Raw genomic sequence first — 55683 nt, 5'->3', positions numbered from 1 at the left:
ACCCCCTGACGGACCTCGCCACCCGCCACGGCCTGGTGGTGGAGCCGGGGCGCATGGTCCTGGAACTCCGCCCCCCGGGCATGGACAAGGGCGTAGCACTCCGCGAGTACGTACGCGAGATCGACGCCGGTGCGGTGGCCTACGCCGGCGACGACTTGGGCGACCTCCCGGCGTTCGCGGCAGTAGAGGAACTCCGCGCGAACGGCGTCCCCGGCCTACTGATCTGCAGCGGCAGCAACGAGGTGACGGAGCTGGAGAAGCGCGCGGACCTGGTGGTGGAGGGCCCGGCAGGCGTCGTACGCCTACTGAGGGCGCTGACAACGAGGCTGAACTAAACCGCGCCCCTAAATGGGGGCCGGAGGCCCTTCATTTAGGGGCGCGGGGCTGTATCAATTTGCGGCTCCGCCGCGATGGGGGTCCCCCCGCTCGAGCGGAGTCGAGAGTGGGGGAGCGACCAGCCACAACGAACCGGCACCCGCCAACCGACATCAAGCCCCGAGCCATTAGGCACCCCGCAAACCAGCGGAGCTAACCCGCGGAGCGAAGCGCTTCAAGCTGGTCCAGAAACCACTGGGCCGGAGGAAGCGCAGTAGCCGAGGCGGCCAGCCGCTTGGTGCGCTCCGCCCGCTCATCACGCGGCATCGTCAGCGCCGAGTGAAGGGCGCGGGCGGTGCCCACAACGTCGTACGGGTTCACCACAATCGCATCCTCGCCCAACTCCTCGTACGCCCCCGCCTCCCGCGAAAGCACCAGCGCGCACCCCTCGTCGGAGACGACCGGCACCTCCTTGGCGACGAGGTTCATCCCGTCGCGGATGGGGTTGACGAGGGCCACGTCGGCCAGCCGGTACGCGGCGAGCGAGCGGGCGAAGTCGTCCTTCAGGTGCAGCACGACCGGGGTCCAACCAGGCGTCCCGTACTGGGAGTTGATCTCGTCCGCGAGCCGTCGCACCTCGGCCATGTAGTCGCGGTACACGGCCAGGTCCTGCCGCGAGGGATACGCGAGTGCCACGTGCACGACCCGCTCACGCCACGACGGCTGGTCCTCGAGGAGCTGCCGGTACGCCAGCAGCCCGCGCACGATGTTCTTGGACAGTTCCGTCCGGTCCACCCGCACGATCGCCTTACGACCCTCGCCGATCTGCTCCCGCAGCGCGACGATCCGCTCGTTCACGTCGGCCTCGTGCGACCGCTTCCGCAGAAAGTCCGCGTCCGCGCCGAGCCCGTGCACGCCGATGCGCGTACCCGACGGAATGGCGGGCCCCAGCACGGCATGGCAGCAGTCGGTGAACGCGTCCGCCCACCGCTGGGTCAGGAACGCCGCCCGGTCGGCGCCGAGGATTCCGTCGAGCAACTGCGCGGCGATGTCGTCGGGCAGCATCCGGAAGTACTCCGGCGGCGCCCACGGCGTATGCGAGAAGTGCCCGATCCGCAGGTCGGGGCGCAGCTCGCGCAGCATGCGGGGGGCCAGCGTCAGGTGGTAGTCCTGCACGAGTACGGCGGCGCCCGGGGCCGCCTCCTCGGCCAGGGCCTCGGCGAAGGCCCGGTTGTACGTCTCGAAGGACGCCCATTGCCTGCGGAATTCGGCGTCGAAGGCCGGCTCCAGTGGCGTCTGGTAGAGCATGTGGTTCACGAACCACAGCACGGAGTTGGCTACGCCGTTGTACGCGTCCTCGTGTACGTCCGCCGGGATGTCCAGCATCCGTACGCCCTCTTCGCCTACGCCGCGGCGTACGGCCTCGCGGTCGCCGTCGCCCAGGGCCGAGCAGACCCACAGCGCGCCGGCCTCCGGGCCGATCGCGGACAGGCCGGAGACCAGGCCGCCGCCGCCGCGCTTGGCTTTGAGCGTGCCGATCTCGTCCAGGGCGTACGAGATCGGGCCCCTGTTGGAGGCGACGAGAATCTGGGCTTGCGTTGATGCCATAGGGCTCAACTTAGCCCAGGGTGGCTTCGCTCAAACGTACGCTTCCGCGCCGCTGGGTTCCGCAGGGTGCCTATTAGCTCGAGGCGGGCTGTCGTGTGGCGGCTGCCGGTGCGTTGTGGCTGGTCGCGCAGTTCCCCGCGCCCCTGAACAGGGGCCTGTCGGCCCTCTGTTCAGGGGCGCGGTCGCTACCTACGCCGCCTTCCGCTCCGCGTACTCCTCGATCTCCGCCATAGGCGGCCGTTCCTCCGTGTCCACCGAATACGTACGCGGTGCGAATCCCGCATCCACCCGCTCGAACTGCGTGATCCGCGGCCGTACGAGATGGCCGCGGGCCAGTCGCAGCTGGGCCGTGCGGTAGATCGCGGCGGCCATGCGGCCGAGGGCCTGGCCGTCCTGGTGGCGGTGTTTGCGGACGCCCACGTCGACCTGGGCGAGGGCGTCGAGGCCCACCAAGTGCAGGGCGTCGATCAGCATGCCCAGCTCGACCCCGTACCCGACCGGGAACGGCAACTGCTCCAGCAGCGAGCGGCGGGCCGCGTACTCGCCGCCGAGCGGCTGTACGAAGCCGGCGAGCTGCGGCCAGTGCATGTTCAGCAGCGGGCGGGCCATGAGTTCCGTAACGCGGCCGCCCTGGCCTGCGGCGGTCCTGCCGGAGGTGGGGTCGCCCGGCAGGTTCAGCGGGCGGTCGTACATCGCCTTGACGAGGTCCACGCCCGGATCGGTGAGCAGCGGGCCGACGATTCCCGAGACGAAGTCCGCGGAGAACTCCTTCAGGTCCGCGTCGATGAAGGCGATGATGTCCCCGCTCGTGACCAGCAGCGAGCGCCACAGGACCTCGCCCTTGCCGGGGACGGCCGGCATCCGCGGGAGTATGTCGTCGCGGTGTACGACGCGGGCGCCCGCGTCGGCGGCGACCTCGGAGGTACGGTCCGTCGAGCCCGAGTCGATCACCACGATCTCGTCGACGAGGGGCACCTTCTTGGTCATCAGCTCGCGGCGGATCACGGCGACGATCTCGCCGACGGTCTCCTCCTCGTTGAGCGCGGGCAGTACGACGCTCACCGTGGAGTTGGCCGCGCGTTTCGCGGCGATGAGCTTCTTCAGCGGGCGGTCGCCAACGGACCAGGAGCGCGTGTTCAGCCAGCGCTCGACGTCTTCCAGCACGTGCGGCTCTCCCTTGCATTGGACCGGGTCGCGAGTGCCCACTGCGGCAGAAGGCTGATGTGACTGTCATCTCGCGGTTCGGACTGGTCTCTCCACGATCCAGGCCTTCGGTTACAGTCTTGAACAACGCTGATGACCATCGCATGTCGCGGGTCGTCCAGCCGACAACCACATACTCACAACCGAATAGCGCTCATCCAGAGGGGCAGAGGGATACGGCCCGTTGAAGCCCCGGCAACCCTCCAGCCGGTCTCGTACCGATCGAAGATGATCGATTCCGCGAGGCTCCCGGCTAGTGAAGGTGCCAAATCCGTCTCACGGCGAGATGCGTCGTGAGGAAGATGAGGAGAAAGGGCCTCGCCTCACATGGCTGCGCAGACAGTTGCAAGCACCACGAACGCTGACACCTCCGCCGACTCGGCGAACTCCACGGCCTCCACGGACTCTGTAGACCTCGGCCCCGCCGCCGCGCTCTCCTGCCGCGAATGCGGGCACCGCGTCCCGCTCGGCCCCGTCTTCGCCTGCGAGGAGTGTTTCGGCCCGCTGGAGATCGCGTACGACTTCTCGGCATACGACACCGAGGAACTCCGTAAGCGCATCGAAGCGGGCCCCGCGAACATCTGGCGGTACGCGCCTCTCCTGCCCGTCCCCGCGGACGTGGCCACGAAGCCGAACATCAACCCCGGCTGGACCAAGCTCGTCAAGGCCGACAACCTCGCGCGCGAACTGGGCGTCGACCCCGGCAAGCTCTTCGTGAAGGACGACTCCGGCAACCCGACGCACTCCTTCAAGGACCGCGTCGTCGCCCAGGCCATCGAGGCCGCCCGTGCCTTCAACTTCACGACCCTCTCCTGCTCCTCCACGGGCAACCTCGCCGGGGCCGTCGGCGCCGCCGCCGCCCGCGCCGGCTTCCGCTCCTGCGTGTTCATCCCGCACGACCTGGAGCAGGGCAAGGTCGTCATGGCCGCGGTCTACGGCGGCGAACTCGTCGGCATCGAGGGCAACTACGACGACGTGAACCGCTTCTGCTCCGAGCTGATCGGCGACCCGGCCGGCGAGGGCTGGGGCTTCGTCAACGTCAACCTGCGCCCGTACTACGCCGAGGGCTCCAAGACCCTCGCGTACGAGATCTGCGAGCAGCTCGGCTGGCAGCTCCCCGACCAGCTGGTGGTGCCCATCGCCTCCGGCTCGCAGCTCACGAAGATCGACAAGGGTCTGCAGGAGCTGATCAAGCTCGGGCTCGTCGAGGACAAGCCGTACAAGATCTTCGGCGCCCAGGCCGAAGGGTGCTCGCCGGTGTCCGTCGCCTACAAGGCGGGCCATGAGGTCGTACGGCCCCAGAAGCCGGACACGATCGCGAAGTCGCTCGCGATCGGTAACCCTGCCGATGGTCCGTACGTGCTGGACATCGCGCGTCGTACCGGGGGTGCCGTCGAGGACGTCAACGACGAGCAGATCGTGGACGCGATCAAGCTGCTGGCGCGGACCGAGGGGATCTTCGCGGAGACCGCCGGTGGTGTGACGGTGGGGGTTGCGCGCAAGCTGATCGAGAACGGTGTGCTGGATCCGGCGCTGACCACGGTCGTCCTGAACACGGGTGACGGTCTGAAGACCCTCGACGCCGTGGCCGGCACGGGTCTTACCGCGACGATCCGGCCCAGCCTCGACTCGTTCCGAGAGGCCGGCCTCGCGTAGCGCTTCGCGGGAAGGGCTGTATTCACGCTGCGGGCCGGTGGGGCTGGTCGCTCCCCCGCTCTCGGCTTCGCTCGAGCGGGGGGACCCCATGAGCGGGGGGACCCCCATCGCGGCGGAGCCGCAAATGTCACCGCCCCGCGCCCCTGAAGGGGCGCTCTACTCGACCGGAGGTCATAACCCCATGAGCGTCAACGTTCGCATCCCCACCATCCTTCGCACCTACACCGGCGGCAAGGCCGAGGTCGCCGCCGAAGGGTCGACCCTCGCCGAGGTCATCGCCGACCTGGAGAAGAACCACACCGGTATCGCGGCGCGCGTCCTGGACGACCAGGGCAAGCTGCGGCGGTTCGTCAACGTGTACGTGAACGATGACGATGTGCGGTTCGAGCAGGGGCTGGAGACGGCGACGCCCGACGGGGCCGGCGTCTCGATCATTCCGGCCGTTGCCGGAGGCTGATCGTTACCTTCGGTAATGCAGGTAACTCAGGGTTCATCGAATTGCCCCCTCCGTGAGTTAAACGGAGGGGGCAATTCTATATGGTTGAGCACGGTACAGTTGGGGAACGTGGTGCTCCTCGGGGCCGAATGCATGTGCATTCCTGATTGGCCCCCGATAAGAAGTAGCCAAAGTGTGCAGGTCTTTTGCGTCATTCGCTCCTTTTATGGAGCCCGACTTGCCCCCCTCTAGGGTGAATTCTCCGTACATTCCGGATCGGCGATGGCCAAGATTTCTCCTCCGACTGACCTGTTGCAGACGGCAGTTGGGCAGATACATTCAGCCGCGGTCGACGCGTTCCGGCGCACACCCCCAACCGTTGGGGGGTGAGGTCTGACCCGGATCCGCGAAGTGCGGATCTGTGCAAGGGCCAGTAATAGGGGAGTTAGGCATGGCTCAGGGCACCGTCAAGTGGTTCAACGCGGAGAAGGGGTACGGCTTCATCGCGGTCGACGGTGGTGCGGATGTATTCGTCCACTACAGCGCGATTCAGATGGACGGCTACCGCACCCTGGAGGAAGGTCAGCGAGTTGAGTTCGAAATCTCGCAGGGCCAGAAGGGGCCGCAGGCGGACATGGTCCGCGTGGCCGGCTGAAGCACGCGCCGACTGATCTGCAGCGACACGTTCTTCTTCCGAAGGGCTCGTACCTCAAGGGGTACGGGCCCTTCGGCATGCCTGCGGGCCCCTCCCGGACACCCCCGGGGCAGGCCTCTCACTCCCCGATAGCCGCTTGCTCCCACCCGCCACCCGACCACCGCCCCTCACGGAGCCCGCTCCGCGGGCGCTGCGTTGAACGGCCACCCGACCACCACCCCTCAACGAGCCCGCTCCGCGGGCGCGCCTTGCACTCGGGGGGGTCGAGTGCTAATCATTGGCGTTAGCACTCTGAAGGTGAGAGTGACAACGAGGACCGGGTCGGTGAGGCCCGCAGGCCAAGTGGGGCAAGGAACCACGGGGCAGGCAGGCCGTCCGTCGCGGGCGCCAGCGCGGTCCGGAGCAATCCACCCCAGTCCGGGAGGACCACTTCACATGGCCAAGATCATCGCGTTCGACGAGGAGGCGCGGCGAGGCCTCGAGCGCGGCATGAACCAGCTCGCGGACGCCGTAAAGGTGACACTCGGCCCCAAGGGCCGCAACGTCGTCCTCGAGAAGAAGTGGGGCGCCCCCACGATCACCAACGACGGTGTCTCCATCGCCAAGGAGATCGAGCTCGAGGACCCGTACGAGAAGATCGGCGCCGAGCTGGTCAAGGAGGTCGCGAAGAAGACGGACGACGTCGCCGGTGACGGCACGACGACCGCGACCGTCCTGGCCCAGGCGCTGGTCAAGGAAGGCCTCCGCAACGTCGCCGCCGGTGCCAACCCCATGGCTCTGAAGCGCGGTATCGAGAAGGCCGTCGAGGCGGTCTCCGGTGCCCTGCTCGACCAGGCCAAGGACGTGGAGACCAAGGAGCAGATCGCTTCGACCGCCTCCATCTCCGCCGCCGACACCCAGATCGGCGAGCTCATCGCCGAGGCCATGGACAAGGTCGGCAAGGAAGGCGTCATCACCGTCGAGGAGTCCCAGACCTTCGGTCTGGAGCTGGAGCTCACCGAGGGTATGCGCTTCGACAAGGGCTACATCTCGGCGTACTTCGCCACCGACATGGAGCGTATGGAGGCCGTCCTCGACGACCCGTACATCCTTATCGCCAACTCGAAGATTTCCGCGGTCAAGGACCTGCTGCCGCTCCTCGAGAAGGTCATGCAGTCCGGCAAGCCGCTGCTGATCATCGCCGAGGACGTCGAGGGCGAGGCCCTGTCGACCCTGGTCGTCAACAAGATCCGCGGCACCTTCAAGTCCGTCGCCGTCAAGGCTCCGGGCTTCGGTGACCGCCGTAAGGCCATGCTCGGCGACATCGCCATCCTCACGGGCGGCGAGGTCATCTCCGAGGAGGTCGGCCTCAAGCTGGAGAACGCGACCCTGGACCTCCTGGGCCGCGCCCGCAAGGTCGTCATCACCAAGGACGAGACCACGATCGTCGACGGTGCCGGCGACACCGAGCAGGTCGGCGGCCGGGTCAACCAGATCCGCGCCGAGATCGAGAACTCCGACTCGGACTACGACCGCGAGAAGCTCCAGGAGCGCCTGGCGAAGCTGGCCGGCGGCGTGGCCGTCATCAAGGCCGGTGCCGCCACCGAGGTCGAGCTCAAGGAGCGCAAGCACCGTATCGAGGACGCCGTTCGCAACGCGAAGGCCGCCGTCGAGGAGGGCATCGTCGCCGGTGGTGGCGTGGCCCTGCTCCAGGCCGCCACGGTCTTCGAGAAGCTGGAGCTCGAGGGTGACGAGGCGACCGGCGCCAACGCCGTGAAGCTCGCCCTGGAGGCCCCGCTCAAGCAGATCGCCGTCAACGGTGGTCTCGAGGGTGGCGTCGTCGTGGAGAAGGTCCGCAACCTTCAGGTCGGCCACGGTCTGAACGCCGCGACCGGCGAGTACGTCGACATGATCGCCGAGGGCATCATCGACCCGGCGAAGGTCACGCGTTCCGCCCTGCAGAACGCCGCGTCCATCGCCGCGCTGTTCCTCACCACCGAGGCCGTCATCGCCGACAAGCCGGAGAAGGCGGGCGCCGCCCCGGCCGGCGGCGGCATGCCAGGCGGTGACATGGACTTCTGATCCGGTTCTTCCACCGGGTCGGACCCTCCCCCAAGCTCTCGGCTTCGTTCGAGAAGGGGGGACCCCCAGTCCAGTACCGAGGGCGGCATCCCTGTTCGTGGGGGTGCCGCCCTCGGGCGTGCCTGGATCACAGTGGGCATTTGGTTGTGGAAATGGCCGACTTCAGACCATGGGCCCACTGTCGAGGACTCCGACGACGTGCACTTCCCTCCGATCCGGGTGCGGCAGGTAGGTGACAGTGAGGCCGATGTCCCGCCACATCGTGACGTACGCGCCTCTGGCGAGGCGTCCTGGCGGAGGCCACCCTGTGTCGATCGCCTGGCCGGCGTCGGTGGCGAGATCGAGGAACCGTTTGATGGCGACCGCGTGACGTTCGGGATCACGCCCCCGAAGCTGTTCGAGGCTTTCGTCCGCATGCTGCCCGAAGAACAAGATCTACTTCGGTGGGGTCACGGTGCTTCGGCCCTCTTCGCAATGTCGTCGAGCGAGACAAGGTTGCGCCCGGCTTCCGAGTCGGCGAGACGGTCATCCCAGTCCGGGGTCATGGCAACGGCCCACCACGCGTCGATGATGTCTTCCCGCTCCTGGCTTGTCGCGGCCTGCCCGAAAGCGGTTCGGAACTCCATGCGGGCTGAAGCCGAGGGCAGGGCAGCCATGATGCCGTCGACGGTACGTGGTACCTGGAGAGGCGCCGACGGTACCGGCTCTGCAGGCTGTGCGGTCATGCGGATCTCCTCGGATCGGTCTCCAGGTACGCCACGGTACCGGGCGGCAAGACGTGGAGAGGAGGGGTCGTATGCCCCTGCGGAGCAGACCGGGGCTCTCCGGTACGTGGCCGGATGCTCCCACGCAACGGCGTGGGTCATGACGCTGCCTCGCCGCGCTCCTCGGCCTCCAGCCGCGCCATGAAGGCGTCATGGGTGAGCGCCGGTCCTGTGGGGGAGGCCTCGCGCTCCCGAGCCTGCGCGATGTCCGCCTCGTCGTGCAGTCGCTGCAGTTCTTCGAGTTCGCCGGGAGAGCTATGCGCATCTGCGACTGCGTGCTTTGGGTTCATGTGGTGGTCCTTTCGCGGGAGCGGCACGCCGCGCGGAGTTCGGCGACGCGGGCGTGGACCGCTGAGGGTGACAAGGGCGTGGCGGGGCGGGTGGGCTCGGCCTCGCCCCGGCACGGGCCGCAAACGCCGCCCGGCAGGGCCTCCGGGCGGCCCGGGGCGCCGCACTTCGCGCACTCCAGTACGCGAAGGGGTGGGCGGGTGGCGGCCGGTGCGGGCTCGGGTGGGAGCTTGCTGGTCAGGCGGTTGCGGACGAGGGCGGCCGGGCTGTGGACCGGGGTCGGGAGGCCTGCGGTCAGGGCCTGGAGTACGTGCTCGTCGGTGGCGCCCCTCGCGAACCACTCCGTGAGCAGCGGGGCGAGGTCTGCGCAGGCCTTGGCCGACAGGGACAGGGCCGGGGTCGCACGGCCGAGGGCCGCGAGGAGGATGTACGCGCGAGAGCGGGTGGGGCCGCCCTGCCTGTCAGGGGGTTCCGGTGACTCCTTCGGTACGTCCCCCCGCGTGAACGCCGCCCACCAGTCGTCGTCCCGTGCCGTCCGTGAGAACCACGTTCGGGTGATCCAGCGTGGGCTTCCCGAGTCGGCCAGGTGTTCGCGGCCCCGGCGCAAGTGGCCTGTCCGCTGAAGGTTGTTGAGGGCCGTGCGGAGGGCGCACTGGCCGTACGGGAGCGTCTTGGCCAGCGTCTTTACGGAGATGTCGGCGCCGGTCGGGAGCCGGTCGATGTACGCGGCGACGGCTGCTTCGCGGGGCGGGAGGTGGGCGAAGTCGTGAGCCGTGCGGGGGAGTTGGTCCGGGGCGCTGCGTTTTCCGTAACCCGGGTTGGCCATCGGGTGCGGGGAGGCGTGCGCGGGCAGGAAGGTGCCACTAAGGTTGGCTTCAGCCATGGGATCGAGTCGCTTTCGATCTCGTAGGTCAGGCCCCCGCAGGTGTTTGCCGCACCTAGCGGGGGTTGTTCGTTATGCGGGCACGCTAAGCCCATGTGACTGTCCGTGGCAAGTCGGTCGCGTCAGGTCAACTCGCGGGGAGGGTGGGCGGGTTGAAGCCCGCCTCCCAATCCTCAGAAGCAGGGCTCGGAGCTCGACGCTTGAGCTTCGGGCAGGCTGCGGGCCGGTGGCTCGATGAACCGGTGGGTGGGCGTGCCTTGGGCCGGGCGGTCGCTGCGGACGGCCCCGGCTCAGCTCTCGCCAGCCCTCACTCGTCTTGATCGCTTCGGAGTTGCACCGGTGCGTCCAGTCGCCCCGCGCCTCAGTGCCGATCGCGGGAAAATGTGACACTCGACCCCGGAAGTGTCACATTTCTGCATCCCACCTACCCCGCCCACCGGCTGTCTGCCATTGAGCCGACCTGTCGTGCGGGCGAGGCGTGACGAGGAGGTTGAACATCAGCGTGTGGCGGGCGACCGTGGCGGGGTCGTCCAGCAGCTTGCCCATGTCCGGTGCTTCCACGAAGGAGAGCGGGGGCGCGTCGTCGAACTCCATGAGTTTCAGGGGGCCGTCCATGGAGTGGCTGCGGGAGGCCGAGGAGATCGTGGGCCGACTGCGGGACGAGCTGAGCGAGTTGGGCGTCGTGTTGCCGTCCCTCCGTGTGGACCCGGTGACGGCCGCGACCAGGGAGCCGTACCCGCTCGTCGAACTCGGCCGCTGCAACCTGAACACAGCGAAGCGACTGGCCGACGCGTTGCACGAGGCCCGCCAGTGAGCACGGAGAACGGGAAGTACGCCATCGACGTACGGGACGGGCGGCTCGGCCAGGTGATGGGGCGCGAGGGCGGCTACGTACAGCTGCGGCCGGTGAGTGGCGGGCGGGAGTGGGACTGCCCGCCGGAGGCCTTGGGGGAGGCGGATCCGGGGGAGGTGTTGCGGGCGCGGGTGCGGCGGATCAACTGGGAAGGGCGGTTGCCCTGAGTTGGTTTCCGTGCCCAAGTCGGGTAAGTCGGTGCAAACATGATCGGAGAGTCGCATGCCCGGAGGTGCCTGTTGCAGATCATGATCGACATCGATGACGTACTCGTCGCTGAAGCCGCCGAGATACTGGGCACGACGACCGAGCGGGCCACGGTCAACGCGGCGCCGGCCGAACTCGTGGCGGTGGCCAAGCGGCGGCGGTTCATGGAGATGCTGGACGAGGGGATCTTTGACGACCTCGCCGACCCGGAAGTGATGGCGGGCGCGTGGCGGTAGCGAAATACCTGGTCGACAAGAGCGTATGGGCCCGGGCCAAGCAACCCGCGGTCCGGGCTGTCCTCGGGCCCCTTGTCGACAGAGGGCTCGTCGCCACATGCGCTGTGGTCGACCTGGAGATTCTGTACAGCGCCCGAGATGCCGAGAGCCACGCCGAGGGGCGCTCGGTCCGTCAAGGGTTCGAGTTGCTGCCGCTGACCGATGACATCGGTCAGCGTGCCACTGAGGTCCAGGCACTGCTGGCAGAAAAGGGACACCATACGTGTGCCTCTGTTCAGGACTTACTGATCGCCGCTACGGCCGAGCGGCACGGCGTGACCGTGATGCACTACGACGCGGACTTCGACGCCATTGCCCAGATCACGGGGCAACCCACCGAGTGGGTCGTGGAGCGCGGCTCCGTGCCGTAAGCCGCGCGGCTACAGGTTGCCCATCGGTTCGATGTCGATCTTGCGGGGTTCGCCCCAGATGCGTAGGACCTCGTAGTCGGTGAACTCGTGGACCAGGCGGTAGGCCATGCCGGGGTGGGGGCTGCGTCGCTGGGCGGCGAGGAACAGCTCGGCTTCCTGTTTGTCGCGGCGGGGGGTGCCGCAGAGTTGCCAGACCTGGCCGGTCCACATCTCGGGGAGCCAGCGCTGCTGGGGCTGGGGACGGTCGCCCCGTACGCCGTAACGGGACTTCGTGCGCTCGAGCGTCTCGTCCGGGGCGGTCGTACGGCCCTGGGTGAACGAGTCGTTGACCTTCGAGCGGCGGGCGATTCTGCGGCGGGTCTCGCAGAGCAGGCAGAGGTCGGGGGCGTCCTCGTCGACCGGGCCTGTGGGGTGCTCGGCGCAGCGCGTGGTGGGGGCCGCCGTGGTGACCGTGTCCTCCAGGAGGTCCAGCGCCCGCTTCAGGTCCGCCTTGACCTCGTGCAGCTTCGCGTCGGGTGTGTCCGCACCCAGGGCCTCGCCGTGCTCGCCGAGCAGCCGCAGGGCGCGGCCCAGGGCGGTCAGCTGTGCGTGGTTCATGGTTGGTCGTCCCCTCCCGGGAGCCTTGCTGCCGACGTCCCCAAGAATCACATGCGCCACTGACAGTCCGCCCCGGAAGCCCGGACTCGAGCGGGACTGTCGCCCCCGGGAGTCGGCTCGGGCCGCTGCTCGGAGCGCTCCTCGGGTCCTGCTCAGCCGCTCGCCAGGGCCGCCTGCAGAGCGGCCCGGAGGTGACCGTTCGCCTCGGTGAGCAGGCGGGCGGCGGTCGTGGCGTCGACGTCGGCGAGGATGACGAGGATCGCGTTCTTCGTCTCGCCGTCGGCCGCGCTCAGGGCCGCCTCGATCTGGTCGTCCGGCGCCCCCGTGGCCAGCGCGACGATACGGCGCGAACGGGCCCGGAGCTTGTCGTTCGAGGCCCGTACGTCGACCATCAGGTTCCCGTACGTCTTGCCCAGGCGGATCATCGTGATCGTAGAGAGCATGTTGAGGACCAGCTTCTGGGCCGTGCCCGCCTTCAGGCGCGTCGAGCCGGTCAGCAGCTCGGGGCCCACGACGACCTCGATGCCGTGGTCGGCCGCTGCCGCGAGTGCGCTGTCCGCGTTGCAGGACAGGCCGACGGTCAGGGCGCCGAGGGCGCGCGCGTGTTCCACCGCGCCGATCGCGTACGGCGTCCGGCCCGAGGCCGAGACACCGACCACCGTGTCCGCGGCGGTGATGCCCAGCGCGTCCAGGTCCTCGGCCGCCAGCTCCTTGGAGTCCTCGGCGCCCTCGATCGAGTTGACCGTGGCGTCCGGGCCGCCTGCGATCAGGCCGACGACCTCGGAGGGATCCGTGTTGAACGTGGGCGGGCACTCGGACGCGTCGAGCACGCCGAGCCGGCCCGCAGTGCCCGCGCCCGCGTAGACCAGACGTCCGCCGTGCGCCATACGGTCCGCGATGGCGTCGATCGCGGCGGCGATCCGCGGGAGCTGCGCGGCGACGGCGGTGGGTACGGTCGCGTCCTCCCCGTTCATGATCTTCGCGATCTCAAGGGTGGGCAGTTGGTCGATCCGAGCGAGCTCGGGACGGAACGCCTCGGTGGTCAGGGTCTCCAACTCGTCCCGTACATCACGGAAGGGGGAGGAGGCGTCGGCGGGGGAGGTCATGTGGGGCGGCTCTTTCCGGGGGTGGTTCCGGGGCTTGCTATCTGATTCTCCGGTGCAGGGGAGCGCCCCTAAGGGGCGCGGGGCTGTATCGATTTGCGGCTCCGCCGCGATGGGGGTCCCCCCCGCTCGAGCGCAGCCGAGAGTGGGGGAGCGACCAGCCACGTACGGCCCGCAGCGTACAGACGGCCTGTGGCTACCGCGCCCCCCGCGGAGCGTGCCGGTGCGCCAGCGCCTCGTAAGACGCGGACAGCGCCGGCGCCGCCGTCTCGTACGTCCGCTGGGCCACCCCTATGAACAGGCAGTCCACCACCAGCAGTTGGCTCGTACGGGACGACATGGCGGCCGGCCGCAACTCGCTCTCGCGGGCCGTCGACGTGGTGAGCACGTGGTCGGCGTACTGCGAGACCGGGCCATCCGGTCGGCCGGTGATCGCGACCGTCGTGGCGCCCCGCTCGAAGGCGACCCGTAGCGGCTCGATGACGTCGCCGGTCGAACCGGAGTGCGTGATCGCTATAGCCACGTCCTTGGCGCGCAGCTGCACGGCGTTGGTGACCGCGAGGTGCGGGTCGCTGAACGCGTGGGCTATGAGCCCGATCCGCAGGAGCTTCTGGTGGAGGTCCTGGGCGACCAGGCCGGAGGCGCCGACGCCGTAGACGTCGATACGGCCGGCTGCCGCGAGCGCGGAGACGGCCGCGCCGAGCTGGACCGTGTCCAGGCCGGCCGCGGTGTCGGCGAGGGTCTGCTGCTCGTCGTACGCCAGTTTCGCCACGACGTCCGCGATCGGGTCGTCGACCGCGATGTCGGCCGTGACGGCGGGCGCACGGCCCGACTGCTGGTGGGCGGCGAGGCCGGCGAGGGCCAGGCGCAGGTCGCGGTAGCCGGGGTAGCCGAGGAGGCGGGCGGTGCGGACGACCGTGGCCTCGCTGGTGCCGGTTCGCTCCGCGAGGCCGGTGACCGTGAGGGCCGCGCAGCCTGCGGGGTCGCCGGCCACGGTCTCGGCGACCCGCTGCATGGAGCGGGTCATCGACGGGGCGAGGGTCCGGACCTTGGCGGCGAGGGCCGCCGGGGCGGGCGGCGCCTCGCCTGCGAAAATTTCCTTCACGTTGGGGGTCACCTTTGAAAGGTATTTTCGGCGGACGGGAGGGTCAAGGGGTGGCTCGGAGGGGTTCTCGTCTGCGGGTCCGTCGTGGCTGGTCCCTCCCCCACTCTCGGCTGCGCTCGAGCGGGGGGACCCCCATCGCGGCGGAGCCGCATATCGACACAGCCCCGCGCCCCCTTACGGGGGCGCAGTTCTGACGGCCGCGTGCCTGACGGCCGCGTGCCTGACGGCCGCGTGCCTGACGGCCGCGTGCCTGACGGCCGCGTGCCTGACGGCCGCGCCGTCCTCACGCCCGCGCCGTCCTCACGGCGCGCTGCCGCTTGGGCCGTAGGCGCACAATGGGCGTATGGAACAGCCCGAACCGCCCGAACAGCCCGCTTTCCCACACCCCATCAGCCCCCTGGAACAGGCGCTGCACGCCGCCCGTGCGCTCGTGATCGCCGATCTCGTCGCGGGCGATGTCGCCGAGGCCGATGTCGTCTCCCTCGTCGAGGCGTCGGTGGTGCAGCGGCGATGGTGGGTGGAGCAGTGGCCGGAGGGGGTGGAGTACGTGGCGGGGCTGGTCGCCCAGGACGTGCAGGACGCGTTGCTCGAGCGGTACGGGCGCTGGCCGCTGTGCCCCGTCTGCGGCGCCGGTGACCCCCACGCCCTCGATGTCGAACCGGAACTCGGGGCCGATCCGCACTGGGTGTGCCACAAGGCGGGCGTGAAGGTCTCGGCGGTGGGCTCGCTCGGCTCGGCGACGGGAGGGCCCGGCGGCGGTCCCGGTGGCTCTGGCGGTTCCGGCGGAGCGGCCTCCTCGTGACGGTCTACATCGATCCGCCCGTCTGGCCGGGCCACGGGCACCTCTGGTCGCATCTGATCAGCGACGTGTCGTTCGACGAACTGCACCTGTTCGCCGCGGAGTTGGGCGTCCCGGGCCGGGCCTTCGAGCGGGATCACTACGACATTCCGTCGCATCGTTACGCGGAATGCGTGCGCGCCGGAGCGGTCGAGGTCAGCAGCCGCGAGGTGGTGCGGCTGCTCCACGAGTCGGGGCTGCGCAGACCCAAGGGACGTACGCAGCCACGTACGTAGGGCCCCTCAGGTCAGCTCGCCGGCGCGCAACTCGTATACGTACTCCTCCTCGTCCTCCCGCACCCGCGTGAAGCCCGCACGCGACACCACGCCCTGGGAAGGGGTGTTGGCGCGGTCGACCTTCGCGCACAGCAGCTTCACGTCGTCGCGTGCCAGCGCCCAGGCGGACAGCGCGCGCAGCGCCTCCGTGGCGTAGCCGTTGCCGCGGGCCGGTTCCGACAGGTCGTAGCCGACCTCGACGCGGCCCTCGTCGTCGGGGACGCCGTGGAAACCCATGCCTCCGATGGCGAGGCCGTCCGACCTGCGCACCAGGACGAACACGCCCCACTCCGGGCGATGTCTCCCCCTCTCGTACGCCTTCACGACCAGCCCGGAGGACACGTCCGTACCCCCTTGAGGCTTGCCCTCGATCCACTCGAAGCCGCCCGTGCCGCCGATGCGCAGATCGGTGGCGGCAGCGGGCGTGACCCCTTGCAGGGTGAGCCGCTCGGTGGGGATGACGAGGTTGTTCATCCAGCGCCACTCGGTGACCGGCGCGCGGCCGGGCAGCTCGCCGCGGCCGGTGGCCCACAGGAGGGTGCGCCAGTGGTCGGGTCCTGGCTGGACGTGCGGGAAGATCCGGGTGAGTACGTCCTCGCAGAGCTGGGCCGGGGGCTCGTACGCGATGCCCAGTCCTTCGGCGATGTCATGCGTGTGCAGGAGCACCTCGGCGATGCCCATCGCGGCGAAGCCCTCGCGGTTCGCGCTGCGGAAGGGGTACGGGTGGAAGCCCCGCGCCTCGCGCGGCGCGGTGCGGACGGCTGCGGCGAGCAGGGCGCCGGTCGCCTCGATGACCTCCAGGAGGTCGTCGGGGCCCTCGCACAGGGCGCAGTCGATGCGGAACGGTACGTACCGGTCGGTGGGGCGGCCCGCTATCTGGCCCGCGTACGCGATGAGATCCGACGCGATGTGCTCCGCTGTTCTGCGGCAACTCCAGTCGAGGCGGCCTGCCTTGACGCTCCAGTCCCGCTCGCCGGCCGCTGTCCGCAGCGCCGCCACGGCACCCGCGACGGCTTCCTGTATCTGATCCCCGCCCATGTCTCGCATGGGGGCGACGATAGGTGGTCAGTTCGCGGAACGGGACTGAATAACCGCCTCATCGGTGCCGGATAACCGCCTCATCGGTGTCGGCGGGTGCGGCTTTGATGACCACTCGGGAAGCCGGACGCCGATGAAGCCGCAGCGAGACGGCGCTCGCCGCCCCCGCCGTGACCGTCATGGCCGCACCGGCCCACGCTGTCGAGGCGTACCCGAACCCCGCGTCGATGACCACGCCGCCGAGCCAGGGACCGCCGGTGTTGCCGAGGTTGAAGGCGGCCGTGGTGGTGGCACCGGCGAGGGTCGGGGCGGCGCCCGCGACATTGAACATACGGGCGTTCAGCGCGGGAGCCGTATAGAAGGCCGAGACGCCTAGGAGGAAGGAGAGGGTGACGGCGGCGAACGCGTACTGGCCGAGGAGGGCCAGAGCGATGAGAAGAACCGTCGAGGCCGCGATGCCGGACAGCAGTACCCCGAAGAGGTGCGCGTCCGCGATCCGGCCGCCGATCGTCGTGCCGACGAGCGCGCCGATCCCGAAGAGTGCGAGAACGGTGGGCACCCAGCCTTCCGCCAGGCCCGCCATGTCCGTCAGCAGCGGCGCGAGATAGCTGAACGTGCAGAAGACGCCGCCCGCGGCGAGGGCGACGATCGAGATGGTGAGCCAGGTCTGGCGGTCCCGGTAGATCCGCAGCTCACGCTTGAGCCGGGGTTTCTCGGCCGGGAGGGGAATGGCCGGGATGAGGGTGACGACCCCGACGAGGGCGATCGCGGACGCGGCGGCGACCGCCCAGAAGGCGGAGCGCCAGCCGAGGTGATCACCGAGGAAGGCACCCGCCGGGACACCGAGAACGTTCGCGATCGACAGACCGCCGATCATCACGGCGAGCGCGCGGGCACGGGCGTTCGCCGGCACCATCGCGACGGCGACCGCGGCACCGACCGCCCAGAACCCGGCACACGCCAGCGCACTGATCACCCGGGACGCGAACAGCACGGCGTAGTTCGGCGCGAGGGCACCCGCGATCTGGCCAAGCCCGAAGACCGTGATGAGGGTGATCAGGGTCGTACGGCGGGGGAGGCGGATGGTTGCCACGGCGAGGAGGGGCGCCCCGACGACCATCCCGATCGCGAAGGCCGATATCAGCAGGCCCGCACGGGGAATCGACACGCTCATGTCGTCCGCGATGGCCGGCAGGAGGCCGGACAGCATGAACTCGCTGGTGCCCAGGGCGAAGACGGAGAGCCCGAGGATGTAGACGGCGAGGGGCATGCGGGCGGGAGCGCGGGCGGCGGAGGGCATCTTCAGGGACAACCGAGGGGGATGGAGTGGCATTCCCGGACACGGTCGCTGATCCGGATGCGGTCACTGGCCCGGACGTGGTCACAGACCCGCACGCGGTCAATGGCCCGGACGTGGTCACTGAGCGGCGTTGAGCAGCTCCAGCTCGGCGCCGATGTTGTAGCGCGCCGTCGCCTCCCATTCTTTTGATCCGTACGGCGTGCGGAACAGGTGGGGGAGGGCGAGGAGTTGGCGCAGGACCGTGGCGCGGCCCTCGCGGAAGGCCTCGGAGGGGACGAAGGCGTACTCCTCGCGGATGGCTGCCGTGTAGACGGCGTACGTCTTCGGGGGCGCCGCCAGGATCGCCAGGTCGGCGTCGCAGAGGACCTGGCCGTTGGGGTCGTCGGGGGACGGGTCGTGGGTGACCGTGAGGCGGACCAGGCGGGCGACCTCGGCCGTCCCTTCTGGTGGCAGACCGGCTTCGGGCAGGGCGCGTTCGGCCAGGCGGGCCGAGCGTTCCTCGTTCTCGGAGCGGTCGGGGAGGTAGACGGCGTCGTGGAACCAGGCGGCGAGGCGGACCAGGTCCGGGTCGTCCGCGTACTTCTCGAGTACGTCGATGTGGTCCAGGACCGCGGTGAGGTGGTCGAGGGTGTGGTAGCGGCGTTGGGGTTCGGACCAGCGGGCTAGGAGGTCGTCGGCGTACGGGGCGGGGTCGGGGGCGGAGGTGGTGCGGGTCCGTTGCAGGGTGTGGAGCCAGCGGGTGCGTAGCGCTTGGGGGTCGGCCATGGGGGCATTGTTCCCCTTCGCCGCGTACCCTTGGATTGGACTAGACCTATCGTCGTCCGAGCCGTCCACGTCGTCCAAGGGGAGAGGTCCTATGAGCAAGCGTGCAGTCCTGGAGGTGATCGCCCTGGATGCCGAGGACGCGGTCGCCGCCCGGGCCGGGGGTGCGGATCGCCTCGAAGTCGTCTCCGACATGGCGGCCGACGGGCTCACCCCGTCGGTCGGGACGTTCGCGGAGATCCGGGCCGCCGTTGATATCTCGCTGCGCGTGATGCTGCGGCTGGGGGACGGGTTCGCCGCCGGTGATATTGGTGAACTGGTGCGCCGCGCACGGGAGTTGCGGGGCGCGGGCGCCGATGAGTTCGTGCTCGGGTTTCTGGACGAGGGTGGGGGCGTGGACGTGGCCGCGGTGGAGCGGGTCGTCGCTGAACTGGACGGCTGCCGGTGGACGTTCCACCGTGCGATCGACCGGGCGGCGGATCGCGATGCCCTGCGTAAGCAGCTCGCGGATCTGCCCGGGCTCGATACGTATCTCTCGGCGGGCTCGGCGGGAGGTGTGGACGCCGGGCTCCCCACGCTGCTCGTCGAGGCGGCGCGGGGTGGGGAGCCGGGGTATGAGCAGCGGCTCATGGTGGGCGGCGGGCTTCGCCTCGAGCATGTGCCGCGACTGCGGGCGGCTGGAGTGGACGCGTTCCATATCGGCGGGGCGGCGCGGCCTGGTGGGTGGGCGGAGCCCGTGTGCGCCGCCGCTGTGCGCGAGTGGCGGGCGGCGCTTGGCGCTCCGCTGGGTGCGGTTTGAATCTGCGGGTGAGTTGTGGCTGGTGGTTCCTTTCCCCAGGCCCGCCCCTTCCCGAAACTGTGGGCTGCGCCCCCAGCCCCCCGCCAGGGGGTGGTGGGGGACACCTAGTGTCGCGGCTGCGGCGCCGTTGTGGCTGGTCGCTCCCCCACTCTCGACTCGCCCCAGTTTCGGGAAGGGGGAGGGGGGACATGTTGTGTCGCGACTACAGGCCCGTCGTGGCTGCTCGCGCAGTTCCCCGCGCCCCTAAACAGCCTGCGACTGCCCGCACCCCCGACGAGCAAGCGAACCGACACGCCCGCACCCCGACGAAACCGGCACCCTCCCTCCGGTGGGAGGGGACGTGGGCCGGTGCGTCCTATGCCCGTCGCTTAGCTTCGGTCTGGGCACTGCTGCGCCCTGTGGAAGCACGGGGCCGTATGCCCTGTTGGCGACGGGCTGACGCACCGGACCGCGGCCCCGCACCACCGACCACCCAAGGGGCGCGGGGAACTGCGCGACCAGCCACACACAACCCGCACCCGCCCAACCGCCGGAGGCACCCCGCGGGGCGGTGTCAATTTGCAGATCCGCCGCGATGGGGGTCCCCCCGCTCGAGCGGAGCCCCAGTTTCGGGAAGGGGCGGGGCTGGGGAATTGCGCGATGCACCCGCAGCCGCCCACGCACCGAACCCACCCTCCTGGTGGCGCCCTTGGCCCCGCATGCCCCACGGCACCACATACCAAAGTGGCATCGCCATAGACCATCGGCTGATGACCGGAGGTCCGTCGCTCGCCACACTGAGGGCTGCGCAGCAGAAAACGGGTGGAGGGCGCATGAGTGTGGACATGCAGAAGGAGCCGGACGCACGGGCAGGCCAGGAGGGTCGGCCCGGCGAGCCCACCGTGCTCGCCGAGTCGACCTGGGGCGTCGTGGCCCTCTGCGTCGCGGCCGGAGCCGTGGTCGGCGAGCTGGTCAGGCTGCTCGCGGGGTGGTTCGTCACCCTGCGGTGGGCGCCGTTCAAGGGGCCGGCGGAGCTGTTGGACTCGGCCCCCGAGCCGTGGGTGACCATCGGCGCGGTGACCGTAGGCGCGCTGCTGGGCCTCTTCGCGGCTCTCATCCTGCTGCACGAGTCGCTGGCCGTCCGCGTCTCCGGCAGCCACGTGGAGCTCACCATCCGCGACGAGTCCGAGGAGTTCGCGCGAGACAAGATCCGCCTCGTCTTCCCGGACGGCAAACAGCTCGTACTGCTCGGCCACCACAGCGAGGAACTCGCCCGCGAGGACTGCGGCCTGCCCAAGCGACGCCTCGCCGAGGCCTTCACCGAGCACGGCTACCCGTGGGCGGACGCCGACCCGTACGCGGCCGAGTTCCGACGCTGGGTCCCGGACACTCCGGGCCTCCCCGAGGGGGCGAACGCCCTGTTCAAGGCCCGCGAGAAGGCGCTCAAGAAGCAGGACGACGCCGAGGACGCCCGGGAGCTGCGCAAGGAACTGGCACGGCTCGGCGTCGTCGTCCGCGAGAAGGACAAGCGGCAGTACTGGCGACTGCCGTCCCAGTGAACCAACGTATGGATCAAGTCAGTTGGTGCGGCAACGGCGCCGCATGCGTCACGATCAGCCCCGACACGGCTCGTGTCAGGCTGACGTACAGGCGCCGCAGCCCGGTGCGTTCGTCCGGCTCGGCGTCGACGACGGCCCGGGGCTCGTCCAGGACCACGTAGTCGTACTCCAGGCCCTTGGCGAGCGAGGCCGGGACCAGCGTGAGGCGGGTCTCGTGCGTCGTCTCCTCGCCCGGGCCGAGATACGTGATGCCCGCCGCCGTCAGCGCCCCGGCCAGCGCCGGGATCCGGGCATCGGCCGCGATCAGCCCGACCGAACCTTCCTGGCGCAGCAACTCCCCGCAGGCGCCCACCACTTCGGTGTCGCCCGCAGTCGTACGTACCTCGAAGAAACCCGGATTCTCGCGGACCGACGTCACCGGAGCGAGCCCGGGCGCGATGTGTGGGAGGAGCCGTGACGCGTACGTGATGACGTCCGTCGGGACGCGGAAGCCGGCCGTCAGCTCCTCGACGACGGCGTCCCGCTTGCCCAGGTGGGCGAGGGCCTCGTCCCAACTCCGCGTCGCCCAGGGCGTGGTGCCCTGCGCCAGATCGCCGAGCACGGTCGCCGAACCCGTCGTGCAGCGTCGGCCCACCGCCCGGTACTGCATGGGGGACAGGTCCTGCGCCTCGTCGAGCACCACATGCCCGAGCGAGTGCGTGCGCTGGACGAGATCCGTCGCCTCGTCGATCAGTACGGCGTCCGCGGCCGACCACTTGGCGGACTTCGTCGACCGTGCGGGCTTGGCCCACAGGATGGTCTTCTGCTCGTCCCCGCTGAGGATCCCGTCCGCGTGTGCGGCGAGGAAGTCGGCGTCGGAGAGCAGCCGCAGCACGAGCTTCGCGGGGTCGACCGGCGGCCAGATCGCCTTCACCGCCGCCTTCACGGCGGCGTTGCGGGCGACCGCGTCCTGTACGCGATCGTCGGGGGCCTCCCCGGACCGCTCCATCTGTACGAGCACGGCGTGCGCGATGCGCTGCGGCAGGGCCTCGCGGGCGGCGCCGTAGCGGATGTCGCGGTCGAGCAACTCCTGGACGATCTCCTCCAGTTCGTACGCCGGGACGCGCCAGCGTCGTGAGCCGCGGACCACCACGACGGGCTCGGTCGGCATGGTCACATGCGAGCGGACGGCCCGGCGCAGCACCTCGGCCATCCGTGCGTCGCCCTTGATGATCGCGGCCGCCGCCTCGTCCGTGCCCCGCATCTCCACATGCGCGACCAGGTCGTCCACCGTCGCCTGCTTGACCTCCAACTCGCCCAGCGCGGGCAGCACTTGCTCGATGTAGTGGAGGAAGGAGGTGTTCGGGCCGATGACGAGGGTGCCGGTGCGGGCGAGCCGCTCGCGGTGGGCGTAGAGGAGATACGCGACCCGGTGGAGACCGACGGCCGTCTTACCGGTGCCCGGACCACCCTGCACGCATACCGTTCCGCCCAGACCGGACCGTACGATCTCGTCCTGCTCCGGCTGGATCGTCGCCACGATGTCGCGCATCGGCCCGACGCGCGGGCGCTCGATCTCCTGCTGGAGCAACTTGCTGGTCGCGGCAACCTCTGTGGGGTCGGAGAGGTGCTCGTCCTCGTACGCGGTGAGGTCGCCGCCCGTGTATCCGAACCGGCGGCGCAGCGCCATGTCCATCGGGTCCTTCTTGGAGGCCCGGTAGAAGGGCTGGGACACGGGGGCGCGCCAGTCGATGACCATGGGGTCGCCGTCGGAGTCGTGCACGTGACGGCGCCCGATGTAGAAGCGTTCACCGTCTGCGCCTTCCGCCTGCTCGGCGCCCGGTTCGTGCAGGTAGTCGAGGCGGCCGAAGAACAGCGGAGTGTGGGCGAGGTCCGCGAGGGCTCTGATGCGCTCGTCGATCTGGTGGGTGAGGGCTTCCTTGTTGACCCAGTTCGCGGTGACGTCTCGGATGTCGAGGGACTCGACGTCCTCGCGCATGGCGCGGAGGGCCGCGCGGGAACGGGCGAGGTGGGCGCGCTCGCGGGAGAGCGGGTCGAGTGGGTCGAGGGAATCGAGGGGGTCGTCGACGGGCGGGGTGGACACGGCGGCTGCCTCCGGGGCGTGGTCATGCAGCGTGGGGCCTGCTGCGTGGAGTCCTGCTACGTGGGTGTGCCTCGTCGCCGTATGTGCCTGCGTACGTGTCTGTACGTGTCGTACGGCGGGGCTGTAGCCGACCGGTTTCCGTCCGGTCGGCGGCTCTCCACGGGGGAGGCGGGCAAGAGCGGGGATTTTAGGACAGGGGCGGAGGCCGGGGCCAACCATTTATTGCGCGGCCTCTCCTCCTGAGGTACGCCCTGGCGGGTATGCCCCTAGTGGGTCCTTAGGGGGAGGGGTAAGCCCAGAGGCGTATGCGGAGGTCGCGGAGTTTGGACCCGTAGACCGATGTCACCCGGATGGCTGAATCGCATCATGGAAACATGAGCGCAGCGACCTTCACCCCAGCTTCCGGGTCCGCCCGGCACGGTCCGCCGGCCGGTGCGACCGCCCTCGACGACCGTCACCACCGCCATCTCCTCGGCGACGCCCTGCGCGCCGTCAAGGTCTTCGCGACCGCCGCCTTCGATGTGATCGTGCTCGGGGAGTACGGCGAGGAAGCGGGCGTCGTACGCCGCCGACGCTGAGCCGCTCCGCGGGCACCCCCCGCGCTCAGCTCTCCGTCAGCAGCTCGTCCGCGTCCACGATCCGGTACGCATATCCCTGCTCCGCCAGGAACCGCTGCCGATGAGCCGCGAAGTCCTGGTCAAGGGTGTCGCGGGCGACCACCGAGTAGAAGTGCGCCTGATGACCGTCCGCCTTCGGACGCAGTACGCGACCGAGGCGCTGCGCCTCCTCCTGACGGGAGCCGAAGGTCCCCGAGACCTGGATCGCGACCGTCGCCTCCGGCAGGTCGATCGAGAAGTTCGCGACCTTCGACACGACCAGCACGCCGATCTCGCCCTGCCGGAACGCCTCGAAGAGCTTCTCCCGCTGAGCGTTGCTGGTCTCGCCCTTGATGACCGGTGCGTCCAGATGCTCGCCCAATTCGTCGAGCTGGTCGATGTACTGGCCGATGACGAGCGTCTGCTGCCCCTTGAAGCGCCGCACCAGCGCCTCCGTGACCTTCCGCTTGGTCTCGGTGGTCGCGCAGAAGCGGTACTTCTCCTCGGTCTCGGCCGTCGCGTACGCCAGCCGCTCGGCGTCCGTCAGATTCACCCGGACCTCGACGCAGTCCGCGGGCGCGATATAGCCCTGCGCCTCGATCTCCTTCCAGGGTGCGTCGAAACGCTTCGGGCCGATGAGCGAGAACACGTCCGACTCGCGGCCGTCCTCCCGTACGAGCGTCGCCGTCAGGCCGAGCCGCCGACGCGCCTGCAGATCCGCCGTGAACTTGAAGACCGGAGCCGGCAGCAGGTGCACCTCGTCGTAGATGATCAGCCCCCAGTCACGGGAGTCGAACAGCTCGAGGTGCGGATAGACGCCCTTCCGCCTCGTCGTCAGCACCTGGTACGTGGCGATGGTGACCGGCCGGATCTCCTTCCGCGTACCGCTGTACTCCCCGATCTCGTCCTCCGTCAGCGACGTACGCCGCACCAGCTCGTGCTTCCACTGCCGGGCGGAGACGGTGTTGGTGACGAGGATCAGGGTGGTGGCCTTGGCTTGAGCCATCGAACCGGCACCGACCAGCGTCTTCCCGGCCCCACAGGGGAGTACGACAACCCCTGACCCGCCATGCCAGAAGTTCTCCACGGCTTGCTTCTGGTACGGCCGCAGCGCCCAGCCGTCCTCGGCGAGCTCGATCGGATGGGCCTCACCGTCGACGTATCCGGCGAGGTCCTCGGCCGGCCAGCCCAGCTTCAGCAGCGTCTGCTTGATCTGCCCGCGCTCGGAAGGGTGCACGGCCACGGTGTCCGGGTCGATCCGGGCGCCCACGAGCGGCATGATCCGCTTCGAGCGCAGGATCTCCTCGAGTACGGGCCGGTCGGTGGTCGTCAGCACCAGACCGTGGGCCGGGTGCTTGGACAGGGTCAGCCGCCCGTACCGGTCCATCGTCTCCGCGATGTCGACCAGCAGCGCATGCGGCACCGGATACCGGCTGAACTGCACCAACGCGTCCACGACCTGCTCGGCGTCATGCCCGGCGGCCCGCGCGTTCCACAGCCCCAGCGGCGTCACCCGATACGTGTGGATGTGCTCGGGCGCCCGCTCCAGCTCCGCGAACGGTGCGATGGCCCGACGACAGTCGTCCGCCTGCTCATGATCGACCTCGAGCAGCAGAGTCTTGTCACTCTGGACAATCAGTGGACCATTCACACGAGGACCCTTTCGGTCGGTCAAACGTCCAGTGTGCCTGATCATCGGCGTGTGCGGTCGTGGACGGGGTGGGCGCATTCGTCCCCGTGCTCCCTGGCCGCGTCTGGCCGCGGACGTCAGCGGAGCGCACCGTGTCCCGTCCTATTGGATGTCTTTTCATTCCAATGAGTGGTGGGAATTCTTATTTGCGGCTTCGGTTCCGAACAATGGCGGACCGTGCAGGTAACTCGCAGGCGGCCGCTGAGGCCCAACGCATCCCCGCCCACCACGACGCTCGGCTACGCCCTGTTCGCCACCAGATGGCTTCAAGCGCCGTTGTACTTCGGCCTGGTGGCCGCCCAGGCCGTGTACGTCTACAAGTTCTTCAACGAGCTGTGGAGCTTAATCCTCCGGATCCTGAGCGGGCACGCGACCGAGACGTACGTCATGCTCGCCGTGCTCAAGCTCGTCGATGTCGTGATGATCGCCAACCTGCTGATCATGGTGATCATCGGCGGCTACGAGACCTTTGTCTCGCGTATCGGACTAGAGGGCCACCGCGACCAGCCCGAGTGGCTCTCGCACGTCAACGCCAACGTGCTGAAGGTGAAGCTCGCCACCGCCATCGTGGGCATCTCCTCCGTCCACCTGCTCCAGATGTTCGTGGACGTCCACCACACCTCACGCCACTCGCTGATGTGGGGGACGGTGATCCACATGGCGTTCATCCTCTCGGCGGCGATCCTCTGGTACATGTCCGGGGCGGGAGGAGCGGCTGGGGCGGTGGCCGGGCATGGGGGGCATGATGCGACGCCCACGGACCCTGCCGGCCAGGACCACGCGGCTGCCCAGGCCCACGCGTCACAGGAGCCGGAGCCGAAGCCCAAGCCCAAGCCGGAGCCGGGGCCCGCGCCTCATCCGATGCCCACGCCCGTGTCGGCCCCTGCCGTCCCGGCTTCCGGCGTCTCGGTTCCGACTGTCCTGGTTCCGGCGGTCTCGCTTCCGGCTCAGTCGGCCGCCCCGTCCACGTCCACGTCGGCCACCCGCCCGGCGGTCCACTCGGCGTTCCCCTCCACCACCGAGCCTCCCGCGCCGTACGCACGCCCTGTCACCAGCCCCGTGACCAGCTCGATGACCCTCGCCGGGACCGAGACCCGTATCCGGGAAGCTGGTTTGCCCTCTCAGAAACTGCTGGAGGAGTTCGACGACAGTCACCCCCGTTCCTTCGACCGGGAGACCGTCGCCCGCCTCGGCAAGCTGGACTTCGTCGCCGCCTGCGGGAACGTGGTGTTCGTCGGACCGCCCGGCACCGGCAAGACGCATCTCGCCGTCGGCCTCGGCGTGCGGGCCTGCCAGGCGGGGTACGGGGTGCTGTTCGCGACCGCCGCGGAGTGGGCGTACCGGCTCATCGAGGCGCGGGACAGGGGGCGGCTCGCCGAGGAACTGGCCGTCCTCGACTCGTACCCCCTGCTGATCATCGACGAGGTCGGCTACGCCCCCTTCGACGCGGCCACCTCCCACCTCCTCTTCCAACTCGTCGCGCACCGCTACGAGCGGGCCTCGCTGATCGTGACCAGCGACCGTCCCCTCGGCCGCTGGGAGGAGATCTTCGGCGGTGCCGCGCCCGCCCTGGTCGACCGTCTCGCGCACCACGCGGAGATCGTCCGGCTCGACGGGGACAGCTACCGCATGCGGCGGGCTATTTCATCGTGGGCAGACTGATGTTGTTGATCAGCGGCCCCTCGATCGTTGCGCCCTCCGTGATGAGGGACTCGGCCGCGGGGCCCGGCAGAGGCAGCGGCAACGGGGGCGCGGCCTGGGCCTGAGAGGCGAGGGCGCCGACGAGGGCGACCGCGGCGAGCAGGGTGGTGGTGGCGACAGCACGAGAACGCATGACGGGTTTCAGGCCTTTCGGAAACACGGTCGGAAGCTCAGCAGGCAACTCAGGCGGGGACGGGCCGGACTCGGGATCCCGAGTCCGGCCCGCGGGGTATGCGGGGTCGGGTCAGATCGGGACCTCGATCATGGCCCCGCCGGCTTCGATGGCGATGGCGGCGGCCTGGGTGGCGAAGGCACCGACCATCACGGCGGAGGCGGTCAGAACGGTGGCGATACGACGGGCAACGCGCATGTACGGACTTTCTTTCTGCTGCACCAGCCCGAACTCCAGCCGGGCGGTGCGCTCTTGATCAGGACAACCCGTGGCTGCCCGCGGACTCGCGCCGCGATGCGAGATGGGTCTGGATGTCCCTCAAGGGAGCGAAGCTCACGGCGTGGCGCGCATGATCCACCGCGTACGCCCGTACGGGTGACAGATGAACTCCGGGTGCATTGCGCCCCGTTAGGGGCGCGGGGCTGTGACATTTGCGGCTCCGCCGCGATGGGGGTGCCCCCGCTCGAGCGAAGCCGAGAGTGGGGGAGCGACCAGCCCCCACCGACCTGCAGGTTCAAAACTGCACCTCCAGCGGAGCGCCTACGCGCTGTCGCTGCCGTCCGCCAGCTCCGCGACACCCGTGATCCTGTGCAGCGGATACGTACGGACTTCGTCCGCGGTGTGGTCGTAAGCCGTAACGAACCCGCCCTCGACGCGAATCGGAGCGATGACGCGCTGGCTGGCGGAGCCCTCCGCGTTGACGTAGCCGATCCACAGCGGCTCGCCGGTGAGGACCGCGGCCTGCATGGTCGCGAGGGTCTCGGCGGAGGTGGTGCGCGGCAGGGAGCCGTTAGGCGCCGGGGCGGCGGCGGCCTTGCGGGGAGCCGTGGACGCCAGGTCGCCCGCGCGGATGGCGCGGATCGCGGCGGTCAGCAGGGTGGCGTCGGGAACCGGCGGGCCGTCGGGTACGGGCTCGGGGGCGGTACGCGGCGGCGTCCGGTGCGCATGGGCGCGCGCGATCAGTACGTCGCCCTCCGCCGACTCGGCGGCGGGCGCGAAGCCCATCGCGCGCAGACCGTCGAGGAGCGTGGCCGGGTCGGCCTGCGCGGCCAGCACGGTGGGCGCGAGCCGGCGCAGCCGCAGGTCGGCGGAGCGCTTGTCGGCGAGGATCTCGTTCAGCAGGGCGTCGTCGTCGCAGCGGACGTACGCCGACGCGGCGCCGATCCGCAGATGGCCGTGCCTGCGGGCGACATCGTCGATCAGGTACGTGAGGGGCTGCGGCACCGGCGTACTCGAGTGCGCGGCGAGGAAAGCGTGCAGGTCGGAGGCGGATTGGCCCGCGTCAAGGGCCCGCCGTACGGACCCCGGCGTGAACCGGTACACCGTCGCCCCGCCCTTCGACTCCACGTCCGCGAGCACCCCGAGCATGTCCGCCAGCGGCCGCTCCAGCGGGCCCGGCGCGACCGCGGTGAGGTCGGCCTGGAGCAGGACGTGGTCGAGGGGCGTGGGCAGGTGGGGGGCGAGGAGGCGGCCGGCGCGGGAGGCGGCCGCGGCGAGTTCGGCTCCCGCGAGGGGTGCGTCGGGCGGCGTCGCGAGCAGAGCCCGGCCGTGCGTGGACAGGGCGCCCCGACCGGTGATCCCGAGCAACTCCGCCTCGGACAGGGCCCATCGGGCGAGCCGCGTACGCAGATCGTCGGGCCCGGTCGGGGACTGGGGGCCGCGCAGCGGACGTTCCCAGTGGAGGCGGGCGATCAGGGAGTCGGCGGAGGCCGCGGCGCCCTCGGGGAGCGCGGCGAGCAGGGCCAGTACGCGGTGGCGGACCTCGGGCGCGGCGGAGCGGTCGAGGCCGGGGCCCAGCGCCGAGAGCGTACGGTCCTTGGAGTCCCGGCCGCCGACCAGGCCCGGCGTGCGGGTCGCGGTCAGCCAGACGGTGGCGAGCCGCGTCCAGCGCTCGGCCGCGGGCAGCTCCCGCCAGACGTCGTACTCGGGGGTCGCGGCGTACCGCTCGTCGGCCTCGCCGTCCGAGGCCAACAGGCCCGCCGCGTAAGCGAGTTCGACCCAGAAGGCCGCGATCGGCTCGGACACGTCCAGGGCCACCGCGGTGCGCTTGAGGTCCCGTACGCTCAGGCCGCCCGCACGCAGCACGGACGGGCCGCCCTCGTCCCAGTCCTTGAGCAGCTCCTCGACGGTCGCGAGCGCGGTGTACGCCTGGCTTGCCGCCGCCGCGTCCACAACCTGTGGACGATGCGTGACGGCGGGCTCCACGGCCGGCGGGAGCGGCTCCGTCTTCTGATGCGCGCGGCCCGCCCTCAGATGCAGGGCGACCTCGCGGGGGAGTACGACCGTGCCGGGCGCCGTCGGCAGCAGCAGTCCGCGGTCGAGGAGCCAGCGCAGGCGGGGCGCCGGGTCGGCCGTGACCTGCCCGTACGGCGGGCCCCACACCAGCCGCGACAGCACCTCCAACGACTCGGCCGGGGCTCCGTCGAGCAGGGCCCGCATCCGGGGGCGGTCGGTGAACAGCTCGGTCAGCGACGCCACCGCTGACACCGCGTCATGCGTGGTGGGCAGTCCGGCCGCCGCGAGGATCTCCTGGATACGGCCCGGCGACATGCCCGCCGTCGCCTCCGCGACCGTGGGGCCGAGGCCGGTCGGGGACGGGTGCTGGGGGGAGGGCGCGAGCAGTTCGCGGGCCGTACGCACCAGGCGCAGGCGGTCGTCCGCGCCCCACACCAGCGCCTGCTCGCGCAGGGTCGTGAGCGCGCGGCGGAGGGCGGCGGTGACCTCCGGGTCGCGCTCGTCGCCTGCCAGCAGTGCCAGGAGCACGTCGTACGTTGCCGGGTCCGGGGCCACGGCCAGGGCCTCTGCCGTCTGCAGGGCGAAACGGTCCAGGCGTTCCAGGGCGCGGACCACTGATGCGCGGGTGCCTGCGCGGGTGGCCAGCTGGGTGAGGTCGGTGGGGACGGGGGTGATGAGGTCGGGGCGGGCCTGGAGGAGGGCGGCGAGGGAAGCGTCGTCGCGGGCCCGCAGTTGCTCGGCGAGTGAGCGGGGGGTCGCGCTCGCGGGTGCGGGGTCCTCGGGGGGCCGGTGGTTGACGCTCATCCTGCCCACGGTAGCGGGTTGCCTCCGGCGGTTGGGCGGGTTGGGTTCGCGGGGGTTGGCTCACCCCTGACCGCCGGGGTCCGCTGGCGGAGGGTTTCTTTTCCCCAGCCCCGCCCCTTCCCGGCTGTATCAATGTGCGGCTCCGCCGCGTGGGGAGGCTGCGCCCCCAGGCCCCGCTGCCTCCGGCGGGGTAGGGGCGCCTCCGGCGGGTGGGTTCGTGGGGTGGGTGGGGCCCTTCCGCGGGTGGGTGGGGTGCCTATCGGGTGGGTGGGTTCGGTGCGTGGGCGACTGCGGGTGCGTCGTGGCTTCGCACTGTTCCCCAGCCCCGCCCCTTCCCGAAACTGGGGCTCCGCCCCAGGCCCCCGCCAGGGGGTGGTGGTGACACTGCGTGTCGCGGCTGCGGGTGCGTCGTGGCTGGTCGCGCAGTTCCCCGCGCCCCTAAACAGCCTGCGACTGGCCGCACCCTCGAAGAGCAAGCGAGCCGACAAGCCCGCGCCCCGCACGAAACCGGCAGCTTCCCGCCGGTGGGAGGGGACGTGGGCCGGTGCGTCGTATGTCCGTCGCTTAGCTTCGGTCTGGGCACTGCTGCGCCCTGTGTCAGCACGGGGTCGTATGCCCTGTTGGCGACGGGCTGACGCACCGGACCGCGGCCCCGCACCCACCACGCACCCCAGGGGCGCGGGGAACTGCGCGACCAGCCACACTCAACCCGCACCCGCCCAACCGCCGGAGGCACCCCGCGGGGAACTGCGCGAGCAGCCACACTCAACCCGCACCCGCCCAACCGCCGGAGGCACCCCGCGGGGCTGTGTCAATTTGCGGCTCCGCCGCGTGGGCGCGACCAGCCACACTCAACCCGCACCCGCCCAACCGCCGGAGGCACCCCGCGGGGCTGTGTCAATTTGCGGCTCCGCCGCGTGGGCGCGACCAGCCACACACAACCCGCACCCGCCCAACCGCCGGAGGCACCCCGCGGGGAACTGCGCGAGCAACCACCACGCACCCGCACCCGCACAACCGCCGGAGGCACGGGTACGGTCATCGAGGGGGGCTGAGGACGACACCAATACCGCCACCCCCGGAGGGACTTCGTGGGGATTGAGAGCGACAAGCTCGTGTTCGACTACCTGAGCCGCGTCGGCGACCTGGCTCAGAGCCGGCAGCTGCCGTCAGGAGCGCGCATGCGGCTCGTCACCGAGTTGCGTGGCGAGATCGACCGGCGCCGGGCCAGGGCGGGCGGCGACAGCCCGGCCTCCGTGCGGCGCATCCTCGCGCGCCTCGGCACCCCGGAGGACGTCGTCGCCGCGGCGGGCAGCGAGGCAAGCGACGGAGGCGAGGGAAGCGGGAGGGAACCCACTCCCGCCGTCCCCGCCCAGCGCACCGAAGAAGCCGAAGAGCGCCCCAAGGGACTGCGGCGCGTCGTCCCGCGGCCGCGGTCCGGGGAGCCGTCCGCAGTAAGTGACGTACCGACGTTTCCCGGTGACGGACCCTCTCCGCCGCACCTTGCGGGTACGGACGAGCTCGGTTCCGGGGAACCCGACTGGTGGCGGGTGGACCGGAGTTCGTTCGGGCTGACGGACAGCGTGCCCGGATTCGTGGGAGGCGTGGAGATCCCCGAACTCCTCAAGCCCCCGCCGACGGACACCGAGGACACCGACGAACCCGCGCAGAAAGTACCTGCCCAGCCCAAGAAGCTGGTCAAGGAACCCGTACCCGTCGAGGCGGCCGAGCCCGCCGAGACGGCCGGTACGACGAAGAAGCGGCGCCGTTTCCTCCCCTCGGCCCGCCCCCGCCCCCGTACCGGAGGAGGAGGCGGCACCCCCAGCCCCCTCCTCCTGCTCGCCGCCGCCCTCCTCGTCGCCGGTGCCTTCATCGGCAACCTCGTCGTCCTCGGCCTCGGCTGGCTCATCGCCTACCTGTCGCGGCGGCTGACTCCGGCCGAGTCGAAGTTCGCGGTGCTGGGCGTGCCCGGTCTGGTCGCCGCCGCGGGCATCACCTGGCTGTGGGGACGTACGGAGGGGCGCTGGGGCGACGAGATCGCCAAGGGCCAGATGAGCGACGCGATCGCCGAGACCTGGCCCTGGGTCCTCAAGGGCGCGGCCGTTGCCTCGGCGATCTACCTGGTGTGGAGAGCGCAGCGGCAACGGTCGTAGGCGTACGTCCAAAGGGCCCGCCCCCACCCGTGGACACGGACGGACGCATGGCCCGTACAACCCCCTGGGCACAATGGCCCATATGACTTCCCCGGTGCTGACCGTCGGCTTCGACCTCGATATGACCCTCATCGACTCCCGCCCCGGCATCCACGCCTGCTACCTGGCGCTCTCCGAGCGGACGGGGACGTACATCGACGCCGATCTGGCCATCACCCGGCTCGGGCCACCGCTGGAGGACGAGCTGGTCAACTGGTTCCCGGCCGACCAGGTCGCCGCCATGGCCGACGTCTACCGTCGTGAGATGTACCCCACACACGCCATCGCCGCGACGCCCGCGATGGCGGGCGCCCACGAGGCGATCGCGGCCGTACAGGACGCGGGCGGGCGCGCGGTCGTCGTCACCGCCAAGTACGAACCCAACGCCAAGCTGCACCTGAAGCACCTCGGCATCGCCGCCGACGCCGTCGTCGGCAACCTGTGGGCCGAGCGCAAGGCGGAGGCCCTGCGCGAGTACGGGGCGGGTGTCTACGTCGGCGACCACACCGGTGACGTACGCGGTGCGCGGATCGCCGAGGCGCTGTCCGTCGCGGTGGCGACCGGGCCGTGCGACGCGGAGGAACTGCGTACGGCGGGTGCGGATGTCGTACTCCCGGACCTGACGGCGTTCCCCGACTGGCTGGACCGGTACCGCTCGTAGACCCCCGACCCCTTACTGCACGGAGCGCGCCCGGCGTCGCTGTGCCGCCACTGTCCGCAGGACGCCCGCTCCCGCGATCAGGAAGCCCACGCCCATCAGCATGCTCAGGCCGAACATGTACGCAGGGAAGGGCGACTTGCCGAGCAGCAGGGGGGCCACGGTGACCAGAGTGGCCACGGCCCCTACGAAGAAGACGATGCCGCCGGTACGGACCAGTCGGTCACCGGGTTCGGCGGAATTCGCTTGGGTTTTGTCACGCACTCGACCAGGGTAGTTCCCTGCCCGAAGGAACAATCCGGGGGCGTAGTTTTCCCAAGTCGTTCACTATTCGGCCAGAGCGCCAGCCGACGAGTACGGGACCGGGTCTGGTGTGCCCACCAGTAAATGTAAGTCGGTCAACTAGGCACACAGAATCCGCTAGTCTCCTCCCATGACACCTGGTCTCCGATACCTGGCATGCCTGCGCCTGTCCGCTGACTCTGACGGCTCCACCTCTATCGGGTGGCAGCGTGGTCTGATCCGCCACCACGTCAGCGCTCCGCACTTGTCCGGCGTCTTGGTCGGGGAGGCTGAGGACACCGACATATCTGGCTCCATGAGCCCCTTCAAGCGGCCCAAGCTCGGACGCTGGCTCAGTGACAGAGTCGATGAGTTCGACGTGATCATTGCGGCCAAGATGGACCGGCTGACCCGGCGCTCGATGCACTTCAACGAACTGTTGGAGTGGGCGCAGCAGAACGGCAAGTTCATCGTCTGCGTAGAGGAAGGGTTCGACCTCTCCACCCCTCAAGGGAAAATGATGGCACGCATGACGGCCGTCTTCGCCGAGGCCGAGTGGGACGCGATCCAGGCGCGCATCGTCAACGGCGTACAGGCGCGCTTGGGGAACCGTTCGTGGCTTACGGGCGCTCCTCCTACGGGCTACCGGATCAAAGCCGTTGAAGGAGGAAAGCGCAAGGTTCTGGAGATCGACCGGGACTTCCACCCCTACGTGACAGAGATCTTCTCTCGCATCAGTGAGGGGCAGTCCACGCACCGAATCGCCCGCGACTTCAACGCTCGCGGTGTACTCACATGGTCGGATCACCTCAGAAAATTGAAGGGGGAGGCCACTAGGGGAACTCAGTGGCAGTCCACCATCATCAACAAGTTCATCCGTTCCCCTTGGGTTCCCGGTATCTACACGTACAAGGGCGAGGCTCTCTTGGATGACGGGGGAGAGCCGGTAATCCTCCCCGAGGAGCCGTTGGCTACCGTGGAGCAATGGGAATACCTCGTGGATCAGATCAAGCCCGCTCCCAGGGCAGAGAAGGCGGAAAGCCGTACCGGCGCCAAGAGCTTGCTTGCCGGTATCGCGCACTGTGGCGCGTGCGGTGCACCGTTTACCTCTCTCCTGAACTCCGGACATAAGAGGAAAGATGGTACGAGGGTTCCTGGGCACAGGTACTACCGGTGCTCCAACAAGTTTAAGGGCGGGGCGTGCACGAGTGGTCCCTATGTCCGTGCGGAGATCCTTGATGCCTGGGTTGATCAGGCTATCCGCGACTCTATCGGCCAGTGGGACATGTATGAGCGAGCCGGTACGGGTCCGTCTCAGGCAAGGGAGCTCCAGTCCGCAAAGGCGCGGCTGGAAAAGCTGGAAGCTGAATTCCTCGCAGGGGAGTACGACGGAGAGGGGCAGGAAGCCTCTTACAAGCGCATGCACAAGAGTCTATCGGGGAAAGTCGCTCTCCTAGAAAAGCAGGAATGTGAACGAATGAGTCCTGCCCTGCGGGCTACGGGTAAGAAATACAGTGAGGTCTGGGGAGCCAAATGCCAGGAAGACCGTAGAGAGTTCTTGAGGAAGTACCAGGTAAAGGTATGGGTCTGGAGTGACGCGATTCCCGAGTCGGGTGCGGGAATGGTCATGGATCTGGGAGATATTCAGACCATGGCCCAAGAGCTTAGCTTGAGTAAAGAAGGTGAGGCGGACCGGCTTTTGGTGGGTCACAACGTGCCAGTTCATTGGACTGACCCCGAGTTTAGGGAGTTCACTGCAGAGCCGGTGCCCAAGTGTCTGAGGGGCGTGAGAAGGCGTGCGCGGTTGTCTGAGAAGACGGCAGGGGCTCGGTAACTGCACCTGATATGCCCCGACTGTCAAAGTTGAAGGCAGTTTTGTATCTGGGGGTTTTTCTTTGCGGTCATGATGGCATTCGCTGAGCGTGAGCGAGGCATCGTCGTTTGCGCACCTGTGCCGGATTCTGGGGCGGCCAAGGCGCAGGGCGCACTGGTTGACATTGGGACGACTCCCAACCGGCACGTGGGTCGTGCTTCGACGGGACCGCTGAGCCTCTCTGAGACTCGGTGGGCACGAGTGGGGACCCAGTCTCGTTTCCATGCGTGATTAAGGGTGTGTGCCGTTGGGGAGAGCCCCGGTAAGGTGGTTCAGCGGTGATTCGGGACTGATCGAGGGAGTGTGTGCTTTGCCGACTGGCAAGGTCAAGTGGTTCAACAGTGAGAAGGGCTTCGGCTTTCTCTCCCGCGACGACGGCGGCGATGTCTTCGTCCATTCCTCGGTCCTGCCCGCCGGAGTCGATGCTCTTAAGCCGGGGCAGCGCGTGGAGTTCGGTGTCGTGGCAGGCCAGCGCGGCGACCAGGCGCTCTCGGTGGTCCTCTTGGACCCGACCCCCTCCGTGGCGGCCGCCCAGCGCCGCAAGCCGGACGAACTCGCGTCGATCGTCCAGGACCTGACCACCCTGCTCGAGAACATCACGCCCATGCTCGAAAAGGGCCGCTACCCGGACAAGGCCTCCGGCAAGAAGATCGCGGGCCTGCTGCGGGCGGTGGCGGACCAGCTGGACGTGTAGGTCGCCCTGAGCCCGAGCCCTTGCCCCTCTCGGCGGAGGCTTGGGCTCAGAGTGAGACGCGACCTGGATCTGATTGTGGGGCCCAGGGGCGTAGCTGTGCATTGATACAGCCGGGAAGGGGCGGGGCTGGGGAAAAGGAACCGCCAACTGAACCCGGTGGTTCAGGAGTGGCCCAGTTCCGCCGACGATTCGTCCGGGGCCGGTGGGACGGAGCCCGAGTCCGGGGACGGGCGGAGGGGGAACGGGTCGACGCGGGTCTCGTCGATGACCGGTGGGGCCGGCCGCGGAGGCGCCGGCATGACCGCCGCCTCCGAGTGCCCGCCGCAGCCGTACGCCAGCGAGACCACCCGACCATCCGCCGGCGAGAACTCGTTGCCGCAGACCCCGAAGGCCTGCCCCAGCGACCCCCCGATCGGATACAGGAAACCGCAGCTCACGCACGAGGCCGGCGCCGCCTGAGCCATCGCGGTCTTGGGACCGTGCGTGTCCTCCCAGCGATCGGCCGCGGTATGGAGGCCGTACCGGGACAGCACCCGCGCCCGCCGAAGCCCCAGTTCCTCCGCGACCGCGGCGATCGAGCCACGCCTCGGTACGACGGGCAGCGTCGCAGGCGCCCCGGCCGTCACCTCGACATCCTCCGCCTCGACGAGCTCGGCCATCTCCTCGGAGACGGGCGAGTTCGGCGCGGGCTCGTCCTCGCCGGTGAACCCGGGCTCCAGCCGGAGATCCTCCGCGTCCGTGGGGAGCAGATCCCCCGGCCCCATGTCCCCGGGCCGAAGCCGCTCGCTCCACGGCACCCACTCGGGCGCGAGCAACGCGTCGGGCCCGGGCAGCAGCACCGTTTCGTCGAGGGTCACGAGCTTCGCCCGCGAGGCGCGCGCGACGGTCACCGCCCAGCGCCAGCCGCGATAGCCGGGCTCCTTGCACTCGAAGAAGTGCGTGACGACGCGGTCCCCTTCGGAGACGAGCCCGGAGTGCTCCCCGACGACGCCGGGCGCGGCGGCCTCCTCGGCGGCGGCCCTGGCGAGATCGACCGCCTCGGCGCACAGGCGGTCGGGGGTGCGGCTTCGCGTTGTCGCGCTCACAGGTATCGCTTCTCTCCTACGCCGTCTCACGGGTGCGCCATCCCTCGTCGGAGGGGCGGACGGAGCGGCTGGGGGCATCTCCCGGGCAGTTGAGACACCGGGGGAGGGCCGCGTCGACGTCCGCGCCCGATCGCACTCGGGCGCACCTACACCATCCATTCTGCGGGATGGCCGTCAGGCGCGCGGCCGAGAACCACCGTCGCGGGGGCGCGCTACGCACGCTACCCTCTCGCCGCCGCCGGGCACACACCGAGTCCGCAGCCCTTTACACGGACCCGACGGTCCACTCGACCCTCATACGCGCGGGTAAGGCACTATCTCCCCCCAACAAGGGGCACTATTGCGGAGTGGCAACCGCGAGGTCGTCCCAAGGTGCCGCCGGATTCGACGGAGTCGGTGCCGAGGGAAGTGGTCGGATGAGCGGAGCAGGCCCAGTGCGCGGGGCTCTCCGTTCCGTCGGGCGTGCCCTGCATCTGCCGTTCACGGGGACGGCGCGGGGCATCCGTAAAGCGACACATGCGCATGGAGCGGGCGAATCCGGGCTCGGCAAGCTGATCGAGCTGCACGGGGTGAACGGCGCCGGGGACATGATGATCACCGTCGCGCTCGCCTCGACGGTCTTCTTCTCGGTCCCGACGGACGAGGCCCGTGGCCGAGTGGCCCTGTACCTCGCGATCACGATGGCTCCGTTCACGCTGCTCGCCCCCGTCATCGGCCCCCTTCTGGACCGCCTCCCGCACGGCCGACGCGCCGCGATGGCGGGCGCGTTCATGGCGCGCGCGTTCATGGCCCTGCTGCTCTCGGGCGCCGTCGTCACAGGCAGCATCGAGCTGTATCCGGCCGCCCTCGGCGTCCTGGTGGCGTCGAAGGCGTACGGCGTCGTCAGAAGCGCGGTCGTGCCACGGCTGCTGCCGCCCAACTTCTCGCTGGTGAAGGCGAACTCGCGGGTCACGCTGGGCGGGCTGCTCGCCACGGGTGTGGCGGCGCCGATCGGGGCGGGGCTTCAGGCGCTGGGGCCGCGTTATCCGCTGTACGGGGCGTTTGTGATCTTCGTGGCGGGTACGTTCCTGTCGTTCACGCTGCCGTCCAAGGTCGACTCCGCGAAGGGCGAGGGCAAGGCGCTGCTGGCGGCGGACGAGCAGCATCTGCACGGGCCGCACCTGAAGCCGCCACAGCGTCCCGGGCTGCGTACGGTCGGACCCGCTGTCACCCACGCGCTCGCGGCGAACGCGGCCTTGCGCGGACTGTCCGGGTTCCTGATCTTCTTCCTGGCGTTCCTGCTGCGCGAGCATCCCCTGGCGGGCGTGAGCGCGGCGGTCTCGCTGGGCATAGTGGGCGTCGCGGCGGGGGCAGGCAACGCGCTGGGCACGGCGGTCGGAGCGGCGCTGAGATCGCGGGCTCCAGAGCTGATCATCGTGACGGTGATCGCGGCGGTACTGGGGGTCGCGATCACGACGGCGGTGTTCTTCGGGGTGATCCTGGTGGCCATACTGGCCGCGTTCGCCGGCTTCGCGCAGGCCCTGTCCAAGCTGTCGCTGGACGCCCTGATCCAACGCGACGTGCCCGAGCTGGTCCGTACATCGGCCTTCGCGCGCTCGGAAACCCTGCTGCAGATGTCCTGGGTGGTCGGCGGTGCGATCGGTATCGCCCTGCCCCTCAACGGCACCCTCGGCATGGCAATGGCCACCGCCATCGTCGCCGCCGGCTGGCTCACCACGGTCCGCGGACTGCTGAGCGCGGCCCGGCACCGCGGGGACCGCCCGCGAGCCCGCGTGGCCTGACCCGGTTGGCCGGGACACCCCCCAGGCCAGATAGCCTGCCCCCATGACCTCCCTGCCCCGCGGCAGTGCCGCTCCTGGACACGGCCACGTTCGCCGTCGTCGCGCCGTCGCTGCCGTCGGCGCTGTTTCCGCCGGACTCCTCGTCCTGGCCGCCTGTGACAAGCCGACGCCGATGGCGACCGTCACGGTCGGCAAGACCACGAAGAGCACCGAGGCCGAGTGCTACGAGGACGGCAAGGCCATCTCCCGTGACGAAGCCACCAAGTGCACTCAGAAGAAGGCCGAGAACACGATCCGGGTGCCGCAGGGCGAGACGCTGCGCATCGGCGTGGACCCGGACATCGCGGACGAGGGCTGGTCCCTGTGGATCGACGGTCAGCAGGTCATCGCGCCGCTCAAGAAGTCGTACTACTCCTTCCAGGGCGTCGACCTCTTCGCCCCCCAGCAGGGCCAGCAGGCCCCCAAGGAGCTGAGGGTCAGCGTCGTCCAGCAGTCCGGTGACGCCATCCAGGGCGTGTGGAACTTCAAGCTCGAGAACGACGACGCCTGAGCCGCCCGGTCCGCCGCCCATGCACATCCTCGTAGCCACCGCGGTCCCCGCCGAACGGGACGCGGTGGCTTCGGCGTTCAGCGGCAGCGGTCCCGTCGCCGTAGACCTGCTCGTCGCGGGCGTGGGCTCGGCGGCGGCCGCCGCGTCGACCGCGACCGCGCTCACTACTGCCGCGCTCACCGGGACCTCGTACGACCTCGTCGTCTCGGCCGGTATCGCCGGCGGCTTCCAGCCCGAGGCCCCCCTGGGGTCCCTCGTCCTCGCCGACGAGATCACCGTCGCGGACCTCGGCGCCGAGACCCCGGACGGCTTCGTGCCGGTCACCGAACTCGGCTTCGGGTCCGTCAGCCACCGGCCGCCGGAATCACTCGTACGAGAAGTCGCGGCCGTCACGGGAGCCCGTACCGGCACCGTCCTCACCGTCAACACCGTGACCGGAAGCGCCGAGCGTGCCGCCGAGTTGCGGCACCGTCATCCGGGAGCGCTGGCCGAGGCGATGGAGGGGTTCGGGGTGGCGGAGGCGGCCGCCGCGCACGGTGTGCCCGTGCTGGAGCTGCGCGCCGTGTCCAACCCCGTCGGCCCCCGCGACCGCGCCGCCTGGCGCATCGGCGACGCGCTCGCGGCGCTCACGGAGGCGTTCGGGAAGCTCCCGCCCGTACTGGAGAGTTGGAAGCCACATGACCACTGAGCAGCCCGTGCGGATCGCCTACTCCCCCTGCCCCAACGACACCTTCGTCTTCGACGCCTGGGCCCATGGACGCATCCCCGGAGCGCCCGCGCTCGAGGTGACGTTCGCGGACATCGACATCACCAACGGCATGGCCGAGCGCGCCGAGCTGGATGTGCTGAAGGTGTCGTACGCCGTGCTGCCGTACGTCCTCGACGAGTACGCCCTGCTGCCCTGCGGGGGCGCGCTGGGGCGGGGCTGCGGGCCGCTGGTGCTCACGCGGGAGCCGGGCGTGGACCTCACGGGCCGTACGGTCGCGGTGCCGAGCGAGAGGTCGACGGCCTATCTGCTGTTCCGCCTGTGGGCGGCGGACACGCTTGCGGAGGGTGTCGGCGAGATCGTGGTCATGCCGTTCCACGAGATCATGCCCGCCGTGCGGGACGGGCGGGTCGACGCGGGGCTCGTCATCCACGAGGCGCGGTTCACGTACCAGAAGTACGGGCTGCACAAGCTCGCGGACATGGGCGAGCACTGGGAGGACACCACCGGGCTGCCGATCCCGCTGGGCGCGATCATCGCCAAACGGTCGCTGGGCGCGGACGCGCTGGGACTGCTCGCCGACTCGATCCGTACGTCCGTCCGCGCCGCCTGGGACGACCCGGAGGCCTCCCGCCCGTACGTCCTGGAACACGCCCAGGAGATGGACCCGTCGGTCGCGGACCAGCACATCGGCCTGTACGTCAACGAGTTCACGGCAGACCTCGGCGAGGACGGCTACGCCGCAGTCCGTGGACTGCTCACGCGGGCGGCGGCCGAAGGACTGGTCCCGCCGCTCGGGCCGGACGCACTGGCGTTTCCCTGACCGGGTGCCGCGCGCTGCGGTTTCTGCAGGGGCGCGGCAACGATGGGAGCTCCCCACTCGAGCGAAGCCGAGAGTGACGGGGCGCGGTACCTTCGTGCGGCAAGTACGGCCGCACCCCCGAAGAAGGAGACAGAACCGTGACCAAGTTCGTGCGGCCGGCGGCCGAGGGCGCGGACCCGTTCGGGACGGGGCGGCTGCGACGCGGGGTGCTGGACGCCTGGGCCGCCAGCCCGGCCCGGTTCCGCGAGGACGCGAACGCCGAGGAGGACCTGGCCCTCGGCGGCTACCGCGACCGCCTCGTCGTAGAGCTGGCGCAGAACGCCGCCGACGCCGCGGCCCGCGCCGGCGTTCCGGGCCGCCTGCGGCTCACCCTCCGCGGCGGCGTCCTCGTCGCCGCCAACACCGGCGCCCCCCTCGACGCGGCCGGCGTCGAGTCGCTGTCCACCCTCCGCGCCTCCGCCAAACGCGAGGACCACGAAGGCACCGTCGGCCGCTACGGCGTCGGCTTCGCCGCCGTACTCGCGGTGACCGACGAGCCCGCCATCGTCGGCCGCCACGGCGGCGCCCGCTGGTCCCTCGCCGAGGCCCGCGAACTCGCCACGGACACCGCCCGCCACAGCCCGGGCCTGGGCGACGAGATCCGCCGCCGAGACGGCCATGTGCCCCTGCTGAGGCTGCCGTTCGCGGCGGAGGGCACGGCCCCGGATCCGTACGACACCGTCGTGATCCTCCCGCTGCGCGACCCCGCCGCCCAGGACCTCACCGAGCGCCTCCTCGACTCCATCGACGACGCCCTGCTCCTCGCCCTGCCAGGCCTGGAAGAGGTCATCGTGGAGACCGGCGAGGGAGGCGAGGGCGAAGAGGGCGTACGCACGCTGCGGCGACACAGCGAAGGCGGCGTCGTCACGATCGAGGACTCGCGGAACGGTACGACGCGCTGGCGCGCCGTCTCCGCGTACGGCGCCCTGGAGGCGGCCCTGCTCGCCGACCGCCCCGTAGAGGAGCGGCTGCGCCCGCAGTGGTCCGTCACCTGGGCGGTGCCCCTTGACGCCGACGGCTCCCCGGCCCGCCCCCGCACCAGCCCCGTAGTCCACGCGCCCACGCCGAGCGACGAAGCGCTCGGCGTACCCGCCCTGCTCATCGCCTCCTTCCCCCTCGACACGACCCGCCGCCATGCCGCCCCCGGCCCCCTCACGGACTTCCTCGTGCAGCGGGCGGCGGACGCGTACGCCGAACTGCTCGCCGACTGGCGGCCGGTCTCGACCGGGATCATCGACCTGGTGCCGGGCCCGCTCGGCAAGGGCGCGCTGGACGGCGCGCTGCGTCAGGCGATCCTCGACCGGCTGCCGCGTACCGCCTTCCTGCCCCCGGCCATCACGCCACGTGCCGAGGACACCGACCTGCCCGAAGCGCTCCGCCCCCGCGACGCCGAGGTGGTGGAAGGGGCCGGCGTCGAGACCGTACGGGTCCTCGCCGAGGTGCTGCCCAGCCTCCTCCCCGCCGGGCTCGAACGCCGGGTGGAGCTGCGCACGCTGGGCGTCGCGCGCGTACCGCTGACTGAGGCGATCGACCGGCTCGCGGGTCTGGAGAAGGAGCCCGGCTGGTGGCGGCGGCTGTACGACAGCCTCGCCGGGGTCGACCCGGACCGGCTCTCGGGGCTGCCCGTACCGCTCGCCGACGGACGTACGACGATCGGCCCCCGCCACATCCTCCTGCCTCTCCCCGACGGCCCCACCCCCCACGACACCTGGGCCGCCACCTCGGAGATCCTCGCCCGCCTCGGCCTCAAAGTCGCCCACCAGGACGCCGCCCACCCCCTCCTGGAGAAGCTCGGCGCCCTGCCCGCCACCCCGCGCGCCGTCCTCACGACCCCGCAGGTACGCGCCGCCGTCGCCGTATCCCTCGATGACGACGCCGGCTGGGACGAGGACGCCCCCGACGCCGAGGAACTCGCCGACACCGTCCTCGCCCTGGTACGCGACGCGGGCCTCGAACCCGGCGACGAACCCTGGCTCGGCGCCCTCGCCCTCCCGGACGACGAGGGCGAACTGGCCCCGGCCGGTGAACTCGTCCTCCCCGGCAGCCCCTTCGCCCAGGTCATGCGCGAGGACGAACTGGCCTCCGTGGACGCCGAGTTGGCCGAACGCTGGGGCGAGCAGCCGCTGGCCGCCTGCGGCGTGCTGGCGAACTTCGCCCTCGTACGCGCCACCGATGTCGTCCTCGACCCGGACGAACTGGAGCCCCGAGAGGGCGACTTCGCCGAACCTGACGACATCGGGCTGCTCGACGCCGTCGACGTGTGGTGCGAGGACGTCCTCGACCGGCTGCCCGATACGCCCGTGCCGCCGGTTGCCACGGAGATCGTCGCCGTACGGGATCTCGACCTCGTCGACGACGACCGCTGGCCGCAGGCCCTCGCCCTGCTCTCCCGCCCACCCCTGCGCGACGCCCTCACCCAGCCGGTACGCGTCCTGCTCCCGGACGGCACCCACGAGATCGTCCGCCCGTACACGGCGTGGTGGCTGCGGGGCCACCCGGTCCTGGACGGCCGCCGCCCGGCGGGCTTGCGAGCGGCAGGCGGCGACCCCCTCCTCCACGGCCTGTACGACGAAGCCGACGCGACGGGCTTCGAGGACGAGCAGGTACTACGGGCCCTAGGCGTACGCACCTCAGTAGCCGCCCTCCTGGCCGAACCCGGCGGAGCAGCCGAACTCCTGGACCGCCTGGCCGACCCGGACCGAGAGGTCTCGTCCTCCCAACTGCACGCGCTGTACGGCGCGTTGGCGGACTTGGACCCGGAGCAGGTAACGCTCCCCGACGAGCTACGGGCGGTGCGGGACGGCGAGATCGTGGTCGTCGACGCCTCCGAAGCGGTGGTAGTGGACTCCCCGGACCTACTCCCGTTCACAACGGGCGTCCCCCTGCTCCCCGTACGCCCGTCCCAAGCCGCCGACCTGGCCGAACTGTTCCAGGTCCGCCGCCTGAGCGAGTCGGTAACGGGCGAGGTGACGTCCGAGGGCGTAGAACGCGAGGTCCCTGACTCCGTCCGAGTCCTACTGGGCCGCGCGACCCCCGAGACATACGTAGAACACGAGGAACTCTTCGTGGCCGGCATCGAACTCGACTGGCGCCGCACACGAGACGGCGTCCTTCACGCGTCCACCTTGGAGGGCGTAGCAGCAGGCCTGGCCTGGGCGACAGGCCAGTGGCCCCGCCGCTTCGAGGTAGCGGCACTACTGGAGGACCCGTCCAGGACGGATGAGCTGGCGAGGGACCGCTGGTTCGACTGAAGGGCCCCGACAGGGGCGCGGGGCTGTATCAATTTGCGGCTCCGCCGCGCGGGCGCGACCAGCCACGACTCGCCCGCCGCCGCGACATGACCGTCACCCCCGCCCCGGTAGGCGCCCCACTCGCCGGAGGCAGGGGGGCCTGGGGGCGCAGCCCCCAGTTCCGGGAAGGGGCGGGACTGGGGAAAGAAACCCCCTACGCGGGAAACCGCCGATCCACCCACCGCCACAACCCCTCCAGCGTCCCCGCCGCCACCACCGCAACCCCCACCGCAGTCCACGGCATAGTCGCCCCCACCAACTTCAAAGCGAAAAACTCCTGCAGCCACGGCACAACAAGCACCACCACAAACCCAAGCCCCATAGCGGCAACCAGCCCCACCCGCCACCACGTGTACGGCCGGGCAATGATCGCCAGCACCCACATGGAGATCAGAAACAGCGTCAACGTCGCCGCACTGGTTTCCGCAGCCAAGGACCCCGGCCCGCTGTAGTACTCCCGCGCCACCAGATACGTAGCAAAGGTGGCGACGGCAGCAACCGCACCCCCCGGAATCGCATACCGCATAACCCGCCGCACAAAGTGCGGCCGAGCCCGCTCCTTGTTGGGCGCCAGCGCGAGGAAGAACGCCGGCACCCCGATCGTCAGAGTTGACAGCAAGGTCAGATGCCGGGGCAGGAACGGATACTCGACCTGCGAGATCACCACCATGATCGCCAGCAGCACGGAGTACACCGTCTTGACGAGGAACAACGTCGCGACCCGGGTGATGTTCCCGATCACCCGCCGCCCCTCCGCGACCACCGAAGGCAGCGTCGCGAAACTGTTGTTGAGCAGCACGATCTGCGCCACGGCCCGCGTGGCCTCAGAACCGGACCCCATCGAGACGCCGATGTCGGCGTCCTTGAGGGCCAGCACGTCGTTCACGCCGTCGCCGGTCATCGCGACGGTGTGCCCGCGCGACTGGAGCGCGCCCACCATGTCCCGCTTCTGCTGCGGGGTGACCCGCCCGAACACCGTGCCCGAGTCCAGCGCCTCGGCCATCTCGTCCTGCTCGGCGGGTAGCCGGCGCGCGTCCACGACGTTCCCGGTGAGCCCCAGCTTTCCGGCGACCGCGCCCACGGACACGGCGTTGTCGCCGGAGATGACCTTGGCCTGCACGTTCTGCTCGTCGAAGTAGCGCAGCGTGTCCGCGGCGTCGGGGCGCAGCCGCTGCTCCAGGACAACGAGAGCGGTGGGCGAGGCGCCCTCGGCGACCGAGGGATCGTCCAGCTCGCGCGCGGCCCGGGCCAGCAGCAGCACCCGCAGTCCCTCCTCGTTGAGCCGCTCGGTCTCGGTGAGCGCCGGGTCCCCGTCGGGCAGCAGTACGTCGGGCGCCCCGAGCAGCCACGTACTCGAGTCGCCGTCGCTCTCGCTGAAGGACGCCCCGCTGTATTTGCGGGCGGAGGAGAAGGGCAGCGACTGAAGGCAGCGCCAGCCCGAGCCGTTCGGGTAGGTGTCGATGATCGCCTGCAAGGACGCGTTCGGCCGCGGGTCCGAGTCCCCGAGGGCGCCGAGGACGGTGCGTACGTACGCCTCGTCGTTGCCGTCCAGCGCACGCAGCTCGCGGACGTCCATGCCGCCCTCGGTCAGCGTGCCCGTCTTGTCGAGGCAGACGGTGTCGACGCGGGCGAGACCCTCGATGGCGGGGAGTTCCTGCACGAGGCACTGCTTGCGGCCGAGCCGGATGACGCCGATCGCGAAGGCCACCGACGTCAGCAGCACAAGACCTTCGGGGACCATCGGGACGATGCCGCCGACGGTCCGCGCGACCGAGTCCTTGAAGTCGTTGTCCTTGACGACGAGCTGGCTGATGATGAGGCCGATCGCGGTCGGGACCATCATCCATGTCACGTACTTGAGGATCGTGGAGATACCGGAACGCAGCTCGGAGTGGACCAGCGTGAACCGGCTCGCCTCCTCGGCGAGCTGCGCCGCGTACGCCTCGCGCCCCACCTTCGTGGCGGTGAACGCGCCGCCGCCCGCCACCACGAAGCTGCCCGACATGACCTGGTCGCCGGGCTGCTTGACGACCGGGTCCGCCTCACCGGTGAGCAGCGACTCGTCGATCTCCAGGCTGTCGGTCTCGACGCACTCGCCGTCCACCACGATCTTGTCGCCGGGCCCGATCTCGATCAGATCCCCGAGCACGATCTCGGAGGTGCCGATCTCGGCCGCGGCCCCGTCCCTGCGTACGGTCGGCCGTGCCTCGCCGATCACCGCGAGCGAGTCCAGGGTCTTCTTCGCGCGCCACTCCTGGATGATGCCGATGCCCGTGTTCGCCAGGATGACGAAGCCGAACAGGCTGTCCTGGATCGGCGCCACGGACAGCATGATCACCCACAGCACGCCGATGATCGCGTTGAAGCGGGTGAAGACGTTCGCGCGGATGATGTCGACCGTGGAGCGGCTGCTGCGCACCGGTACGTCGTTGACCTCGCCCCGGGCCACCCGCTCGGCGACTTCGGCGGTGGTCAGGCCTCTCGCCCGGGTGAGGGGGCTGGCCACAGGATGCACGGGATCGAGTTCCGCGCCCGCGTCAATGTGCGTCATGGAGAAGACGTTACGGGGGGATTTGAGGCCCCACACGCCACGCGTGGCAAAGATCCGACCATGGGAGGACGGGAACGGGCGGAAATGGTGCCGCAGTTGTACGGGGTCTACGGGATGTGCGGGGCGTCCAGGGCACGGGGACCGCCCCCGTACACCCCCGTAAGCTGTTCCCATGGCGAAGTGGACACCTAGGCATGAGGCACCGGAACCCCTTGAAGGGCCCGTTGTCGCCACCGTCACGGGTGGCACGATCCTCTGGTTCGTCCTCTTCCTGGCGCAGCTCCCGTTCTACGGCTGGTTCGACGACCACGGGTATCTGTGGTGGCTGTGGACCTGCCTGGCCGGTGGGGGACTCGGGTTCATCGGCATCTGGTACGTACGCAGGTGGGAGGCGGCGCTCAAGCGCGCCGCGACCGAGGCTGAGGCCGAGGCGGACGCCCGTACGGAAGCCGACGCCGACGCCGACGCGGTCACCGAGACCGATGCCGATGCCGGTCCCGAAGCGGGCCACGACTCCACCGCCGCCACGACCGAGAACCGTCACGTCACCCCGTAAAACCGCTCCGTCTCCTCGACCGCGGTCTGGAACCGCTCGTCGAAGTCATCCCGGACGAGCATCTGGACGACGTAGTCCTGGACGCTCATTCCCCGTTTCGCCGCACGGTCCCGGAGCCGTTCGAGAAGCTCCTTGTCCATCCGCAGACTGAGCACACTGGTCCCCATGGGTACGAGGGTTGCCGCCGTCGGCCGTACCACGCGTCATTTTTGGGCCCGAGCTCACTCATATGGGTGATGGCAGGGTTTGGTGGCCGGGGTCACGGGCAAGGGTCGACCTTCCGGGTGGTATTTAGCGAGAGTAATGAGTTACCCTAAACAACATGCCTGACCTGACCCATGGCGACGACGCTGCCGCCGTGAACTCTCTGCGATCCGCCGTGATGCGCCTGTCGCGCCGACTCAAGCACCAGCGGGTCGACGAGTCGCTGAGCCCGACCGAGATGTCGGTACTCGGCACCCTCGCCCGCTGCGGTTCCGCCACACCGGGCGAGCTCGCCCGCAAGGAACATGTGCAGCCGCCCTCGATGACCCGCATCGTCGCCCTGCTCGAAGCCAAGAGCCTGGTCAGGCTGGAGCCGCATCCCGAGGACCGGCGCCAGAAGGTCGTCACGCAGACCGAGCGCGCCGAGGCGATGCTCGAGGAGAGCCGCCGCAAGCGGAACGTGTGGCTGGCCGGACTGGTCGACGGCCTCGACGAGGACGAGTGGGCCAAGCTCCGCGAGGCGGCGCCCGTCCTGGAGAAGCTGGCGCATCTGTAGCCGTACATAGCCGTACGTCACATAGCTGTACGTCGTCCCTGTCGCCGTTTGCCAAAGGAGGCGAACCCTGTTGAGTACGGGACCCGGAGCACCCTCCGCCCCCGGACCGAACACCCCCGATTCCCCCACCGCCACCACCACGACGACGACCCAGCCGGCCAAGTCGTCGACCTTCAGCTCACTCCGCATCCGGAACTACCGGCTCTTCGCCGGCGGAGCCATCGTCTCCAACACCGGTACCTGGATGTCCCGCATCACCCAGGACTGGCTGGTGCTGAGCCTGACCGGCTCCTCGGCCGCGGTCGGCATCACGACCGCGCTGCAGTTCCTGCCGATGCTGCTCTTCGGCCTGTACGGCGGAGTCATCGCCGACCGCTACCCCAAGCGCCGCATGCTGTTCTTCACCCAGGGCGCGCTCGGCCTGTGCGGTCTCGCGCTCGCCGCGCTCACGCTCAGCGGCCAGGTGCAGGTCTGGCACGTGTATCTGATCGCGTTCCTGCTCGGCATGGTCACCGTCGTCGACAACCCGACCCGGCAGACCTTCGTCTCCGAGATGGTCGGCCCCGACCAGGTACGCAACGCCGTCAGCCTCAACTCGGCCAACTTCCACTCCGCCCGCCTCATCGGCCCCGCCGTCGCGGGCGTCCTGATCTCGACGGTCGGCAGCGGCTGGGCCTTCCTGATCAACGGACTCGCCTTCCTCGCCCCCATCACCGGCCTGCTCCTGATGCGTACGGGCGAGCTGCACAAGGTGGAACGGGTGCCGCGCGGCAAGGGCCAGTTGCGCGAGGGTCTGCACTATGTGGCCTCCCGGCCCGAACTGATCTGGCCGATCGTGCTCATCGGTTTCGTCGGCACCTTCGGCTTCAACTTCCCCATCTGGCTCACCGCGTTCGCCGACGAGGTCTACCACGCGGGCGCCGGCACGTACGGCTTCCTCAACACCCTCATGGCGGTCGGCTCGGTCGCCGGAGCCCTGCTCACCGCCCGCCGCGGCTCGGTACGGCTGCGGCTCCTGGTGGGCGCGGCCGTGCTGTTCGGCGCACTGGAGATCGCGGCGGCGTTCTCCCCGTCGTACTGGCTCTTCGCCCTGCTCATGATCCCCACCGGCATGGCGGCCCTGACGGTCAACACCACCGCCAACGCCAGCGTCCAGATGGCCACCGACCCCGCCATGCGCGGCCGCGTCATGAGCCTGTTCATGATGGTCTTCGTAGGCGGTACGCCCCTGGGGGCGCCCATAGTCGGCTGGATCACCGACACCTTCGGCGCCCGAATCGGCTTCGCGTTCGGCGGCCTGATCTCACTGCTGGCGGCGGCAACGGTGGGCCTGATCCTCGCCCGCGTCGGCGGCCTGCGCCTGTCGGTGGGCTGGCACCACGGTCATCCGCGGGTCCGCTTCGTGCCACGGGAGGGGGCGCGGGAGCGGGAGTTGGCGACGGTGGTGTAGGGCGGGTCTGTACTCAGTCGCGGGGGAACTCGTCGGTCTTGAGGACGAGGCCGACCACGGTCCCCGTCAGGTCGATCTCGTAGCCGAAGTCGAGGCTCTGGTGCCCCCGGTACTCGCCGTCCTTCGGCAGCGTGTGCAGGTGCCACTTGCCGGTGTACGGGTCCACGATCAAGTACACCGGCACCTCGGCTGCGGCGTACGTGGCCAGCTTCGGCTCGTAGTCGTTGGTGGCGGTGTCCTTGGAGATGACTTCGGCGATGAACTCGACGTCCTGATAGCGCCAGCGGCCCTTGCTGTCCTTCACCGATCGCTCGGCCAGTGCCGCTACGTCACAGGCGTAGCCGTTCAGGTGTCCGGGAAAGTCGATCCGCACGTCCGACGTCAGCCGCTTGCGGGGGTACCGGGCGCGCAGCTGCTCCAGGATGTCGAAGATGATCTCAAAATGGGTCTGCCGCTGCGGTGACATGAAGACGTTCCCCCCGACGATCTCAACCTTGTATCCCTCGGGGACGGGCATCTTCTCCAGCCACTCGAACATCGCGTCGAGCGTGAGTTCGCCGCTGTCTTCAGCCATCGCGATCCTGTCTTCAAGGACGGTCATCGTGGCGCTCCTCCCCGGCTGCGACTCGTTCGAGTCCAGCCGCGCAGTACAACGATACGCACGGTGACCGGGTCACGCTCCGGCGCGAAGGCGCACAGCCGGGGAGACTGGATCCATGAGACTCTTCGCCGCTGTGGTGCCGCCGGAGGATGTGATCGCTGAACTCGCGCCGGTTGTCGATGAGTTGGGGAAGCTGCCGGGTGCCGGTGGCCTGCGCTGGACGGGGCGGCCCGGCTGGCACTTCACGCTCGCGTTCTACGGAGAGGTCGACGACGAGGTCGTGCCGGAGCTGTCGGCGCGGCTGGAGCGGGCGGCGCGGCGGACGGAACCGTTCGGGCTGGAGCTGCGGGGCGGGGGTCACTTCGGGCGCCGGGCGCTGTGGATCGGCGCGAGTGGCGACGTGCGTACGATGCGGCTGCTGGCCGAGCGTTCGGAGGCGGCGGCGCGTAAGGCGGGCGTACCGATGGAGGAGCACCGCCACTACCGTCCGCATCTCACCGTCGCCCGGAGCCGGGGCCCGGCGGACTTCGCGCCGTACACCGCCCTGCTGGACGGCTTCACCGGGCGCCCGTGGACCGTGTCCGAGCTGTGCCTGGTCCGCAGCAATCTCCCCAGGTCGGGCGTACCCGGCGAACGCCCCCGCTACGAGACCCTCGCCCGCTGGGCCCTCGGCTCGGGCACCTGAGACCCTCCGGTTACGCTCGACCACGTGGACCCGAAGACACGTAACCGGATCATGGCCGGCGTACTGGTGCTGATGTTCGTGGTGGTGGCACTGGCGTCGGCGCTGGGTAGCGGGCAGTAGCGGCCTGGGCAAAGGGGGCCTTGGCGAACTGATGTGGCCAAGGCCCCTTTGCGGACCGCTGCGGACCGGCAGCGCCCCTTTAGGGGCGCGGGGCTGTATCAATTTGCGGCTCCGCCGCGTGGGCGCGACCAGCCACAACGGACCCGCAGGTGGCCGACCGGACGCACGGCTGGCGGTGCCGCGCGATCGTAGCCTCGGCGGCAACCGCGCGGTCGAGCCGCTGAGGCGGGACTCAGCGAGCCGGCGAGGCCGCGAAGTCGTGCCGGTGGTAGCCGTCGCCGTCGTCGTTCCAGTCCAGGTACAGCGTGCTGTCCGCGTAGCCCTTGGCGGAGCCCATGCGGTAGCTGATCGTGCCGGTGCCGTAGCTGTTGTTGTAGTTGCCGTTGCTGTCGCTGTCCTCCAGCTTGGCCTGGATGCCGTGGCCGTTCTTGGCCTTCTTCACCGGGTCCGAACCGGACTGCTGCTTCTTGATCACGAGGCGGAGGTAGGCCCCGTCGAAGATGTCGGCGTCGACGCCGCCGGCCGGACCGTCCCAGCTGACGGAGGCCTTGGCGTAGACCGTCGAGCCGGAGCGGGCGGCGCAGGTCTTGACCTTGACGTCCCACTGGTCGGCCCACGGGCCGTCGTAGTTGGCCTGGTCGATGCTCTTGGTGCTGGTCTTGCACTTCCAGGACAGCGCCGAGGCCGCCGGGGCCGCCGTCACGGCGGCGCCGGTGAGGGCGGTGGTCAGGGCCAGGGCGGTGAGTGCCGAGCCCCGGCGGGCGGCGCGGCGGTTGTGGGGGGATGCGATGCGCTTGGGCACGTAAGTCCTCAGTCTGTTGTTGTCGGAGCGCTCCGGAGCGCCGCGACCGGCGAAGACGGGGGTGGATCACGCGCTTCCAGGAGCGGCGATCATGGTACGGGGTCGGTTGATCTTCGGCCACGGCGGGCCTGCACAGGTCTGCCGAGTGACGATCACGCGTGCACAATCGGCCAAGTCCGCCGAGGAGTTGATGCACAGTCGGTGGCCGCCGGGCCGCAGAGATGCACAGTCGGGCGGGACGCCCTTGCCTTGAGCGGACTCCAAGGCGTTGGCTGTTGCCTCATGAAGTACACGCAGCTCGGACGTACCGGACTCAAGGTCAGCCGACTCGTCCTCGGCACCATGAACTTCGGCCCGCAGACCGACGAACCCGACAGCCACGCCATCATGGACGCCGCACTCGACGCGGGCCTGAACTTCTTCGACACGGCCAATGTCTACGGGTGGGGCGAGAACAAGGGCCGTACGGAAACGATCATCGGAAACTGGTTCGCCAAGGGCGGTGACCGCCGCGACAAGGTGGTCCTGGCCACCAAGGTCTACGGCAACATGGCCGCGGACGGCGCCAGCCCCTGGCCCAACCACGACAAGCTCTCCGCGCTCAACATCCGGCGCGCGGTGGACGCTTCGCTCAAGCGGCTGCAGACCGACTACATCGACCTCTACCAGTTCCATCACATCGACCGCCGCACTCCCTTCGAGGAGATCTGGCAGGCGATCGACACCCTCATCCAGCAGGGGAAGATCTTGTACGTCGGGTCCTCCAACTTCCCCGGCTACAAGATCGCCCAGGCCAACGAGATCGCCGCCCGCCGCCACGGCACGATCGGCCTCGTCAGCGAGCAGTGCCTCTACAACCTCGCCGAGCGGCGGGCCGAGATGGAGGTCATCCCCGCCGCGCAGGAGTACGGGCTGGGGGTCATCCCCTGGTCTCCGCTGCACGGCGGTCTGCTCGGCGGCGTCATCAAGAAGGAGGTCGAGGGAGGCCGACGGGCGAGCGGCCGGGCCGCCGACGCCCTCGCCAACACCGCGATGCGGGCGCAGATCCAGGCGTACGAGGATCTGCTCGACAAGCACGGTGTGGAGCCGGGGGAGGCGGGGCTGGCCTGGTTGCTCACGCGGCCGGGGGTGACGGGGCCGATCGTCGGGCCGCGTACCGCCGAACAGCTCGAGTCCGCGCTGCGGGCCGTCGAGTTGGAGCTCGGCGAGGAACTGCTGGCCGGGCTGGATGAGATCTTCCCGGGGCCGGGGCCTTCTCCGGAGGCGTTCGCTTGGTGACGGGGTAGGTCGGGGGCCAGGGGTGGCCGCCGCTACCTCGGCCGGTGGCCGGTGCGCGGTGGTCACTTCTCCCCAGCCCCGCCCCTTCCCGAAACTGAGGGCTGCGCCCCCAGGCCCCGCTGCCTCCGGCGGGTGGGGCGCCTACCGCGGGCGGGTGGGTTCGTGGCTGGGTGGGGCGCCTACCGGGGTGGGGCGTCGGGAATCGTGTGCGGCTGCGGGCTCGTTGTGGCTTGTCGCTCCCCCACTCTCGGCTCCTCCCCCACTCTCGGCTCCTCCCCCACTCTCGGCTCCTCCCCCACTCTCGGCTCCTCCCCCCACTCTCGGCTTCGCTCGAGCGGGGGGACCCCCATGAGCGGGGGGACCCCCATGAGCGGGGGACCCCCATCGCGGCGGAGCCGCAAATTGATACAGCCCCGCGCCCCTATCGGGGCGCCCCTGTGGCGGGCGCACCCTGACGGGGCGGCCCCCAGCGCACGCTGCACCGGTTGGGCGGGTCTTCGCGCGGGACGCCGATCTTGACACTAACTGATGGTTAGTGCTTTCCTTTGGCCCGTGTGAGCTTGAACTTTCAATACTTAGAGGCCCTGAAGGTCATGCTTACCGCCTTCCTCCCCACAGGACCGGAGATCAGCACCCCATGACCACCACCGCACCCGCCCGCCGTACCCTCGCCACCGCGCTCATGGCCGCCGCAGCTCTCACCGCCGTGGCCGTCGTGCCCGCCGCCGCGGCTCCTGCTTCGGTCGCCGCCGTGCACCAGGTCGGCTACGGCGACTCCGCCCGCCTCGGCTACCAGAAGTCCGTCGCCGTCAAGGTGCTCAAGGGCGTGTTCGAGCGAGGCGATACGTCGGTCGTCGACCGTTACGTCCGGCCCGACTACATCCAGCACAACCCGCTCGCTCCCGACGGCTCCGAGGCCCTCAAGAACCTCGGCACCGCCCTCAGCCAGCAGTTCCCGGACGCCGAGTACGGCATCAAGCGGGTCATCTCCGAGGGCGACCTCGTGCTCGTGCACTCCAACGTCGTCCTGACGCCGGGTACGCGCGGCAGCGCCGTCTTCGACATCTTCCGCTTCCAGGGCGGGAAGATCGCCGAGCACTGGGACACGGCGCAGGAGGTGCCGGCGACCACGGTGAACGGCAACGACATGTTCTCCACGGAGAGTTGGCCCCGTACGAACAAGCCGGGCCCGCGCTGGCTCACCGCGTACAACAAGAAGCTGGTCACGGCGTACGTCGACCAGCTCCTGGTCAAGAAGGACCTGTCCGCCGTCGACAAGTACGTGGGTCCTGAATACCACCAGCACAACCCGAACATCGCCGACGGCGTGGATGGCGTGAAGGCGGGCCTGGGCGCGTACTTCGACGCGTTCCCCCAGCTGAAGGTGTCCCCGAAGCGGGTCGTCGCCGAGGGTGACCTTGTGGCGGTCCACAGCCACTACGTGAACACACCGGGGGAGCGGGGCCAGGCGATCATCGACCTGTTCCGCGTGCGACACGGAAAGATCGTCGAGCACTGGGACGTGATCCAGGACGTACCGGAGAACTCCGCCAACGACAACACGATGTTCTGATCCCGAGCACGAACCGACCTCCTCAAGGACGGAGGTCGTAGGACTCGCCCAAGTCCCAGGCCTGGTACATCGCTTCGGCGAAAGCCGCCGCGATTTTGTGCTCGCCCGATGCGTTCGGGTGCGTGCCGTCGTGGGTGTCGCGGCTGAGGTCGTACGACTCCGGGGGCGAGGCCAGCAGCAGTGGGGACGATGGTTCGTCCAGGTCCGCGACCGTCTTCGCCAGCAGCTCGTTGAAGCGGGCTACCTCGGTGGCGAAGGCGGTGTCCGTGTCGGCCCTCACGTTCGGGATCACGGGGAGGAAGACCATCGCCACGCGGGGGTTGGCCGAGCGGGCCTCGGACACAAAGAGCCGTACGTTCGCCGCCGTGTGGTCCGCGTCCGTATAGAAGCCCAGGTCGATCAGGCCCAGCGAGATCAGCAGGACGTCCGCGCGCTCAGTGCGTATCGCATCCGCGATCAGTGGCGTCATGTGGAGCCAGCCCTCGCCCCAGCCCGCCAGGTGGGAACGGGGGAAGTCGGGGTCGGCGTACTCGTACGAGTCGGCCTTGTCCGTCGCCTTGTCGAAGAGCGTCTCGCGGGGGCCGACGATGCGGAACGGGCCGCCGTACGTCGCGCGCAGGTGCTGCCACATCCGGTAACGCCATGTGTGTTCGCCCGCGCTGCCGATGGTCTGGGAGTCGCCTACGGGCATGAACCTGAGCATCCGCTCATCATCCCTGACCACGGCGCGAGATCCCTCCCAGATCCCTGATCACGGCGCGATCAGGACTGTGAAGCTGAACACCGTGCGGGAACGCAGTGCGGGGATGGCACGCTTGGGGGCATGCGCCGTTCGCTGTCGTTACTCGCCTCAGCCCTGCTCGTCCTCGCGCTCGGCGCGCCCGCCGCCGTCGCCGCCGACGGCGACGACGGTTCGGAGGGGTTCACGATCAAGGACCCGGGGATCACCGAGTCCAGCGGCCTCGCCGCCTCCCGCCAGCACAAGGGCGTCTACTGGACCCACAACGACCAGGACAAGGGCGCCTACCTCTACGCCGTCGACAGCAAAACCGGCGACACCGTCGCGACGATCACCATGACCGGCGTCGGCATCCCGCGCGACATCGAGGCCATCTCCATCGGC

Annotated in this window: 55 protein-coding genes, 1 pseudogene and 1 riboswitch (2 of these 57 only partly in view); of the genes and pseudogenes, 31 read left to right on the top strand and 25 right to left on the bottom strand. The window is 69.8% G+C overall.

The genetic code is table 11. The features are described 5' to 3' along the window. Positions 1–335 carry the 3' end of a trehalose-phosphatase gene (gene otsB, locus OHT21_RS20210; protein ID WP_328769752.1) on the top strand. 511 nt of this gene lie to the left of the window's left edge, so the window shows 335 of its 846 coding nt (coding positions 512–846); its start codon lies off the left edge, out of view; the stop codon is at positions 333–335. Positions 336–528: 193 nt separating this feature from the next. On the opposite strand, the gene OHT21_RS20205 is transcribed toward otsB, so the two are convergent. Then, complete coding sequence (locus OHT21_RS20205; protein WP_328769751.1) at positions 529–1923, bottom strand: alpha,alpha-trehalose-phosphate synthase (UDP-forming); 1395 nt, start codon at positions 1921–1923, stop codon at positions 529–531. A gap of 189 nt (positions 1924–2112) precedes the next feature. Next, on the bottom strand, positions 2113–3087 hold the full coding sequence (locus OHT21_RS20200; protein WP_328769750.1) for a glucosyl-3-phosphoglycerate synthase: 975 nt from the start codon (positions 3085–3087) through the stop codon (positions 2113–2115). A gap of 190 nt (positions 3088–3277) precedes the next feature. Beyond that, a riboswitch (SAM riboswitch) is annotated at positions 3278–3435 on the top strand. An 18-nt stretch (positions 3436–3453) separates the two neighbouring features. On the opposite strand from OHT21_RS20200, the gene thrC reads away from it, so the two are divergent. The 4 genes from thrC (at position 3454) to groL (ending at position 7934) form a co-directional block, all read left to right on the top strand. Beyond that, a complete protein-coding gene (gene thrC / locus OHT21_RS20195; RefSeq protein WP_328769749.1) occupies positions 3454–4782 on the top strand; it encodes a threonine synthase in 1329 nt (442 codons plus the stop codon). 181 nt (positions 4783–4963) lie between these two features. Next, on the top strand, positions 4964–5239 hold the full coding sequence (locus OHT21_RS20190) for a MoaD/ThiS family protein (RefSeq protein ID WP_033322392.1): 276 nt from the start codon (positions 4964–4966) through the stop codon (positions 5237–5239). 430 nt (positions 5240–5669) lie between these two features. Further along, the gene (locus tag OHT21_RS20185) at positions 5670–5873 is read left to right on the top strand and encodes a cold-shock protein (RefSeq protein WP_003986833.1); all 204 of its coding nucleotides are present in this window, start codon (positions 5670–5672) and stop codon (positions 5871–5873) included. A gap of 435 nt (positions 5874–6308) precedes the next feature. Continuing rightward, positions 6309–7934, top strand: a complete 1626-nt coding sequence (gene groL / locus OHT21_RS20180) for a chaperonin GroEL (RefSeq protein ID WP_328769748.1) — start codon at positions 6309–6311, stop codon at positions 7932–7934. 162 nt (positions 7935–8096) lie between these two features. Here the strand turns inward: groL and OHT21_RS20175 are convergent, their stop codons facing one another. From OHT21_RS20175 to OHT21_RS20155, 5 genes are all read right to left on the bottom strand, one after another. Then, on the bottom strand, positions 8097–8366 hold the full coding sequence (locus OHT21_RS20175) for a hypothetical protein (protein WP_328769747.1): 270 nt from the start codon (positions 8364–8366) through the stop codon (positions 8097–8099). A 17-nt stretch (positions 8367–8383) separates the two neighbouring features. Then, positions 8384–8659 carry a hypothetical protein gene (locus OHT21_RS20170; protein WP_328769746.1) on the bottom strand — a complete coding sequence of 92 codons (276 nt, stop codon included), beginning with the start codon at positions 8657–8659 and terminating at the stop codon, positions 8384–8386. 137 nt (positions 8660–8796) lie between these two features. Beyond that, positions 8797–8988: a hypothetical protein gene (locus OHT21_RS20165; RefSeq protein ID WP_328769745.1), complete on the bottom strand. Its 192-nt coding sequence runs from the start codon at positions 8986–8988 to the stop codon at positions 8797–8799. Beyond that, on the bottom strand, positions 8985–9869 hold the full coding sequence (locus OHT21_RS20160; protein WP_443050402.1) for a hypothetical protein: 885 nt from the start codon (positions 9867–9869) through the stop codon (positions 8985–8987). The genes OHT21_RS20165 and OHT21_RS20160 overlap by 4 nt, the downstream gene beginning before the upstream one ends. A gap of 405 nt (positions 9870–10274) precedes the next feature. Next, on the bottom strand, positions 10275–10484 hold the full coding sequence (locus OHT21_RS20155; RefSeq protein WP_328769744.1) for a Scr1 family TA system antitoxin-like transcriptional regulator: 210 nt from the start codon (positions 10482–10484) through the stop codon (positions 10275–10277). Between OHT21_RS20155 and OHT21_RS20150 the strand changes: the two genes are divergently transcribed. From OHT21_RS20150 to OHT21_RS20135, 4 genes are all read left to right on the top strand, one after another. After that, the gene (locus tag OHT21_RS20150) at positions 10483–10683 is read left to right on the top strand and encodes a hypothetical protein (protein WP_328769742.1); all 201 of its coding nucleotides are present in this window, start codon (positions 10483–10485) and stop codon (positions 10681–10683) included. The genes OHT21_RS20155 and OHT21_RS20150 overlap by 2 nt on opposite strands. Then, entirely contained in the window at positions 10680–10889 is a 210-nt protein-coding gene (locus OHT21_RS20145; protein WP_328774466.1) for a hypothetical protein, read from the top strand. The genes OHT21_RS20150 and OHT21_RS20145 overlap by 4 nt, the downstream gene beginning before the upstream one ends. A gap of 81 nt (positions 10890–10970) precedes the next feature. Continuing rightward, the gene (locus OHT21_RS20140; RefSeq protein ID WP_328769741.1) at positions 10971–11165 is read left to right on the top strand and encodes a type II toxin-antitoxin system VapB family antitoxin; all 195 of its coding nucleotides are present in this window, start codon (positions 10971–10973) and stop codon (positions 11163–11165) included. Further along, complete coding sequence (locus OHT21_RS20135) at positions 11156–11575, top strand: PIN domain nuclease (RefSeq protein ID WP_328769740.1); 420 nt, start codon at positions 11156–11158, stop codon at positions 11573–11575. Before OHT21_RS20140 ends, OHT21_RS20135 begins: the two co-directional genes overlap by 10 nt. Before the next feature lie 9 nt (positions 11576–11584). On the opposite strand, the gene OHT21_RS20130 is transcribed toward OHT21_RS20135, so the two are convergent. From OHT21_RS20130 to OHT21_RS20120, 3 genes are all read right to left on the bottom strand, one after another. After that, complete coding sequence (locus OHT21_RS20130; RefSeq protein ID WP_328769739.1) at positions 11585–12172, bottom strand: hypothetical protein; 588 nt, start codon at positions 12170–12172, stop codon at positions 11585–11587. 152 nt (positions 12173–12324) lie between these two features. After that, positions 12325–13278, bottom strand: a complete 954-nt coding sequence (murQ, locus tag OHT21_RS20125; RefSeq protein WP_328769738.1) for an N-acetylmuramic acid 6-phosphate etherase — start codon at positions 13276–13278, stop codon at positions 12325–12327. 193 nt (positions 13279–13471) lie between these two features. Then, complete coding sequence (locus OHT21_RS20120) at positions 13472–14392, bottom strand: MurR/RpiR family transcriptional regulator (RefSeq protein WP_328769737.1); 921 nt, start codon at positions 14390–14392, stop codon at positions 13472–13474. Positions 14393–14723: 331 nt separating this feature from the next. Here OHT21_RS20120 and OHT21_RS20115 point away from each other — a divergent pair, with 331 nt between their 5' ends. Next, positions 14724–15182 carry a hypothetical protein gene (locus OHT21_RS20115; protein ID WP_328769736.1) on the top strand — a complete coding sequence of 153 codons (459 nt, stop codon included), beginning with the start codon at positions 14724–14726 and terminating at the stop codon, positions 15180–15182. Then, the gene (locus OHT21_RS20110; protein ID WP_328769735.1) at positions 15179–15454 is read left to right on the top strand and encodes a DUF4031 domain-containing protein; all 276 of its coding nucleotides are present in this window, start codon (positions 15179–15181) and stop codon (positions 15452–15454) included. The genes OHT21_RS20115 and OHT21_RS20110 overlap by 4 nt, the downstream gene beginning before the upstream one ends. A gap of 6 nt (positions 15455–15460) precedes the next feature. On the opposite strand, the gene OHT21_RS20105 is transcribed toward OHT21_RS20110, so the two are convergent. The 3 genes from OHT21_RS20105 to OHT21_RS20095 all read right to left on the bottom strand — a co-directional run bounded on the left by OHT21_RS20105 (position 15461) and on the right by OHT21_RS20095 (position 18596). Continuing rightward, positions 15461–16540, bottom strand: a complete 1080-nt coding sequence (locus OHT21_RS20105) for a GNAT family N-acetyltransferase (RefSeq protein WP_328769734.1) — start codon at positions 16538–16540, stop codon at positions 15461–15463. 49 nt (positions 16541–16589) lie between these two features. Further along, on the bottom strand, positions 16590–17801 hold the full coding sequence (locus OHT21_RS20100; RefSeq protein ID WP_328774163.1) for a Cmx/CmrA family chloramphenicol efflux MFS transporter: 1212 nt from the start codon (positions 17799–17801) through the stop codon (positions 16590–16592). Positions 17802–17948: 147 nt separating this feature from the next. After that, positions 17949–18596, bottom strand: coding sequence for an HD domain-containing protein (locus tag OHT21_RS20095; RefSeq protein WP_328769733.1), 648 nt, complete (start codon positions 18594–18596; stop codon positions 17949–17951). 91 nt (positions 18597–18687) lie between these two features. On the opposite strand from OHT21_RS20095, the gene OHT21_RS20090 reads away from it, so the two are divergent. Both OHT21_RS20090 and OHT21_RS20085 read left to right on the top strand, forming a co-directional pair. Next, positions 18688–19392: a copper homeostasis protein CutC gene (locus tag OHT21_RS20090; protein ID WP_328769732.1), complete on the top strand. Its 705-nt coding sequence runs from the start codon at positions 18688–18690 to the stop codon at positions 19390–19392. Positions 19393–20204: 812 nt separating this feature from the next. Continuing rightward, a complete protein-coding gene (locus OHT21_RS20085) occupies positions 20205–20930 on the top strand; it encodes a YqeB family protein (protein ID WP_328769731.1) in 726 nt (241 codons plus the stop codon). 13 nt (positions 20931–20943) lie between these two features. Here the strand turns inward: OHT21_RS20085 and OHT21_RS20080 are convergent, their stop codons facing one another. Beyond that, a complete protein-coding gene (locus OHT21_RS20080) occupies positions 20944–23013 on the bottom strand; it encodes a HelD family protein (protein ID WP_443050401.1) in 2070 nt (689 codons plus the stop codon). Between the two features lie 374 nt (positions 23014–23387). Between OHT21_RS20080 and OHT21_RS20075 the strand changes: the two genes are divergently transcribed. Next, entirely contained in the window at positions 23388–23591 is a 204-nt protein-coding gene (locus OHT21_RS20075) for a hypothetical protein (protein ID WP_328769730.1), read from the top strand. A 25-nt stretch (positions 23592–23616) separates the two neighbouring features. Here the strand turns inward: OHT21_RS20075 and OHT21_RS20070 are convergent, their stop codons facing one another. Next, positions 23617–25260, bottom strand: a complete 1644-nt coding sequence (locus OHT21_RS20070) for a DNA repair helicase XPB (protein ID WP_328769729.1) — start codon at positions 25258–25260, stop codon at positions 23617–23619. A 216-nt stretch (positions 25261–25476) separates the two neighbouring features. Between OHT21_RS20070 and istB the strand changes: the two genes are divergently transcribed. After that, positions 25477–26961, top strand: a complete 1485-nt coding sequence (gene istB / locus OHT21_RS20065; RefSeq protein WP_328769728.1) for an IS21-like element helper ATPase IstB — start codon at positions 25477–25479, stop codon at positions 26959–26961. On the opposite strand, the gene OHT21_RS20060 is transcribed toward istB, so the two are convergent. The 3 genes from OHT21_RS20060 to OHT21_RS20050 form a co-directional block, all read right to left on the bottom strand. Next, entirely contained in the window at positions 26939–27133 is a 195-nt protein-coding gene (locus OHT21_RS20060; RefSeq protein WP_328769727.1) for a hypothetical protein, read from the bottom strand. The two genes, istB and OHT21_RS20060, sit on opposite strands and share 23 nt — an antisense overlap. A gap of 111 nt (positions 27134–27244) precedes the next feature. Next, positions 27245–27370 carry a hypothetical protein gene (locus OHT21_RS20055; protein ID WP_328769726.1) on the bottom strand — a complete coding sequence of 42 codons (126 nt, stop codon included), beginning with the start codon at positions 27368–27370 and terminating at the stop codon, positions 27245–27247. Between the two features lie 342 nt (positions 27371–27712). Continuing rightward, the gene (locus OHT21_RS20050) at positions 27713–30211 is read right to left on the bottom strand and encodes a helicase C-terminal domain-containing protein (protein ID WP_328769725.1); all 2499 of its coding nucleotides are present in this window, start codon (positions 30209–30211) and stop codon (positions 27713–27715) included. 1091 nt (positions 30212–31302) lie between these two features. Between OHT21_RS20050 and OHT21_RS20045 the strand changes: the two genes are divergently transcribed. Both OHT21_RS20045 and OHT21_RS20040 read left to right on the top strand, forming a co-directional pair. Beyond that, entirely contained in the window at positions 31303–32364 is a 1062-nt protein-coding gene (locus tag OHT21_RS20045) for an HAAS signaling domain-containing protein (RefSeq protein WP_328769724.1), read from the top strand. Positions 32365–32437: 73 nt separating this feature from the next. Beyond that, positions 32438–33064 (top strand): HAD family hydrolase, encoded by a 627-nt coding sequence (locus OHT21_RS20040; protein ID WP_328769723.1) that lies wholly within the window; start codon positions 32438–32440, stop codon positions 33062–33064. 12 nt (positions 33065–33076) lie between these two features. Here OHT21_RS20040 and OHT21_RS20035 read toward each other — a convergent pair whose 3' ends face one another. Next, complete coding sequence (locus OHT21_RS20035) at positions 33077–33325, bottom strand: hypothetical protein (protein ID WP_328769722.1); 249 nt, start codon at positions 33323–33325, stop codon at positions 33077–33079. A gap of 169 nt (positions 33326–33494) precedes the next feature. On the opposite strand from OHT21_RS20035, the gene OHT21_RS20030 reads away from it, so the two are divergent. Continuing rightward, entirely contained in the window at positions 33495–35177 is a 1683-nt protein-coding gene (locus tag OHT21_RS20030) for a recombinase family protein (protein WP_328769721.1), read from the top strand. Positions 35178–35526: 349 nt separating this feature from the next. Further along, a complete protein-coding gene (locus OHT21_RS20025) occupies positions 35527–35910 on the top strand; it encodes a cold-shock protein (RefSeq protein WP_328769720.1) in 384 nt (127 codons plus the stop codon). Between the two features lie 161 nt (positions 35911–36071). Here OHT21_RS20025 and OHT21_RS20020 read toward each other — a convergent pair whose 3' ends face one another. Next, positions 36072–36995, bottom strand: coding sequence for a DUF3027 domain-containing protein (locus OHT21_RS20020; protein ID WP_328769719.1), 924 nt, complete (start codon positions 36993–36995; stop codon positions 36072–36074). A gap of 347 nt (positions 36996–37342) precedes the next feature. Here OHT21_RS20020 and OHT21_RS20015 point away from each other — a divergent pair, with 347 nt between their 5' ends. The 5 genes from OHT21_RS20015 (at position 37343) to OHT21_RS19995 (ending at position 44145) form a co-directional block, all read left to right on the top strand. Beyond that, positions 37343–38776, top strand: a complete 1434-nt coding sequence (locus OHT21_RS20015; protein WP_328769718.1) for an MFS transporter — start codon at positions 37343–37345, stop codon at positions 38774–38776. Between the two features lie 43 nt (positions 38777–38819). Beyond that, on the top strand, positions 38820–39326 hold the full coding sequence (locus tag OHT21_RS20010; protein WP_328769717.1) for a hypothetical protein: 507 nt from the start codon (positions 38820–38822) through the stop codon (positions 39324–39326). Positions 39327–39345: 19 nt separating this feature from the next. Next, positions 39346–40014, top strand: coding sequence for a futalosine hydrolase (locus tag OHT21_RS20005; protein ID WP_328769716.1), 669 nt, complete (start codon positions 39346–39348; stop codon positions 40012–40014). Next, the gene (locus OHT21_RS20000) at positions 40004–40855 is read left to right on the top strand and encodes a 1,4-dihydroxy-6-naphthoate synthase (RefSeq protein ID WP_328769715.1); all 852 of its coding nucleotides are present in this window, start codon (positions 40004–40006) and stop codon (positions 40853–40855) included. Before OHT21_RS20005 ends, OHT21_RS20000 begins: the two co-directional genes overlap by 11 nt. A gap of 137 nt (positions 40856–40992) precedes the next feature. Continuing rightward, positions 40993–44145, top strand: coding sequence for a sacsin N-terminal ATP-binding-like domain-containing protein (locus OHT21_RS19995; RefSeq protein ID WP_328769714.1), 3153 nt, complete (start codon positions 40993–40995; stop codon positions 44143–44145). Positions 44146–44338: 193 nt separating this feature from the next. Here OHT21_RS19995 and OHT21_RS19990 read toward each other — a convergent pair whose 3' ends face one another. Beyond that, positions 44339–46735 (bottom strand): HAD-IC family P-type ATPase, encoded by a 2397-nt coding sequence (locus OHT21_RS19990; RefSeq protein ID WP_328769713.1) that lies wholly within the window; start codon positions 46733–46735, stop codon positions 44339–44341. Positions 46736–46907: 172 nt separating this feature from the next. Here OHT21_RS19990 and OHT21_RS19985 point away from each other — a divergent pair. After that, positions 46908–47171, top strand: a pseudogene (locus OHT21_RS19985) (DUF2530 domain-containing protein); the annotation flags it as partial. Positions 47172–47275: 104 nt separating this feature from the next. Here OHT21_RS19985 and OHT21_RS19980 read toward each other — a convergent pair. Then, the gene (locus OHT21_RS19980; RefSeq protein WP_328769711.1) at positions 47276–47458 is read right to left on the bottom strand and encodes a ribbon-helix-helix protein, CopG family; all 183 of its coding nucleotides are present in this window, start codon (positions 47456–47458) and stop codon (positions 47276–47278) included. Between the two features lie 155 nt (positions 47459–47613). Between OHT21_RS19980 and OHT21_RS19975 the strand changes: the two genes are divergently transcribed. Continuing rightward, positions 47614–48051, top strand: a complete 438-nt coding sequence (locus OHT21_RS19975) for a MarR family winged helix-turn-helix transcriptional regulator (RefSeq protein WP_328769710.1) — start codon at positions 47614–47616, stop codon at positions 48049–48051. Positions 48052–48121: 70 nt separating this feature from the next. Beyond that, entirely contained in the window at positions 48122–49501 is a 1380-nt protein-coding gene (locus OHT21_RS19970) for an MFS transporter (protein WP_328769709.1), read from the top strand. A 13-nt stretch (positions 49502–49514) separates the two neighbouring features. Here the strand turns inward: OHT21_RS19970 and OHT21_RS19965 are convergent, their stop codons facing one another. Further along, entirely contained in the window at positions 49515–50102 is a 588-nt protein-coding gene (locus OHT21_RS19965) for a Uma2 family endonuclease (protein WP_328769708.1), read from the bottom strand. Between the two features lie 115 nt (positions 50103–50217). On the opposite strand from OHT21_RS19965, the gene thpR reads away from it, so the two are divergent. Next, a complete protein-coding gene (gene thpR, locus OHT21_RS19960; protein ID WP_328769707.1) occupies positions 50218–50787 on the top strand; it encodes an RNA 2',3'-cyclic phosphodiesterase in 570 nt (189 codons plus the stop codon). Between the two features lie 352 nt (positions 50788–51139). Here the strand turns inward: thpR and OHT21_RS19955 are convergent, their stop codons facing one another. Next, positions 51140–51709 carry a hypothetical protein gene (locus OHT21_RS19955; protein ID WP_328769706.1) on the bottom strand — a complete coding sequence of 190 codons (570 nt, stop codon included), beginning with the start codon at positions 51707–51709 and terminating at the stop codon, positions 51140–51142. Between the two features lie 282 nt (positions 51710–51991). Between OHT21_RS19955 and OHT21_RS19950 the strand changes: the two genes are divergently transcribed. Continuing rightward, a complete protein-coding gene (locus OHT21_RS19950; RefSeq protein ID WP_328769705.1) occupies positions 51992–52987 on the top strand; it encodes an aldo/keto reductase in 996 nt (331 codons plus the stop codon). Between the two features lie 637 nt (positions 52988–53624). Next, positions 53625–54560 carry a nuclear transport factor 2 family protein gene (locus tag OHT21_RS19945; protein ID WP_328769704.1) on the top strand — a complete coding sequence of 312 codons (936 nt, stop codon included), beginning with the start codon at positions 53625–53627 and terminating at the stop codon, positions 54558–54560. Between the two features lie 22 nt (positions 54561–54582). On the opposite strand, the gene OHT21_RS19940 is transcribed toward OHT21_RS19945, so the two are convergent. Continuing rightward, positions 54583–55263 carry an SGNH/GDSL hydrolase family protein gene (locus OHT21_RS19940; RefSeq protein ID WP_328774161.1) on the bottom strand — a complete coding sequence of 227 codons (681 nt, stop codon included), beginning with the start codon at positions 55261–55263 and terminating at the stop codon, positions 54583–54585. A 120-nt stretch (positions 55264–55383) separates the two neighbouring features. Between OHT21_RS19940 and OHT21_RS19935 the strand changes: the two genes are divergently transcribed. After that, positions 55384–55683 carry the beginning of a WD40 repeat domain-containing protein gene (locus OHT21_RS19935; protein WP_328769703.1) on the top strand. Its footprint extends 696 nt past the window's final position, so the window shows 300 of its 996 coding nt (coding positions 1–300); it begins with the start codon at positions 55384–55386; the stop codon falls past the right edge of the window.

It is taken from the genome of Streptomyces sp. NBC_00286, from assembly GCF_036173125.1.
GTDB lineage: Bacteria > Actinomycetota > Actinomycetes > Streptomycetales > Streptomycetaceae > Streptomyces.
The sequence above is the reverse complement of the archived record's forward strand: the minus strand, read 5'-3'. Positions and strand labels throughout refer to the sequence as shown.

Bases quoted from the DNA above. Each gene is read 5' to 3' on its own strand.
- thrC (WP_328769749.1), top strand. From the start codon at position 3,454: ATGGCTGCGCAGACAGTTGCAAGCACCACGAACGCTGACACCTCCGCC.
- OHT21_RS20190 (WP_033322392.1), top strand. From the start codon at position 4,964: ATGAGCGTCAACGTTCGCATCCCCACCATCCTTCGCACCTACACCGGC.
- OHT21_RS20185 (WP_003986833.1), top strand. From the start codon at position 5,670: ATGGCTCAGGGCACCGTCAAGTGGTTCAACGCGGAGAAGGGGTACGGC.
- OHT21_RS20030 (WP_328769721.1), top strand. From the start codon at position 33,495: ATGACACCTGGTCTCCGATACCTGGCATGCCTGCGCCTGTCCGCTGAC.
- OHT21_RS20150 (WP_328769742.1), top strand. From the start codon at position 10,483: ATGGAGTGGCTGCGGGAGGCCGAGGAGATCGTGGGCCGACTGCGGGAC.
- OHT21_RS20010 (WP_328769717.1), top strand. From the start codon at position 38,820: ATGACCTCCCTGCCCCGCGGCAGTGCCGCTCCTGGACACGGCCACGTT.
- OHT21_RS20050 (WP_328769725.1), bottom strand. From the start codon at position 30,211: ATGAGCGTCAACCACCGGCCCCCCGAGGACCCCGCACCCGCGAGCGCG.
- OHT21_RS20105 (WP_328769734.1), bottom strand. From the start codon at position 16,540: ATGCGAGACATGGGCGGGGATCAGATACAGGAAGCCGTCGCGGGTGCC.
- OHT21_RS19965 (WP_328769708.1), bottom strand. From the start codon at position 50,102: ATGACCGTCCTTGAAGACAGGATCGCGATGGCTGAAGACAGCGGCGAA.
- OHT21_RS19990 (WP_328769713.1), bottom strand. From the start codon at position 46,735: ATGACGCACATTGACGCGGGCGCGGAACTCGATCCCGTGCATCCTGTG.
- OHT21_RS20160 (WP_443050402.1), bottom strand. From the start codon at position 9,869: ATGGCTGAAGCCAACCTTAGTGGCACCTTCCTGCCCGCGCACGCCTCC.
- OHT21_RS20140 (WP_328769741.1), top strand. From the start codon at position 10,971: ATGATCGACATCGATGACGTACTCGTCGCTGAAGCCGCCGAGATACTG.
- OHT21_RS19945 (WP_328769704.1), top strand. From the start codon at position 53,625: ATGACCACCACCGCACCCGCCCGCCGTACCCTCGCCACCGCGCTCATG.
- OHT21_RS20005 (WP_328769716.1), top strand. From the start codon at position 39,346: ATGCACATCCTCGTAGCCACCGCGGTCCCCGCCGAACGGGACGCGGTG.
- OHT21_RS20060 (WP_328769727.1), bottom strand. From the start codon at position 27,133: ATGCGTTCTCGTGCTGTCGCCACCACCACCCTGCTCGCCGCGGTCGCC.
- OHT21_RS20095 (WP_328769733.1), bottom strand. From the start codon at position 18,596: ATGGCCGACCCCCAAGCGCTACGCACCCGCTGGCTCCACACCCTGCAA.
- OHT21_RS20115 (WP_328769736.1), top strand. From the start codon at position 14,724: ATGGAACAGCCCGAACCGCCCGAACAGCCCGCTTTCCCACACCCCATC.
- OHT21_RS20130 (WP_328769739.1), bottom strand. From the start codon at position 12,172: ATGAACCACGCACAGCTGACCGCCCTGGGCCGCGCCCTGCGGCTGCTC.
- OHT21_RS20085 (WP_328769731.1), top strand. From the start codon at position 20,205: ATGAGTGTGGACATGCAGAAGGAGCCGGACGCACGGGCAGGCCAGGAG.
- OHT21_RS20000 (WP_328769715.1), top strand. From the start codon at position 40,004: ATGACCACTGAGCAGCCCGTGCGGATCGCCTACTCCCCCTGCCCCAAC.
- OHT21_RS19975 (WP_328769710.1), top strand. From the start codon at position 47,614: ATGCCTGACCTGACCCATGGCGACGACGCTGCCGCCGTGAACTCTCTG.
- OHT21_RS20075 (WP_328769730.1), top strand. From the start codon at position 23,388: ATGAGCGCAGCGACCTTCACCCCAGCTTCCGGGTCCGCCCGGCACGGT.
- OHT21_RS19940 (WP_328774161.1), bottom strand. From the start codon at position 55,263: ATGCTCAGGTTCATGCCCGTAGGCGACTCCCAGACCATCGGCAGCGCG.
- OHT21_RS20100 (WP_328774163.1), bottom strand. From the start codon at position 17,801: ATGCCCCTCGCCGTCTACATCCTCGGGCTCTCCGTCTTCGCCCTGGGC.
- OHT21_RS19950 (WP_328769705.1), top strand. From the start codon at position 51,992: ATGAAGTACACGCAGCTCGGACGTACCGGACTCAAGGTCAGCCGACTC.
- murQ (WP_328769738.1), bottom strand. From the start codon at position 13,278: ATGACCTCCCCCGCCGACGCCTCCTCCCCCTTCCGTGATGTACGGGAC.
- OHT21_RS20155 (WP_328769744.1), bottom strand. From the start codon at position 10,484: ATGGACGGCCCCCTGAAACTCATGGAGTTCGACGACGCGCCCCCGCTC.
- OHT21_RS20170 (WP_328769746.1), bottom strand. From the start codon at position 8,659: ATGACCGCACAGCCTGCAGAGCCGGTACCGTCGGCGCCTCTCCAGGTA.
- groL (WP_328769748.1), top strand. From the start codon at position 6,309: ATGGCCAAGATCATCGCGTTCGACGAGGAGGCGCGGCGAGGCCTCGAG.
- OHT21_RS20090 (WP_328769732.1), top strand. From the start codon at position 18,688: ATGAGCAAGCGTGCAGTCCTGGAGGTGATCGCCCTGGATGCCGAGGAC.
- thpR (WP_328769707.1), top strand. From the start codon at position 50,218: ATGAGACTCTTCGCCGCTGTGGTGCCGCCGGAGGATGTGATCGCTGAA.
- OHT21_RS19980 (WP_328769711.1), bottom strand. From the start codon at position 47,458: ATGGGGACCAGTGTGCTCAGTCTGCGGATGGACAAGGAGCTTCTCGAA.
- OHT21_RS20165 (WP_328769745.1), bottom strand. From the start codon at position 8,988: ATGAACCCAAAGCACGCAGTCGCAGATGCGCATAGCTCTCCCGGCGAA.
- OHT21_RS20205 (WP_328769751.1), bottom strand. From the start codon at position 1,923: ATGGCATCAACGCAAGCCCAGATTCTCGTCGCCTCCAACAGGGGCCCG.
- OHT21_RS20040 (WP_328769723.1), top strand. From the start codon at position 32,438: ATGGCCCATATGACTTCCCCGGTGCTGACCGTCGGCTTCGACCTCGAT.
- OHT21_RS20055 (WP_328769726.1), bottom strand. From the start codon at position 27,370: ATGCGCGTTGCCCGTCGTATCGCCACCGTTCTGACCGCCTCCGCCGTG.